General features: G+C 65.2%; 59 protein-coding genes (2 of these 59 only partly in view). 34 read left to right on the top strand and 25 right to left on the bottom strand.

Annotation, left to right across the window (positions count from 1 at the left end):
• From priA to HGR_RS16400, 5 genes are all read right to left on the bottom strand, one after another.
• Positions 1-311 carry the 5' portion of a replication restart helicase PriA gene (priA, locus tag HGR_RS16420; RefSeq protein ID WP_006299525.1) on the bottom strand. The gene continues 1,894 nt to the left of window position 1, outside the view, so the window shows 311 of its 2,205 coding nt (coding positions 1-311); its start codon is at positions 309-311; its stop codon lies off the left edge, out of view.
• Between the two features lie 372 nt (positions 312-683).
• Positions 684-1,793, bottom strand: a complete 1,110-nt coding sequence (gene hemE, locus HGR_RS16415; RefSeq protein WP_006299524.1) for a uroporphyrinogen decarboxylase — start codon at positions 1,791-1,793, stop codon at positions 684-686.
• A 157-nt stretch (positions 1,794-1,950) separates the two neighbouring features.
• Positions 1,951-2,313: a hypothetical protein gene (locus tag HGR_RS16410; RefSeq protein ID WP_050797491.1), complete on the bottom strand. Its 363-nt coding sequence runs from the start codon at positions 2,311-2,313 to the stop codon at positions 1,951-1,953.
• A 28-nt stretch (positions 2,314-2,341) separates the two neighbouring features.
• Positions 2,342-2,971, bottom strand: a complete 630-nt coding sequence (locus tag HGR_RS16405; protein ID WP_006299523.1) for a thioredoxin family protein — start codon at positions 2,969-2,971, stop codon at positions 2,342-2,344.
• Positions 2,972-2,994: 23 nt separating this feature from the next.
• Positions 2,995-5,256, bottom strand: a complete 2,262-nt coding sequence (locus HGR_RS16400) for a protein-disulfide reductase DsbD family protein (protein ID WP_006299520.1) — start codon at positions 5,254-5,256, stop codon at positions 2,995-2,997.
• A gap of 180 nt (positions 5,257-5,436) precedes the next feature.
• Between HGR_RS16400 and HGR_RS16395 the strand changes: the two genes are divergently transcribed.
• The 3 genes from HGR_RS16395 (at position 5,437) to HGR_RS16385 (ending at position 8,015) form a co-directional block, all read left to right on the top strand.
• Positions 5,437-6,669, top strand: a complete 1,233-nt coding sequence (locus HGR_RS16395) for an SAM-dependent methyltransferase (protein ID WP_006299519.1) — start codon at positions 5,437-5,439, stop codon at positions 6,667-6,669.
• Complete coding sequence (locus tag HGR_RS16390) at positions 6,666-7,496, top strand: creatininase family protein (protein ID WP_039853881.1); 831 nt, start codon at positions 6,666-6,668, stop codon at positions 7,494-7,496. The genes HGR_RS16395 and HGR_RS16390 overlap by 4 nt, the downstream gene beginning before the upstream one ends.
• Before the next feature lie 93 nt (positions 7,497-7,589).
• Entirely contained in the window at positions 7,590-8,015 is a 426-nt protein-coding gene (locus HGR_RS16385; RefSeq protein WP_039853925.1) for a PilZ domain-containing protein, read from the top strand.
• A gap of 11 nt (positions 8,016-8,026) precedes the next feature.
• Here the strand turns inward: HGR_RS16385 and HGR_RS16380 are convergent, their stop codons facing one another.
• The 13 genes from HGR_RS16380 to HGR_RS16320 form a co-directional block, all read right to left on the bottom strand.
• Positions 8,027-8,734 carry a histidine phosphatase family protein gene (locus tag HGR_RS16380; protein WP_039853924.1) on the bottom strand — a complete coding sequence of 236 codons (708 nt, stop codon included), beginning with the start codon at positions 8,732-8,734 and terminating at the stop codon, positions 8,027-8,029.
• A 56-nt stretch (positions 8,735-8,790) separates the two neighbouring features.
• A complete protein-coding gene (locus HGR_RS16930; protein WP_006299507.1) occupies positions 8,791-9,993 on the bottom strand; it encodes a YuxH family protein in 1,203 nt (400 codons plus the stop codon).
• A gap of 99 nt (positions 9,994-10,092) precedes the next feature.
• Complete coding sequence (gene flgL / locus HGR_RS16370) at positions 10,093-11,472, bottom strand: flagellar hook-associated protein FlgL (protein WP_006299505.1); 1,380 nt, start codon at positions 11,470-11,472, stop codon at positions 10,093-10,095.
• Positions 11,473-11,563: 91 nt separating this feature from the next.
• Entirely contained in the window at positions 11,564-13,669 is a 2,106-nt protein-coding gene (gene flgK / locus HGR_RS16365) for a flagellar hook-associated protein FlgK (protein ID WP_006299503.1), read from the bottom strand.
• Positions 13,670-13,731: 62 nt separating this feature from the next.
• Positions 13,732-14,709 carry a flagellar assembly peptidoglycan hydrolase FlgJ gene (flgJ, locus tag HGR_RS16360; RefSeq protein WP_006299501.1) on the bottom strand — a complete coding sequence of 326 codons (978 nt, stop codon included), beginning with the start codon at positions 14,707-14,709 and terminating at the stop codon, positions 13,732-13,734.
• A 13-nt stretch (positions 14,710-14,722) separates the two neighbouring features.
• Positions 14,723-15,853: a flagellar basal body P-ring protein FlgI gene (locus HGR_RS16355; protein WP_006299499.1), complete on the bottom strand. Its 1,131-nt coding sequence runs from the start codon at positions 15,851-15,853 to the stop codon at positions 14,723-14,725.
• Between the two features lie 28 nt (positions 15,854-15,881).
• Entirely contained in the window at positions 15,882-16,598 is a 717-nt protein-coding gene (locus tag HGR_RS16350) for a flagellar basal body L-ring protein FlgH (RefSeq protein WP_006299498.1), read from the bottom strand.
• The gene (gene flgG / locus HGR_RS16345; protein WP_006299497.1) at positions 16,598-17,377 is read right to left on the bottom strand and encodes a flagellar basal-body rod protein FlgG; all 780 of its coding nucleotides are present in this window, start codon (positions 17,375-17,377) and stop codon (positions 16,598-16,600) included. The genes HGR_RS16350 and flgG overlap by 1 nt, the downstream gene beginning before the upstream one ends.
• 64 nt (positions 17,378-17,441) lie before the next feature.
• Positions 17,442-18,182: a flagellar basal body rod protein FlgF gene (locus tag HGR_RS16340; protein ID WP_006299496.1), complete on the bottom strand. Its 741-nt coding sequence runs from the start codon at positions 18,180-18,182 to the stop codon at positions 17,442-17,444.
• A 368-nt stretch (positions 18,183-18,550) separates the two neighbouring features.
• Positions 18,551-20,089, bottom strand: coding sequence for a flagellar hook protein FlgE (locus HGR_RS16335; protein ID WP_006299495.1), 1,539 nt, complete (start codon positions 20,087-20,089; stop codon positions 18,551-18,553).
• 119 nt (positions 20,090-20,208) lie between these two features.
• Positions 20,209-20,922: a flagellar hook assembly protein FlgD gene (locus HGR_RS16330; protein ID WP_006299494.1), complete on the bottom strand. Its 714-nt coding sequence runs from the start codon at positions 20,920-20,922 to the stop codon at positions 20,209-20,211.
• 41 nt (positions 20,923-20,963) lie between these two features.
• Positions 20,964-21,374, bottom strand: coding sequence for a flagellar basal body rod protein FlgC (gene flgC / locus HGR_RS16325; protein ID WP_006299493.1), 411 nt, complete (start codon positions 21,372-21,374; stop codon positions 20,964-20,966).
• A gap of 42 nt (positions 21,375-21,416) precedes the next feature.
• Positions 21,417-21,902, bottom strand: a complete 486-nt coding sequence (locus HGR_RS16320; RefSeq protein ID WP_006299492.1) for a flagellar basal body rod protein FlgB — start codon at positions 21,900-21,902, stop codon at positions 21,417-21,419.
• 209 nt (positions 21,903-22,111) lie between these two features.
• Here HGR_RS16320 and flgA point away from each other — a divergent pair, with 209 nt between their 5' ends.
• Positions 22,112-22,978 carry a flagellar basal body P-ring formation chaperone FlgA gene (gene flgA / locus HGR_RS16315; protein ID WP_006299491.1) on the top strand — a complete coding sequence of 289 codons (867 nt, stop codon included), beginning with the start codon at positions 22,112-22,114 and terminating at the stop codon, positions 22,976-22,978.
• A 14-nt stretch (positions 22,979-22,992) separates the two neighbouring features.
• Here flgA and HGR_RS17910 read toward each other — a convergent pair whose 3' ends face one another.
• Positions 22,993-23,238, bottom strand: a complete 246-nt coding sequence (locus HGR_RS17910) for a hypothetical protein (RefSeq protein ID WP_237701430.1) — start codon at positions 23,236-23,238, stop codon at positions 22,993-22,995.
• Here HGR_RS17910 and flgM point away from each other — a divergent pair.
• The 13 genes from flgM to HGR_RS16250 all read left to right on the top strand — a co-directional run bounded on the left by flgM (position 23,224) and on the right by HGR_RS16250 (position 35,370).
• Positions 23,224-23,562, top strand: coding sequence for a flagellar biosynthesis anti-sigma factor FlgM (flgM, locus tag HGR_RS16310; RefSeq protein WP_006299490.1), 339 nt, complete (start codon positions 23,224-23,226; stop codon positions 23,560-23,562). The two genes, HGR_RS17910 and flgM, sit on opposite strands and share 15 nt — an antisense overlap.
• Positions 23,563-23,776: 214 nt before the next feature.
• On the top strand, positions 23,777-24,151 hold the full coding sequence (locus tag HGR_RS16305) for a hypothetical protein (RefSeq protein ID WP_006299487.1): 375 nt from the start codon (positions 23,777-23,779) through the stop codon (positions 24,149-24,151).
• 272 nt (positions 24,152-24,423) lie between these two features.
• Entirely contained in the window at positions 24,424-24,756 is a 333-nt protein-coding gene (flhD, locus tag HGR_RS16300; protein ID WP_006299486.1) for a flagellar transcriptional regulator FlhD, read from the top strand.
• A 33-nt stretch (positions 24,757-24,789) separates the two neighbouring features.
• Positions 24,790-25,326 carry a flagellar transcriptional regulator FlhC gene (gene flhC, locus HGR_RS16295; protein WP_006299485.1) on the top strand — a complete coding sequence of 179 codons (537 nt, stop codon included), beginning with the start codon at positions 24,790-24,792 and terminating at the stop codon, positions 25,324-25,326.
• Positions 25,327-25,577: 251 nt separating this feature from the next.
• Entirely contained in the window at positions 25,578-26,435 is an 858-nt protein-coding gene (gene motA / locus HGR_RS16290; protein ID WP_006299484.1) for a flagellar motor stator protein MotA, read from the top strand.
• 67 nt (positions 26,436-26,502) lie between these two features.
• Positions 26,503-27,459: a flagellar motor protein MotB gene (motB, locus tag HGR_RS16285; protein WP_006299483.1), complete on the top strand. Its 957-nt coding sequence runs from the start codon at positions 26,503-26,505 to the stop codon at positions 27,457-27,459.
• 112 nt (positions 27,460-27,571) lie between these two features.
• Positions 27,572-27,964: a chemotaxis response regulator CheY gene (gene cheY, locus HGR_RS16280; protein WP_006299482.1), complete on the top strand. Its 393-nt coding sequence runs from the start codon at positions 27,572-27,574 to the stop codon at positions 27,962-27,964.
• Between the two features lie 2 nt (positions 27,965-27,966).
• Complete coding sequence (locus HGR_RS16275; RefSeq protein WP_006299481.1) at positions 27,967-28,665, top strand: protein phosphatase CheZ; 699 nt, start codon at positions 27,967-27,969, stop codon at positions 28,663-28,665.
• 128 nt (positions 28,666-28,793) lie between these two features.
• Positions 28,794-30,047, top strand: coding sequence for an EscU/YscU/HrcU family type III secretion system export apparatus switch protein (locus HGR_RS16270; RefSeq protein ID WP_006299480.1), 1,254 nt, complete (start codon positions 28,794-28,796; stop codon positions 30,045-30,047).
• Positions 30,044-32,146, top strand: a complete 2,103-nt coding sequence (flhA, locus tag HGR_RS16265) for a flagellar biosynthesis protein FlhA (protein ID WP_006299479.1) — start codon at positions 30,044-30,046, stop codon at positions 32,144-32,146. The genes HGR_RS16270 and flhA overlap by 4 nt, the downstream gene beginning before the upstream one ends.
• A complete protein-coding gene (gene flhF / locus HGR_RS16260; protein WP_006299478.1) occupies positions 32,143-33,783 on the top strand; it encodes a flagellar biosynthesis protein FlhF in 1,641 nt (546 codons plus the stop codon). The genes flhA and flhF overlap by 4 nt, the downstream gene beginning before the upstream one ends.
• A complete protein-coding gene (locus HGR_RS17905; RefSeq protein ID WP_006299477.1) occupies positions 33,776-34,630 on the top strand; it encodes a hypothetical protein in 855 nt (284 codons plus the stop codon). The genes flhF and HGR_RS17905 overlap by 8 nt, the downstream gene beginning before the upstream one ends.
• 23 nt (positions 34,631-34,653) lie before the next feature.
• The gene (locus HGR_RS16250) at positions 34,654-35,370 is read left to right on the top strand and encodes an RNA polymerase sigma factor FliA (protein ID WP_039853916.1); all 717 of its coding nucleotides are present in this window, start codon (positions 34,654-34,656) and stop codon (positions 35,368-35,370) included.
• A 154-nt stretch (positions 35,371-35,524) separates the two neighbouring features.
• Here HGR_RS16250 and rsmI read toward each other — a convergent pair whose 3' ends face one another.
• Positions 35,525-36,445, bottom strand: a complete 921-nt coding sequence (rsmI, locus tag HGR_RS16245) for a 16S rRNA (cytidine(1402)-2'-O)-methyltransferase (protein ID WP_006299475.1) — start codon at positions 36,443-36,445, stop codon at positions 35,525-35,527.
• Between the two features lie 20 nt (positions 36,446-36,465).
• Here rsmI and HGR_RS16240 point away from each other — a divergent pair, with 20 nt between their 5' ends.
• From HGR_RS16240 to HGR_RS16230, 3 genes are all read left to right on the top strand, one after another.
• Complete coding sequence (locus tag HGR_RS16240) at positions 36,466-36,891, top strand: YraN family protein (protein ID WP_006299474.1); 426 nt, start codon at positions 36,466-36,468, stop codon at positions 36,889-36,891.
• A 178-nt stretch (positions 36,892-37,069) separates the two neighbouring features.
• On the top strand, positions 37,070-37,669 hold the full coding sequence (locus HGR_RS16235; RefSeq protein WP_006299473.1) for a phosphoheptose isomerase: 600 nt from the start codon (positions 37,070-37,072) through the stop codon (positions 37,667-37,669).
• Positions 37,666-38,328: a BON domain-containing protein gene (locus HGR_RS16230; protein WP_006299472.1), complete on the top strand. Its 663-nt coding sequence runs from the start codon at positions 37,666-37,668 to the stop codon at positions 38,326-38,328. Before HGR_RS16235 ends, HGR_RS16230 begins: the two co-directional genes overlap by 4 nt.
• Before the next feature lie 104 nt (positions 38,329-38,432).
• Here the strand turns inward: HGR_RS16230 and HGR_RS16225 are convergent, their stop codons facing one another.
• Positions 38,433-39,485, bottom strand: a complete 1,053-nt coding sequence (locus tag HGR_RS16225) for a type IV pilus twitching motility protein PilT (RefSeq protein WP_006299471.1) — start codon at positions 39,483-39,485, stop codon at positions 38,433-38,435.
• Positions 39,486-39,591: 106 nt separating this feature from the next.
• Between HGR_RS16225 and HGR_RS16220 the strand changes: the two genes are divergently transcribed.
• Together HGR_RS16220 and HGR_RS16215 are read left to right on the top strand one after the other, a co-directional pair.
• Positions 39,592-40,359: a YggS family pyridoxal phosphate-dependent enzyme gene (locus tag HGR_RS16220; RefSeq protein WP_006299470.1), complete on the top strand. Its 768-nt coding sequence runs from the start codon at positions 39,592-39,594 to the stop codon at positions 40,357-40,359.
• Positions 40,360-40,424: 65 nt separating this feature from the next.
• A complete protein-coding gene (locus HGR_RS16215; protein ID WP_006299469.1) occupies positions 40,425-40,991 on the top strand; it encodes a thermonuclease family protein in 567 nt (188 codons plus the stop codon).
• A 155-nt stretch (positions 40,992-41,146) separates the two neighbouring features.
• Here HGR_RS16215 and dacB read toward each other — a convergent pair whose 3' ends face one another.
• Complete coding sequence (dacB, locus tag HGR_RS16210) at positions 41,147-42,664, bottom strand: D-alanyl-D-alanine carboxypeptidase/D-alanyl-D-alanine endopeptidase (protein WP_006299468.1); 1,518 nt, start codon at positions 42,662-42,664, stop codon at positions 41,147-41,149.
• Between the two features lie 74 nt (positions 42,665-42,738).
• Here dacB and tsaB point away from each other — a divergent pair, with 74 nt between their 5' ends.
• The 9 genes from tsaB (at position 42,739) to HGR_RS16165 (ending at position 50,696) form a co-directional block, all read left to right on the top strand.
• On the top strand, positions 42,739-43,452 hold the full coding sequence (tsaB, locus tag HGR_RS16205) for a tRNA (adenosine(37)-N6)-threonylcarbamoyltransferase complex dimerization subunit type 1 TsaB (protein WP_006299467.1): 714 nt from the start codon (positions 42,739-42,741) through the stop codon (positions 43,450-43,452).
• A gap of 10 nt (positions 43,453-43,462) precedes the next feature.
• Positions 43,463-44,017, top strand: coding sequence for a ribosomal protein S18-alanine N-acetyltransferase (gene rimI, locus HGR_RS16200; RefSeq protein ID WP_006299466.1), 555 nt, complete (start codon positions 43,463-43,465; stop codon positions 44,015-44,017).
• A 10-nt stretch (positions 44,018-44,027) separates the two neighbouring features.
• The gene (locus HGR_RS16195) at positions 44,028-44,879 is read left to right on the top strand and encodes a uracil-DNA glycosylase (RefSeq protein WP_006299465.1); all 852 of its coding nucleotides are present in this window, start codon (positions 44,028-44,030) and stop codon (positions 44,877-44,879) included.
• Positions 44,880-44,935: 56 nt separating this feature from the next.
• Positions 44,936-45,397 (top strand): MarR family winged helix-turn-helix transcriptional regulator, encoded by a 462-nt coding sequence (locus tag HGR_RS16190; RefSeq protein WP_039853908.1) that lies wholly within the window; start codon positions 44,936-44,938, stop codon positions 45,395-45,397.
• A 193-nt stretch (positions 45,398-45,590) separates the two neighbouring features.
• Positions 45,591-46,679: an aromatic ring-hydroxylating dioxygenase subunit alpha gene (locus HGR_RS16185; RefSeq protein ID WP_006299463.1), complete on the top strand. Its 1,089-nt coding sequence runs from the start codon at positions 45,591-45,593 to the stop codon at positions 46,677-46,679.
• Positions 46,680-46,839: 160 nt separating this feature from the next.
• Positions 46,840-47,664, top strand: a complete 825-nt coding sequence (gene pyrF / locus HGR_RS16180; protein ID WP_006299462.1) for an orotidine-5'-phosphate decarboxylase — start codon at positions 46,840-46,842, stop codon at positions 47,662-47,664.
• Between the two features lie 55 nt (positions 47,665-47,719).
• The gene (locus tag HGR_RS16175; RefSeq protein WP_006299461.1) at positions 47,720-48,610 is read left to right on the top strand and encodes a LysR family transcriptional regulator; all 891 of its coding nucleotides are present in this window, start codon (positions 47,720-47,722) and stop codon (positions 48,608-48,610) included.
• 107 nt (positions 48,611-48,717) lie between these two features.
• A complete protein-coding gene (locus HGR_RS16170; protein ID WP_006299460.1) occupies positions 48,718-49,716 on the top strand; it encodes a Bug family tripartite tricarboxylate transporter substrate binding protein in 999 nt (332 codons plus the stop codon).
• Positions 49,713-50,696, top strand: a complete 984-nt coding sequence (locus tag HGR_RS16165; RefSeq protein WP_006299459.1) for a M14 family metallopeptidase — start codon at positions 49,713-49,715, stop codon at positions 50,694-50,696. The genes HGR_RS16170 and HGR_RS16165 overlap by 4 nt, the downstream gene beginning before the upstream one ends.
• Positions 50,697-50,772: 76 nt before the next feature.
• Here HGR_RS16165 and HGR_RS16160 read toward each other — a convergent pair whose 3' ends face one another.
• Together HGR_RS16160 and rocF are read right to left on the bottom strand one after the other, a co-directional pair.
• The gene (locus HGR_RS16160) at positions 50,773-51,213 is read right to left on the bottom strand and encodes an acyl-CoA thioesterase (protein WP_006299458.1); all 441 of its coding nucleotides are present in this window, start codon (positions 51,211-51,213) and stop codon (positions 50,773-50,775) included.
• A 161-nt stretch (positions 51,214-51,374) separates the two neighbouring features.
• Positions 51,375-52,325, bottom strand: coding sequence for an arginase (gene rocF / locus HGR_RS16155; protein ID WP_006299457.1), 951 nt, complete (start codon positions 52,323-52,325; stop codon positions 51,375-51,377).
• A 123-nt stretch (positions 52,326-52,448) separates the two neighbouring features.
• On the opposite strand from rocF, the gene HGR_RS16150 reads away from it, so the two are divergent.
• A complete protein-coding gene (locus HGR_RS16150; RefSeq protein WP_006299456.1) occupies positions 52,449-53,087 on the top strand; it encodes an NAD(P)H-dependent oxidoreductase in 639 nt (212 codons plus the stop codon).
• A gap of 42 nt (positions 53,088-53,129) precedes the next feature.
• Here the strand turns inward: HGR_RS16150 and HGR_RS16145 are convergent, their stop codons facing one another.
• Entirely contained in the window at positions 53,130-54,068 is a 939-nt protein-coding gene (locus HGR_RS16145; protein WP_006299455.1) for a DMT family transporter, read from the bottom strand.
• A gap of 199 nt (positions 54,069-54,267) precedes the next feature.
• Between HGR_RS16145 and HGR_RS16140 the strand changes: the two genes are divergently transcribed.
• Positions 54,268-55,203: a 4-hydroxy-tetrahydrodipicolinate synthase family protein gene (locus HGR_RS16140; protein WP_006299454.1), complete on the top strand. Its 936-nt coding sequence runs from the start codon at positions 54,268-54,270 to the stop codon at positions 55,201-55,203.
• Position 55,204: 1 nt separating this feature from the next.
• Positions 55,205-55,378: the start of an SDR family oxidoreductase gene (locus HGR_RS16135; protein ID WP_006299453.1), read on the top strand. 606 nt of this gene lie beyond the right edge of the window; the window shows 174 of its 780 coding nt (coding positions 1-174); it begins with the start codon at positions 55,205-55,207; the stop codon falls past the right edge of the window.

Raw genomic sequence — 55,378 nt, 5'->3', positions numbered from 1 at the left:
CCCGCCGAGCGCTGGTAATAACGCGCGGTGAAGTCGACCAGCCGCCGCCAGCTCTCGGACAGCGGCGGCAGCGCCGTCAGGGCTTCGGTGATCGGGCGCAGCTTGTCCGCATCCACCGCGTGCGTGGGCGTGTCGCGGGTCTCGGTGGGGCGATCCCACACCATGCCCAACACCTCACGCTTGCCCAAGGGCACGCGCACCAGCATTCCTGGTGAAAGTGTCTGCTCACTCAACCAGCTCAGCATGCCCCCGGCCAGGTGAATCTTGCTGTGCGCTGGCGTGGGAACCAGGATGGGGAGCAGGTGCGCCATGCGTGAGCGGGTGTGATGCGACTTAGGCCGTGATCTTGGTTCGGTTTGGCGAAAGCGCGGCTAAGTGCTTGATCTGCAAGGGTTGCAAAACTAATCCAGTACTTCTGTGGATAACTTTGTTGAAAGCTGACCTGACAAACGCGCGCAAGCCTTGTAAATCAAGGCTTCCAACAGATTGCCTTTGAAAAAAGCAATTTAGGATTTCTATCTGAATCAACAACTTAGATGCGCTATGGCTTTTGTAGCGAGGCGAGTGCCGTTGGGCTGAGCCAGGTCACAGTGCTTACGGATTTTGTGCATAAGTAAGCCCGCGCCCCCTTGACAAAGCCCGTTCCGAGGTGTGGTCGAATTCGCCCACGCCCCGGCCGTGTTTCAGGCGCGCCGCAGCGCACGGGATTGCGTGTGCACGGCTTCCACCAAGGCCGTCACATGCTCGGGCGGGGTGTGCTGGCTGATGCCGTGGCCCAGGTTGAAGATGTGCGTGGGGCCGGGGCGCGAGGGGTCGGTGTGGGGCGCGCCGAAGCTGGCCAGCACCTTGGCCACTTCCGCCTCGATGGCGGTGGGCGGCGCGAACAGCACATTCGGGTCCAGGTTGCCTTGCAGCGCCTTGCCCCGCGGACCCTCGCCCACCAAAGCGCGAGCCGTGCCGAGGTTCACAGTCCAGTCCAGGCCCAGCACCTCGCAATCCAGCGCGCCCATTTCATGCAGCCAGAGGCCGCCGCCCTTGGTGAAGACGATGCGAGGCACCACCTGGCCATCCACGCCGGTGCGTTTCAGCTGGGCCAGCACGCGCGCCGTGTAGGCCAGGCTGAACTGCTGGAACACCCCATCGGCCAGCACGCCGCCCCAGCTGTCGAAGACCATCACCGCTTGCGCGCCCGCGTCGATCTGCGCGTTGAGGTAGGCCGCCACGGCGTCGGCGTTCACTTGCAAGATGCGGTGCATCAGGTCGGGGCGCGCGTAGAGCATGCTCTTGACCAGGCGGTAGTCGTCCGAGCCCGCGCCTTCGACCATGTAGCAGGCCAGCGTCCATGGGCTGCCCGAGAAGCCGATCAAGGGCACGCGCCCGTCCAGCGCCTTGCGGATGGACGTCACGGCGTCGAAGACGTAGCGCAGCTTGTCCAGGTCCGGCACGGCCAGTGCCGCCACGGCAGCCTCGTCACGCACGGGCGAGGCGAACCTGGGTCCTTCGCCCTGGGCGAAGGACAGGCCCAGGCCCATGGCATCGGGCACGGTGAGGATGTCGGAGAACAGGATGGCAGCGTCCAGCGCGTAGCGGTCCAAGGGCTGCAAGGTGACTTCGGTGGCGTAGTCCACGTTCGTGGCCAGGCCCATGAAGCTGCCCGCGCGCTCGCGGGTGGCCCGGTATTCGGGCAGATAGCGTCCGGCTTGGCGCATCAGCCACAGCGGGGTGTAGTCGGTGGCCTGGCGCAGGCAGGCACGCAGGAAGCGGTCGTTTTTCAGGTCGGCAAAGCGGGTCATGCCGCGATTGTCGCAAGGATTGTGAGCCCCCACCTTCGCGCACGGCGAGTGGCTGGATGCCCCCGGTCGCAGGCATGCACCGCGCTTTGCCAGAACTGGGGTGTTCGTCCCCTTGGTGTGGCCCCGTGGCGACCCGTTGGTCCCCGCACTCGAGGACTCAGCGGGCGCGGCGCACTTCCAGAATCTCGAAGTCGATGGCTTCGTGGTAGATCTTGGCGTCGCGCAAGGCCATGTGCAGCAGGATCTTGGGCGCCTGGCGCGCGACGATGCGGTGCGCCACCACGCCCAGCAACACCATCACCAGGCCGATCCAGGGGTAGCCGTACCAAGCCATGCCGATGCCGGCGCCGACAACGGGCAGGATCAACGCCGTCAGCATCAGGCGGTGCTTGACGTATTTGCTGGCGCGCTCAGGGTTGACGATCAGCCGGAACTGTCCGGCCGGCAGGCCGGCACGGAATGCTTCATGGGGCACGTAGATGGGCTCTTGGGCCTCTGGGGTCGTTTGGGTCTCGCTCATGGACGGATTCTGCCCCAGGCCTTTGGGCTCATTTGTATTTGATGCTGCAGCCGTAGGCGCGGGTCGTGGCCTGGCTCAGGGGCTGGCCAGCCAAGGCCTGGGCCAGGCCCACGCGGATGTAATTGGTGGCGGCGGGGATGTCGCTGGCGCGCGCCGAAGGCTTGTCATCGATGCCGCCCGCGTAAATCAAGCGGCCTTGCGGATCGGCGATGTACATGTGCGGCGTGACCCGCGCGGCGTAGGCCCTGCCCGCCACGCCCTCGGCGTCCATCAGCGTGGCTGCGGGCGCGCCGCCTTGCTCGCGCATCCAGCGTGCCAGCTGTGCCGGGGGCTGGTAGTCGCCATGACCGACCTCGGTCGAGTTGATGGTGAGCCAAGCGACATTCTTGGCGGCGGCTTCCTTCTGCAGCTGCTGCATGTTGCCGCTGCCGTAATGCTTCTGCACGAAGGGGCAGTTGGGGTTGTTCCACTCCAGCACCACGTAACGCCCGCGGAAGTCTGAGAGGCGCACGGTTTTGCCATTGACGTCCTGCAAGGTGAAGTCGGGCGCGTTTTGCCCGACGGATGGTGCGGTGCTGGCGCTCGCGATCAGCGGCACCGAGGTGCTGGCCAGCACGGCAAGCATGAGTAAGAAGCGGCGTGGCAGGGAGTTCAGCATGGCGGGCTCCAGAGCGCAGCGTTTCACAGGGTGTCCAGGGCGCGCTGCACCTCGCCTGGACTCAGCAACTCAGACAACACCAGCGGCGCCCGGGGTTCGGGGCGCGCCGGCCGGTGCAGCACGTACACGGGCACGCCGCTGCGCCCCAGCGCCGCCAGTGCCGCGCCGATGGCCGGGTCGCGTCGCGTCCAGTCGGCGCGCAGCAGCACGACGTCGCGCGCGGCGAAGGCTTTGAGCACCTGCGCGTCATTCAAGGTGGTGCGCTTGTTGACCTGGCAGGTCACGCACCAGGCGGCCGTGTAGTCGACGAAGACGGCCCGCCCCTGCGCGAGCAGGGCTTGTTCACGCGCCGGGCTCCAGGTTTGCCAGCCTGCATCGTCACGGGTCTGGGATTCAGCGACGGACGCCGCGTCGGAGAACATGGAGGGACCGAAGGTGGCCCCGAACCAGCCGCCCACGGCGAGCAGCACGACGCACAGCATGATGCGCGCGCGGCCCTGCAGCGTCAGCACCCACACCAGGGCCGCAAGCAGCACCAGCAGCACCAGCAAGGTCGCGGCGCCGTCCACGCCGCTTTGGTGGCCGAGCACCCAGACCAGCCAGACCACGGTCAGCAACATGGGGAAAGCGAGCACACGGCGCAGCGTCAACATCCACGCGCCAGGCCGGGGCAGCAGCCGGGCCACGGCCGGAATGAAGGTGGCCGCGAGGTAGGGCAGGGCCAGGCCCAGACCCAGCGCACCGAAGATGGCCAAAGCCTGGGCGGCGGGCTGGGTCGCGGCCAGGCCCAGGGCGGCGCCCATGAAGGGCGCGGTGCAGGGCGATGCCACGATCACCGCCAGCACACCCGTGAGCGCTGCATCCAACATCGGGTGGCGGGCCTGCAGGGTGGCCAGTCTTCCTGGCGCCATCTGCCCGAATTCGAACAGGCCCGCGAGGTTGAGCGCGATCACGGTGAAGAGCGCGGCCAGCGCGGCCACCATGACCGGGCTCTGCAACTGGAAACCCCAGCCCAGGCTTTCCCCCGCGCTGCGCAGACCCAGCAGAGCGAGGCCCAGTGCGAGGAAACTCAGCAGCACGCCCACCGTGTAGGCCAATCCGCTCAAGCGCAGGGTGCGCCGGTCTTGGGCATGCTGGGCGAAGCCCAGCACCTTGATGGCCAGGATGGGCAGCACGCAGGGCATGAGGTTGAGGATGAGCCCGCCCAGCAGGGCCAGCGCCAGGGCCGCGCCGAAAGTGAGGGACGTCACGTTGGCGGCGCTGCGCGTGCTGGCGGCCTTGGCGTCCAGCGCCTCCTGCAGCGCGGGCGAGAGGGTCACGGGTGCGGCGGCCGCAGGCCAGGCACCGCGCACGGGCAGCTCGACGCGCCAGCCTTCGCTGGCGTTGCGGTGCGCGGAGCCCGAGCCCGAGCCCTGTGCCAGGGTCAGCACCACCGGCAGCACGACCGGGCTGGCGCTGCGTTGGGCCGAGAGGGGCAAGGTGGCCGTCCACAGCGGGCCTTGCCAAGCCTGTGTCCAAGGGGCGGAAGGATTCAGCACATCGACTGTTTCCGGAAAAGCATCCAGCTTCTGCCCTCGCAGTCGCTGCGGCAGGTCGGCCACGGTCAGCTTCAGGTGGTCGCCCTCGATCTGGATGTGGCTCTCGCCCGCGGCCACGTCGCGCGGGTGCGCCCGTCGCGCGGCTTCAAAGGCCTGGGCGTCCAGGCTGGTCGCGCCGCGCAGCGGAATGCGCAGGGTGTAGCGGCCTTCCTCGGGGATGCATTCGCTGCGGCAGATCAGCCAGCTGGCTTGCAACTGGAGGGTCAAGTCGTTCTGCCCCGGCGCCACTTGGAAGTCCTTGCTGACCGTCAGAGGCACGGGCAGCAGCACCGTGTCCTCGTAGCCGTAGTTGATCAGCGGGTCGCTCGCGCCGATCGCGAATTTCTTGGGGGCCGGCCACGCGATGTCGCCGGCCTGGATGCCGGGCGGCAGCGTCCAGCGCAGCTCCGTGGGCAGACCTGAGTCGCCGGGATTTTTCCAATAGGTGTGCCAGTCCTTGGCGTGCGTGATGCGCAGGCCGGCCCAGAACGTCTGTCCAGGCGCGATGCCCTGGGGCGCATGAGCGACGAGTTCAGTGCGCGCCTGGCCGGTTTGCACCACCGCCCCTGCTGCCGTGACTGCACTGCTCAGGAACGCTTGGGCATGCGCCGCGCCGTGCAGGGCCAGCGCAATCAGCAGAGCCAGGGGACCGAGACCGCCGACGAGGAAGGAGCGGGTGAGAAGCGAAAGACGCGAACGACGCAGCATGGTGCGGTCGATGTTAAGCCAGCCTCTTGGGGGGCCAGCAATCTCACAAACCTGTGAAGGAATAAGCGGTCTGCAAACCTCGGTTACATCCTTGGGGCTGTGTCGTCCGTGCCTGGTGGTCATAATCTTCCATCGGTCCCAATCCTGTAACAAAACCCGTGTTCGTGGAGAGTTGTAGTGATGGTTGCAGCCAGCAAGATGGAAGCCGCGTTGACCCCCTGGGTGACGAAGTTCAAGAAGAAAGTCAATTTGCCGGTGCTGGTGCAGTTCGGCGAAAAGCACGGTGAAGGCGGCGGGATCAAGCTCGGTGACTTCGACACCCCGCTGGTGACCCTCCGCTTGCTCAAACCCAGCGCGGTGAAGCACCTGCTGAGCCCCAGCCTGGACAGTCTGGGAGAAGCGTACGTGGAGGGGCTGCTTGACGTCGAGGGCCGCGTCGACGACATCCTGGCGTTGGGACACCAGATGGCCGAGGCCGGTAGCCGGACCGAGGGACGGTTGACGCGCATCGTGCGGCGTTTCAAGCACACGAAGAAGAGCGACAGGGAAGCCATCCAATACCACTATGACGTGTCCAATGCCTTCTACCAAACCTGGCTGGACCCGCGCATGGTCTATTCCTGTGCCTACTTCGAGAATGGCGACGAAACCTTGGAAGAGGCGCAGCTCAAGAAGATCGACCACATCCTGAACAAGGTCCAGGTGCGGCCCGGGCACCGCCTGCTGGACATCGGCTGTGGCTGGGGGGCCCTGGTGATCCGCGCCGCGCAGAAGTACGGCGCGCGGTGCGTGGGCGTGACGCTGTCGCAGAACCAGTTTGACCTGGCCACCGAGCGCGTCAAGGCGGCCGGCCTGCAGGAGCAGATCGAGATCCGCTTGCAGGACTACCGCGATGTCGAGGGGCAGTTTGACCGCATCACCAGCGTCGGCATGTTCGAGCATGTGGGCTTGGACTACTTGGAAGCCTACTTCGCCCAGATCCGCAAGCTGCTGACCGACGATGGCTGGGTGCTCAACCACGGCATCACCTCGACCGACCCGAACAACGGCGAAACCTCGCATGGCGGCGGGCGCTTCGTGGATCGTTATGTGTTTCCGCAGGGCGAGCTGCCGCACATCAGCACCGTGCTGCGCACCATGCAGCTGGGTGGCCTGGAAGCCCTGGACGTGGAAAGCCTACGCCGCCACTACATGCACACCACCGGGCTTTGGAGCCACACCTTCGAGGCCAGCTCCGACCGCTTGCGCAGCATGGTCCCCGAGAAAACCTGGCGCATCTGGCGCATCTACCTTGCCGGCTGCCAGTGGGCGTTCGACAATGACGAAATTTCGCTCTACCAGGTCTTGTGTGGGAAGTCGGGGCGGCTTTCCACGAACCTGCCCTGGTCTCGGCGCTGGATGTACGCACGATGAACCCTTTTGCCCCCAGCCATGCCTGGGCCGACCTCACGACTCAGGATTTCGTCCGGATGGACGAGGCGCAACGCGCGCGCGTCATCGCTGTTCTGCCGCTGGGCGCGACGGAGCAGCATGGCCCGCATCTGCCCCTGAGCGTGGATCACGACCTGGTCAATGGCGTGGTGGCCGCCAGCCTCCCGCACCTGGGTGATTTGCCGGTGTTGTTCCTGCCCACGCAGGACGTGGGGTTCAGTCCCGAGCACCAAGCCTATCCCGGCACCCTGACCTTGCCCGCGTCGCTGGTGATTGGTCTGTGGACGGCCCTGGGGGAGTCGGTCGCGCGCGCGGGCGTGCGCAAGCTGGTTCTGCTCAATGCCCATGGTGGACAGGTGGGCCTGCTCGACGTGGTGGCGCGCGATCTGCGCGCTCGGCTGGGCGTGCTGGTCTACAGCGTCAACACCTTCAATCTGCCCCTGCCGCCCGAAGTGGACGGGCTGTTCAGCGCGCAAGAACACCGCTATGGCATTCACGCGGGGCAGATCGAGACGGCCATGATGCTGGCCCTGACGCCGCAGCGGGTCCGCATGGCGCAGGCCCGGCGTTTCGATTCCGCGTCCCAGGCGCGCGCGGCGCGCTTTCCCATCCTGGGCAACGGCCGCAGCGCCAAGCTCGCCTGGCAGATGCAAGATTACAACCCTGCTGGTGCCGTGGGCGACGCGGCGGCGGCCACGGCCGAGCAGGGTCACGCGTTGCTGGAGGCCCAAGGACGGGCCTTGGCCGCCCTGCTGGACGAAATTGACCGCCTGCCCGCGAACACTTTGGTGGAAGGGCCTTTGGCCTGACAATAGCCACCCATGTTGCGTGTCCTGAAGAAAATCTTTTCCGCACCCTTCACCCCCTCATTGGGGAAGACCGATCTGATTGAGCTCAAGCCCATGGCACTGACCCAACAACTTGCTTACCGGCGCTTCCTGCGTTCGGTGTTCCAAGCACCGGCCCGCCTGACGTTGAGCAGTGGCGTGCTCGACGTGCAGGTGGTGGACATCTCGCTCAAGGGCGCTTTGACCGAGTTGCGCGCGGGCGCCGGCACGACCCTGCCGACGCAAGGCGGACGAGGCAGACTGCGCCTGGCCCTGTCGGCCACCGACTACATCGCGATGGACGTGGCCGTGGCTCGGGTGCAGCAAGCAGGCCCGGCCGCCGATGGCTTTGGCACGGTCTGGCAGGTGGGCCTGCAGTGCGCGCACATCGACTTGGACAGCGTGACGCACCTTCGGCAACTGATCGAACGCAATATGCAAGACCCTGCCCTGCTTGGGCGCGAGCTTGCCGTGCTGATCGGATATTCCCCTGACGCCTGATAGTCGCGCGCTCAGGCGTAGGTGACCCAGTCTCCGAGACCGGGCTCGTCCAGGTGCGGAACCGCGTTGAAGCTCACCAAGCTGAAGCGGCGTGGCGTGTAATCGAACTCGGTGATGGCGCTGTTGCGCAGCCGCAGATTCAGCTCAATGCCAGTCTGCGCCGGCGCGCCCAGGATCTGGGCGACGGCGTTCGAGATGGGCCCCCCGCTGGAGATCATCAACACATCCCCCGTGCAGTGGCTGCGCACATGGTCCAGGGTGGCGCGCACGCCCGCCGAGAACTCGGCGTGGGAAGGCATGCCGCGCGGCGCGATGGCGCCCTCCGCCCATTGTTGAAGGGCGCTGCGCAGCAAGCGGAAATGCGCGCGGCGTGTGTCTGCTGTGTCCGCCACACCAGGCTGTGGCGGCACGGCGCCCAAGGCTTCGATCAGCGCGCCGCTGTCGTACTCGTCGAGCCCCGGCAAGCGTAAAGGCGTTTGTCGCGCATCTTCGCGGGTCAGGGTGAGACCGAATCCCCGGGCGATGCCCGCCCAAGTCTGGGCATGTCGTCGCAGCGTGCCAGTCAGCACCGTCTCGAAACGCGGTTGATCGCCCCGTTCGCGAGCGCGCCAGTACTGGCCCAATCGCTCGCTCTGACGTTCGCCGAGCTCGCTGAGCCGGTCGTAATCGGCGGCGCCGAACGAGGCTTGAGCATGGCGCACGAGGTAGAGGGTCGGCATGCGGGCCAGTATGCCCGCGCGTGCCGCCATCGGCACCGTCCCTTGTCGCGCGCGTGTCAGTTCAAGGCGGCCGCGCCCGGGATCAAGCCCAGGCTGTGCGGGCGGGTCAGCGCCTGGGCCAGCGTGCGCAGCACGGCGCGGCTGAGATCCTCGTTGGCGTAGCCATAGCTCTCGGCCAGCAGACGCTGGCCCCGTGCGTCGCCCGCCTCGATCGTCTCGGCCAGTTGCAGCGCCGGATAGTAGGGACCGCTCCTTTCCAGCAAGGCCTGCTGGATGCGCTGCGACAGCGGCAGGCCGCGCAGCAGGCTGGGCAGCGACTCGCCGACCAGGCGTTCCATTTGCGCATACAAGCCACACAGGTAAATCTCGCGGCGCAGGTCTTCCTCGTCACCCGGGTCCAGCAGATGCTCGACCAGGTGCGCGTGCACGGCCATGCCGATGCGCACGGGACGCAAGTCCGGCAGGTCGTCCGAGTTGGCCTGTTGCGCGTGCAGCCAGGCATAGACGTGCTTGAGACCCCAGACCTGCAGGCCGCGGCGTACCGTGTCGATGGAGCCGCGTTCTCGAGCCGCCGCCTTGTTCACCCGCTGCAGGAAACGATGGCACAGCACCGGATCGGCGCAGAGCAGGGCCTCGATGTCGTCGTCCGAGGCGTCGTCCTCGATGGCCTGCAGCACGGCCAGGATGGAAGAACGCGCGGGCGCGCGGGCCGCGTCTGGCAGATCACGCAGCGTGTCTTCCACCGGCCAGCCAGCGACCGCCCAGGTCTGCGCGTTCTTGTCGCTCATGTCCAGGGCTTGCGCGGCCAGCAAGCGCCGCTCGGGCGCCTGGAGAATGAACTGCGCGCCCGTATCCTGGCTGGTGGTCCACAGCACGGGCAGTCCGCGCGCGGCCGCCTGACGCGCGCGTGGGCCCAGCACTGGATCGCGCTGCGCTTCCGGGCCGAGGGCGATCCACAGACCCTGCGGCGCATCGCCGGCCTTTGGAACCACGCGGCGTGCGTCCGACTTCTCCGCAGCTTGAGCCTGGGTCAGCATGTCCAGCAGCAGGGCCGGGTCACGCAAGGTCAGCAGCAGCGGCGGCGCATGCGGCGGCCACAGATCGGCCAAGGTGGCGAAGAGGTAGCGGGCATAGCCGGCGCCGGAGATGTCGGCGTCGGGCAATGTGTCGATCAGCAGCTGGGCACCGGCCAGCGCGCGCTGGCGGTCCCAGAGCAGTCGATGGCTCAGAGTCAAAGAGGCCAGGGGGGACGCGCTCATGGTGAGGTGTCGGTGGTGGCGCGTTGAAGCAGTCGCTGCCCGACCGGAGGGTGAAGGTCGGACAGCGCTCGCAGGGTTGGAGTGGGGCGGACCGCGGGGTCAGCTGATGAAGTTGAACAGCGAGAGCCGCTGGACTTGCGCGTACGTCTGCAGCGCGGCCTGGTAGCCGACTTGCATGTTCTGCATGTCCGAGATGCCCTTGATCATGTCCATGTCCTCGGCGCGTGAACGGTCGGCGGCGAGTTGCAGGGTCTTGTCGCCCTGCGTGGTTTCGATGATGTCGGTGCGGTTGAGCAACACCCCCGCCTCGCTGCGTGCCGAGGACAGGCGCTCCTTGCCACTGTCGAGCTGCGTGAGCGCCACGGCCAGGTCTTGCGACAGCTGGTAGCCGTTGGCGGCGCCATCGATCGCGGCGATCGCGTCGTCCAGCACGGCGAAGAGGTCGGTGCGTTTGCTGGCCTGGATGCTCAAGGTGTCGCCGTCGGCGGGCTTGCCATTCGGCGTGATGGAGACGCCGTCGAAGATGATGTCTTGCCCCTCGGTGTAAGGCTGGTCGGACGCCACGGCGACGGCCGCCGCGCCGGTGGGGTCGGCGATGGGGTCGTAGCGGTAGACGTCATACGTCACGACGGCGGGCAGCGTCCAGTTGTCCGGATTGGTCGAGACGGGGGCGGGCTCGGCCAGTTGGGGCGTGACGTTGAAGCGGACGATGTAGTTGTTGCCGGTCAAGGCCGCGGGGTCCACCACTTGGCCCACACCTGCCCAGACCTCGCCCTTATTGACCGTGTTCATGGTCTTGTCGTAGGTCCAGTCCGGGTCAGTCGGGCTGGCGGGCACGCCGGTGGTGAAGTTACCAATCAAGGCCGTCGGCGAGGTTGGGATCGTGCCCATGCCCAGGTCGGTGGTGAAGATGCCGTTGCCCGTGGGCACGTTCATCCAGACGGCCTGACCATCCATGGTGCCGGGCACGCTGACCAGGGTGCTGGCGCGGTTACCGGTGGTGCCGTTGAAGGTCACGCCAGTGACCTCGTCGGTGAAGGCCTGCGGCGCGCTGCCCAAGCCACCGAAGAGCGGAATGCCGTTGCTGTCTTGTTTGATGGCGTAGCCGAACAACTGGTCGCGCATGCCCTTGATTTCCAGCGCCAGGGCGGCGCGGTCGTCGGGAGTCAGGGCGCCATCACCCGCATAGACCAGTTTCTCTCGGATCTTCTGCAGCAGGTCCATGCTGTTGCCCAAAGTGCCCTCGGTCAAGGCGACCGTGTTGCGCTGCAGGTTGAGCGCACGCACTTCCACGTCCACGCGGGTCGAGCGCGTCATCGCGCGCTCGGCCTGGGCGGCACCCGTGGGGTCGTCGCTGCCACGCAGCACTTTCTTGCCCGCAGCCAGCTTTTCCTGCTGCTGGGACAGTTCAACCTGGCGCTGGGTCAGGATGCTGAGCGTGCGGTCGTAGGAGTTGGCGGTGCCAAGTCGCATGGCCATGGTGAGGTCCTTTCCGGTGGCGGGAGATGCCGAGTTTCAGTTTGGAGTATTTCGTGCCGTTATCAGTTCCGGGGGCAAGCAAGCTCGCACATCAAGCCTGCACGGAAGCAATCAGGGTGTCAAAGAGGGTCTGCGCCACCTGCATGGCCTTGCCCGCAGCCTGGTAGGCCTGTTGGAACTGCAGCAAGCGCGCGGCCTCCTCATCCAAGTTCACGCCGCTGATGGCGGTGCGGTCCTGCTCGATGCTGACGGCAATTTGTTCTGAAACTGCCGCAGTCTGCTTGGCACCTAGGGTCTTGGTGCCGATGTCGGCAATCAGGCTCGCGTATCCATCGGTCAGCGGAGCCTTGTCGAACAGCTTCATGTCCCGCAGATCCATCATGGCCTGCGCGTTCGCGGCGTCCAGCTGGGTGTAGGGGTTCGTCTTGACCGTGAAGCTGTCGCCGGGTTGCGGCACGCCCTTGAGCGTCAGCGACCAGCCCCACTCCGTGGTCGGGTCGAAAGGCAGGTTGGTGGTGCGACCGTCCGCCTCGATGGGGTTGCCCGGCGTGTAACTGTAAAGCTCACCTGCGGTGGCATTGGTCTGGTAGTCCACCACGGCGGCGTCATAGACCGGGTCGCCGGCCCTCAGGCCCGCCGTGATCGCCGCTTCGAGGGGCGAACCGGTGTAGTAGGCATCGTCCGTGCGGATGTATTGGGTGGACGTCAGGAAAACCAAGCTCACGTCCGGCCCGGGCGTGGTTGGCACGCTGCGCGTGGCCAGACCCGAGAGCGTGAGCGCCCCCTTGTTGTAGGAAGCCGCTTCGGCCGTGATGGGACGGGCCATGGCCAATTCCTTGGGCGACGTGAACGCCACGGTCAGGCTGCGCGATGCGGCAGAGTAGGGCGCAATCACGAAACGGTCGCCCACGGCGGGAACATCCGCGGCGGCGAAGGACAGGCGCAGGCCGTCGAATTCACCTTCCAGGTTGGTCGAGGCATTGGCCACGTTGTCGGCGAAGCTGACGGTCTGCTGCACGCCATCGGACAGACGGGTGACCACGGCCGTGAACGGCGCCGCGCCGGTGCTCGTGAAGGTGATCTCGTAGTTGCTGGCGAGAAAGTCCTGCATGCCGTCGGGCGTGCCGGTGCTGTCGTTCAGTGAGATGCCCACCGACAGGTTGTTCAAGGTGCCGGTGTTTTGCTTGGCGGAATAGGCGGCGGGCAGGCTGGCCAGGTTGAACAGTGGGTTGCCCGTCTTGCCATTCAGGTCCAGGCCCAGGGCCTGCTGGTTGTTCATCACGGTACCGATGGACAGGGCCATGCGGCCCAGCAGGTTCTCGGCCTGCACCAGATCTTCGTTGGAAAAGCGCAGCAGACCCGTGACCTCGCCGCCCCCCAGCAGACCGGTGTCGATCACGCGTTCCTTGCCATTGAAGGTGATCGCGAACTTGCGTTGATTCGGATTGTTGAAATCATCACTCACCAGCGCGACCGTGGACGCCGTGTTCCCCATCACCAGGGGCTGACTGCCTCCGACAAACAGGGTCAGTGAGCCATCGTCCGCCGTGACGCTGGAGGTTTGAATGTACTTGTTCAAGTCGCGCACCAACTGGTCGCGCTTGTCCATGAGGTCGTTCGGCGTGTGGCCGCTGCCCAGGGCCTGCGTGATCTGCTTGTTCACCGCGGCGATTTGCTGGGACAGGTTGTTGATCGCGGCGATGTCCACGTCCAGCTGTTGGTTGACGCCGATGCGCAGCTCGTTGATGGACTCGGCCGTGGATTGGAAGCGATTGGACAGCTCCTCGGCGCGCGCCAGCGTGACGCCTCGGGCGGTCAGGTCGGTCGGCGCGTTGGCGATGTCGGAAAAGGAGTTGAGCAAATCGCTGACCGATGCACCCAGACCGCTTTCGCCACCGGGGAACAGGCTCTCGAGCTGCTGCATGTAGGTGGAGCGCACGCTGTCACCCGCGGCCACCGACTTGGTGGTGGCGGCCTGGCGGGTCAGGAACGTGTCGTAAATCCGGGTGACCGTCGAGATCTCGACCCCCTTGCCGTAGTAGCCGGTGCCCATGTATTGGCCGGGGATGGACTTGAGGATCGCCTGCTGGCGCGAGTAGCCTTCCGTGTTGACGTTGGCAATGTTGTTGCCAATCACGTTCAAGACGTTCTGGTTGGTGGTCAAAGCGCTGGCGCTGATGCTGAGGAGGCTGCTCATGGCGGGTTCCTGGTTTCTCAGTGAAAAATCTTAGGCTGTTTTCCTGTGTCGCGCTGCGTGAATCACATGCGGCGCTGCAGGAGCAGGGTGGTGTTGATGGCGCGGCTGAGTTTTTCAGCGTATTGCGGGTCGGTCGCGTAACCGGCGTCTTGCAGGCCTTGTGTCCAATTCTGGACGGACTCGACACCGTCTGGCGTGTCGGCTTGCAGGGCTTGGTCGCGCGCGTCGGCGTAACGCGGGCTGTTGCCAATCAGGCGCGCGAAGTCGCGGTAGGACTCCGCGTAGGAATCGTAGGCGCGGAATTTCGCCGTCACCTTGCGTGGCGAGCCATCGACGTATTCCGTCGTGGTGACCTCGGCGACCTTGCCGGTCCAACCCGCACCGGCCTTGATGCCGAACAGGTTGTGCGAGTTGCTGCCGTCGGCCATGCGGATTTCACGGCGGCCCCAGCCGGTTTCGTGACCGGCCTGACCGAGCAGGTAGCTGGCGGGCAGGCCGCTGCTGCGTTCAACCTGCTTGGCCATGTCGGCGTGCTGCATCACGAAATCGCGCGCGGCCTCTGGGATGCGGGCGGCGGGAATCAGCGGCTCGGCCTGCGCCGCCTCGATCGGCGCGGCCGACGCCGTGGACGGGGCCGCGAGCGCCGCCGCTTGCGCGGCCTTGGCCGCGTTCAAGCTTGCCGCCCCAGGCGGGGCATCCATGGAAGCGGTCGCACCGGTGTCATTCACGTTCATCTGACGCATGAGTTGCTTGGCGATCAGCTCGCTCAGGCCACCCGGCATGCCACTCATCTGCAGCGCGTACTGCTCGTCCAGCATGTTCGTGCCCATGTCTCCCATGGGGCTGTCGAGCATGCCGCTGCTCATGGTGGTCTCGCGCATGCTCTTCATCAGCTCGCGCATGAAGAGAGCCTCGAACTGCTTGGCGGCCTCGCGGATGGTTTGCGGCGTGTTCGCCTGGCCGGCCTGGTATTTCAGGCGGTCCAGGCTGGAGCCGTCAACGGCCAGCGCTTGCGAATTGGAAACCAGGTCGGCACTCATGGTCGAAGGCCTTTCAGATCACCTCAAGCTCGGCGTTCAGAGCGCCCGCCGCCTTGATGGCTTGCAAAATCGCCAGCAGGTCTTGCGGGGTCGCGCCCAGGGCGTTGAGCGCGCGCACCACTTCCTGCAAGGTCGGCGACCCCGGCACGTTGATCAGGTTGCCGGGCTCCTGCGTGACCTGGATGCTGGCCTGCTCGGTCACCACGGTCTGGCCTTGTGACAAGGGCGCGGGTTGGCTGATCACGGGTGTGCTGTTGATGCTGACCGACAAGTTGCCATGCGCAATGGCGCAAGGCCCCAGCGTCACGGCCTGATTCAGCACGATGGAGCCCGTGCGGGAGTTGATGATGACCTTGGCGGCGGGCGTCGTGTCCTGCACATTCAGCTCTTCCATCTGAGCCAGGAAGGCGATGCGATCGTTGGGTGCAGTCGGAGCGCGAACGTCGATGGAGCGGCCGTCCATGGCGTTGGCCACGCCGGTGCCAAAACGTTGGTTGATGGCTTCGGCCACGCGCGAGGCGGTCAGGAAATCGTCCGAATTCAGCGACAGGCGCACGCTGCCGCCTTCCATCAGGGGCGTGGGCACCGAGCGTTCCACCAGCGCGCCACCCGGCACGCGGCCGGCGCTGAGGTGGTTGATCTGCACGCTGCTGCCAGCGGCGGAGGCGCCCGCCCCAGCCACCACCAGGCTGCCTTGGCCCAGGGCGTAGATTTGGCCATCCGCGCCGCGCAGCGGTGTCGCCACCAGCGTTCCGCCCTTGAGCGACTTGGCGTTGCCCAATGACGACACGGTGATGTCGATGCGCTGGCCGGGGCGTGCAAAGGCCGGGAGCTCGGCCGTGACCAGCACGGCGGCGACGTTCTTGAGTTGCAGGCGAGACGCCAGGGTGGGGTCCAGTGTGATGCCCAGTTGCTGGAGGTAGTTCGCCAGCGTCTGCGAGGTGTAGGGCATCTGCGTCGTCTGGTCGCCCGTGCCGTCCAAACCGATCACCAGGCCGTAGCCCGTGAGCTGGTTGCTGCGCACGCCTTCGATGGAGGCGACTTCCTTGATGCGAGCCGCATGGGCGGTGGAGTACAGGCCGACAAGCGCGGCGGCGCCGAGCAGCAGCGCGGCTGGGCGGAGGAGACGGGACAGTGTGTTCATGGCGCGGGCCTCGAGGTTCTCGACGGGATCAGAACGGCGACAAGGTATGGAAGAAGCGCGTCAGCCAACCGACGGTCTGCGCTTCGTATTGCGGACCGCGGCCCCTGGACTCGACACGAACGTTCGCCACATTGGTGGAAAGCACGACGCTGCCAGGCTGGATCGCCAGCGGATCGACGGTGCCCGTGAAGCGCAGCACGTCCACGTTCTGGTTCAGACCGATCTGCTTTTCGCCGACCACGACCAGGTGGCCGTTGGGCAGGACTTCGGAGACGATGGTGGTGATCGAGCCCGAGAACGTGTTGGTGGCCGAGGTGCCGCCCTTGCCCGAGAAATCAGACTTGTTTTCCGCGCCGATGTCGAACTTGCCCAGCGTGCCGCCCGACAGGCCCGGAACGGCCGTGATGCCACCGCTGATGCTGCCGCTGCGGTTGGCCGTCGAACTGGATTGCTGGCTCGCCGAGACGTTCTCGACGATGCGGATCGTCACCGTGTCGCCCACTTGGCGGGCGCGGCGGTCCTCGAAACCCACCCGGTAGGTGGCCGATTGGAACAAGCTCCCGCTGGCCGGACCGGCGGGGATGGTCTGAGACGGATAGGCCGCCATGGTCGGGGTCGCGAAATCCACTTTGGCGGGTTGCGGCGCCGTGACCGTGCAGCCCGCGAGGAGGACCGCGCCGAGCGCGAAAGACAACGCGCCAAGACGCGCCACATGCGGCGTCAGAGTGGAAATGAGTTGTTTCATCACAGCTGTCCCAGCTTTTGCAGCATTTGGTCCGAGGTCTGGATGGCCTTGGAGTTCATTTCATAGGCGCGTTGGGTCTGGATCATGGTCACCAGTTCCTGCACCACATTGACGTTGGAGGACTCCAGGTAGCCCTGCATCAGCTTGCCGATGCCGTTGGCACTGGGCGCGCCCGTGTTGGGCGTGCCGCTGGCGGCGGTCTCGGCGAACAGGTTCTGTCCCTTGGCTTCCAGGCCGGCCGGGTTGATGAAGGTGGCCAGGGTGATGTTGCCGATGGTTTGCGCCACCGTTTGCCCGGGCAGCTTGGCCGTGACCGTGCCATCGTCGGCAATGGACAAATCGCTCGCGTTCGGGGGGATCACGATGCCGTCGGCCAGCGGCAGGCCGTTCGAGGTGACCAGAGCGCCCGTGGCGCTGATCTCCAGCGCGCCGTCCCGCGTGTATTGGGTGGTGCCGTCGGGCATGGACACCTGGAAGAAGCCGTTGCCATTGATGGCCACGTCCAGCGGACGGCCTTGAACGAGGTTGCCCTGGGTGTAGTTGCGGCTGGTGGCGACCGCGCGCGCGCCCAGACCGACTTGCAAGCCCGTGGGGAGGTTGGTCTGTTCGCTGCTGGGGGAGCCCGCGGTGCGCAGGTTCTGGTACATCAGATCCTCGAACACGACGCTCGAGCGCTTGAAGCCATTGGTGGACGAGTTGGCCAGGTTGTTGGAGATGGTGTCCAGCTGACGTTGCTGGGCTTCCATGCCGGTCTTGGCGATCCACAGGGAGTTGAACATGGCGTCTTCCTTCTAGATTCGGTTGAGGGGTGAGCGTCTTGGTGCCACGGAGCAAGGGTCCGCGTCAGCCTTCCAGGCTCAGCAGCTTGGCGGCGCTGCGGTCATCGGATTCAGCGGTCTGCAGCATGCGCATCTGCTGCTCGAACTGGCGCGCGGTCTGGATCATTCCCACCATGGTTTCCACGGCATTCACGTTCGAACCTTCCAGCACGCCCACGTCCATGCGGGCGTTGGTGTCGCTCGGCAGCTGCCCGCCGGAAACCGGACGAAACAGGCCATCGTCACCGCGCTTGAGTCGGTCTTGCTCGGTCGGCGTGGCCAACTTGATGCGGCCCAGCGTGGTGGGGGGTTGGCCCGCGCTCTGCGCGCTGATCGTGCCGTCGGAGCCCAGGCTGACGACCGCGTTCTCGGGCACGGTGATCGGGCTGCCGCCGTCGGACAGCAGCGGCAAGCCGTTGCTGGTCTGCAGAACACCTTGGGGGGAGACTTCGAAGCTGCCGTTGCGGGTGTAGGCCTCGCCGCCATCGAGCCCCTGCACCGCGAACCAGCTGCTTTGCTGCGGCATCGCGTCCAGATCGCGGCCCGTGCGCATCGACGGCCCCGGCGCATCGCGCTGGCCAGCCGTCGCCTCCAAGGCGAACACGCGGGTGGTCGCGCCCTCGCCGCGCAGGGGCACCGCGCGGTAGGTGGACAGCTCCGCTCGGAAGCCGTTGGTCGAGACATTGGCCAAGTTGTTGGACAGCACCGATTGCCGATGCTGCGCGGCATTGGCCCCGGTCATGGCGGTGTAAATGATGCGGTCCATAAGTTCGAGCCTTTCAAATAGGGGCGGGGCAAGGAAGCCAGATCAAAGGAATCCAAAGGCCATCCTTTTCGCCTCGTGCAGGGGATTGTGGAAAAACTTGAGGTCCGGGGCGAGGGAATAAGAGGGTAAAAGGCGCGGTAATTGGGCGCTTTGGGGCTTGCCAGGGTGGGGGTCTTGAATTAAGCGGACCCAGGCATCGAGCCTGTTGCGTTTGCGCCCGACGGAGCAAAAAAAAACCGCTGGCAGGGCCAGCGGTGGGGAAAGGAGATCTGCTTTTTCTTAGTATGGGCCGCGCGCTGCCAGGTGACGCCATCACCCGGCGGCGCACGGAATTGGAAAGAAACCACGCGGAAAAACCGCGGGATTCCTTACCGCATATTGACCAGGGTCTGCATGACCTGATCCTGTGTCTTGATGGTCTGCGCGTTGGCCTGGTAGGTGCGTTGCGCCGTCATCATGTTGACCAACTCCTTGGTGAGGTCCACGCTGGACTCTTCTAGCGCACCGGAACGCAGCTCACCCAGGTTGCCCTCGGTGGGGCCGCCGAAGATGGGCTGGCCGCTGGCTTGGGTCTCGATCCATTCGCCGTTGCCGGTGGGTGACAAGCCTTGCACGTTGCGGAAGTTGGCCAGCGCCAACTGGCCGAAGGCCTGGGTTTCGCCGTTCGAGAAGCGGGCGGTGATGATGCCGTTGTCTTCGATCTTCAGGCCCACCATGTCGCCAGGCGGGTAGCCGTCCTGCGACAGGTCACCGGCCGTAAAGCGCGTGTTGTGTTGGACGATGCCGGACAGATCGATCGAGATATTGCCCGTGCCGTTCAGACCAATGGTGGTGACATTGGGTGAGGGTGGCAGCGTGACATTGATGATCATCGAGGCGTTGGTCGAGCTGGTGGTCGTACCACCGACCGCGCCATCGGGATCAATGGTGCCGACGTCAACCGAGTAGTCTGCAAAGGCCAAGGCGGTGTTGTTGTTGGCGTTGGTCAGATCGAGGGCCGCGAACGTGGTGGGCAGCGTTGCGATGGCCGTGCCTGCGGGATAAGTGACGGCGTTGATGGTGATGGCCGTGGACGTGTTACCCGTGCCATCGTTCAACTTGTTCCAGTTGTTGACAGTGATGTCGGCTTGAGGGCCTGTCGCGGGCAGAGCGCCCGATGCCGTGCTCGTGGTGTAGCTGGCGCGCAGCGAGCCATCGGTGTTGAATTCCAACAGACCCAGCTGACTTTGGTTCGCGCCAGCGTCGCCGTTGTCCGAGTCGGTGTAGACCTGCCAGACGTTGGGTGCGACCTTGCGGAAATAGAGTTCCACCGGGACTTCATTGCCCTGCGAGTCATAGTTGGTGATGGCCGTGCCAAAGCGCGCCAGCGAGGTGCTGGGAGTGGACTGGTTCCAGACCGTGGCGGCTGAATCCAGGGTGAACTTCGAAGCCGTGATCGCCGTGGTCTGGTTGGCGGCGATACCTTGGCTCGTGGGCATGCGCATGGGTTGCAGCGTGACGCTGGTGCGATTGCCTGCCGGGTCCGTGGGGAAACCCATGACTTGGGCGCCGGTGTTGGTGACGACGTAGCCCAGCGGATCCAGCTTGAATTCACCGGCACGCGAATAGGCCCTGGAACCGTCTTGCAACTGCAGCGCGAAGAAGCCGCTGCCATTGATGGCCACGTCCAGGTCGTTGTTCGTGATGGCGATGTTGCCTTGCGTGAACTGCTGGCTGACGGTGGAAACCTCCACGCCGATGCCGATGGTGCCCGCGCCCGAGGCGCCGATGGAGGACGCGAACACATCACCAAACTCCGCGCGACCCGACTTGAAGCCGGTGGTGTTGGCGTTGGCGATGTTGTTGCCGATCACGTCCAAGCTGCGGCTGGATGCGTTCAGGCCGGAGAGACCTTGTTGGAAGCCCATGGTGTGTTTCCTTCGTGGGGGTGAAAAAGGGGGTGAGGGGAGGAATAGCTGGCGCGCAGTTCAGGGGTTCGTGCCGTGGGTTTCTCGGGTGACGTCCAGACGTTGCGCGTGGAAGACTGTTAGAGAATCGCCAGGACGTCGCTGTAGTTGACGCTCGCTGCTCCGATGAGGTCGATCTTCATCATCCCGTTGGACATGCCGACCGACTGCACGTAGTGGCGCGCATAACCCGTGGCCTCGACCGTGGCGCTGCCGTTCGTGGCCACGACACGGAAGCTGGGTGCACCAGAGCCGGTGTAGTCGGTCGCGTCCCAGGTGAAGTAATGCCGCCCCTCAGGCAGCGCACCCGCGTCGATGGTGTCAATCACTTCGCCGGAGGGACTCAGGATCTCGACCGTGACTTTGTCGGCCGTGCCGCCGAGGTCGATGGCGCCGTTGGCGTAGCGGATCGTCTCGGTATCGCCTTCTTCCGCGTCTTCCGCGGTGCTTGGACGCGTCCCTTCGTTGATCGAGAGCGTGGTGTCGGCGACCATCACCTCTCGGCCCACGAGCGCCGTGCCCTGCAGCACCTGCATGGACGTGAACTGGTTGCCCAGGTTTTTCACCGTTTGATTCAGGTTCTCGATGCCGGTGACGGTGTTGATCTGCGCCATCTGACTGGTCATCTGGGCGTTGTCCATCGGATTGAGCGGATCCTGGTTGCTGATCTGGGCGACCAACAGTTTCAGGAAACGGTCCTGCATCTCCGCCGAGTCCGTGCTGGAGCTGGTCGTGGTGGTGGTGCCCTTGTTGACCAAGCTATTGATGTAGTTGGTGCTGTCTACGGAAGCCATGGGTGTTCCTTCGCGGGGGTGTCAGGTCCAGGGGGGGCGGCTCACTGGCCCATTTGCAGCGTCTTGAGCAGCAGTGTCTTGGCGGTGTTCATCACCTCGACGTTGTTCTGGTACGAGCGCGAGGCCGAGATCATGTTGACCATCTCCTCCACCGGGTTGACGTTGGACTGGTTCACATAACCGTCCGCGTCAGCGGAGGGGTGCGTGGGCTCGTAGGTCCGGCGCGCGGGCGCTTGACTCTCCGTCACCGCGTTGATCTTCACGCCGGCCGCGCCGGGCGTGGCTTCGTCAAAGGGCAGGGTCTCGAAGACGACCTGCCGTGCCTTGTAGAACTGGCCATCCGGACCGGCGACGGCATCCGCGTTGGCGAGGTTGGAGGCGACCACGTTGAGGCGTTGGGCCTGGGCGCTGATGGCGCTGCCGGACACGCCGAAGATGGAAAACATGGACATGGCGATCTTCCTAGTCGTTCAGGTGAGTGGGTGCGGAGTCCGTTACTGACCCTGGATGGCGCTCAGGATGGTCTTGGAATAACCATTGATGAAGCGCAGGGTGGATTCGTAGCGGATGGAGTTGTCCACGAAATTGCTGCGTTCGCGGTCCATGTCAACGGTGTTGTTGTCCATGGCGGGTTGAATCTGGTCGCGGTAGCCCATGCCGTCGTCGCCCAGGCCGCCTTGTCCGGTGCTCCGGGGCAGCGGAATGTGACGGGGATCGGTGGCACCCGCGACGGCCGGGGTGTTGCCAGGGGCATAGGTACCGGCCGCGGTGCCCGAGATGTTGAGCGTCGAGGGTTGCGTCAGCTTGGCATCCGTCTGCCCCAGAGCCTCCTGCATGGCGGACTTGAAGTCGAAGTCACGCGCCTGGTAGCCGGGGGTGTCGCCATTGGCGATGTTGCTGGCGATGGTGCGCTGACGTTCGGAGCGCAGCACCAGGGCCTTCCCATGGAAGTCCAGCGTGCCGGTCAATTTGTCGAGCATGGCGTGCGCCCTTTCATTCAGTTCAGCCTTGCATGAGCGGTGTCAGGTCGCCATTGCGAGTGCCTGAACCACCGGGTGCGACAAATTGTGGGGAAACTTGATGGTGCGTTTGATGGGAATAAGCGGGTGAAAGCGGCTTATTTGGCGGCTTTGTCTTGGGCTGCCATCCCTATAGTCATCCGCATTCAGGACGATATGAAGTGCCCATCATGAATTCACCCAGGTATGCGTTTGAGGCCTTGCGGCGCTGGACCTCGCAGGCTGTGGAGTTCGCCTCCAAGGCAGGCGGACTGACCCGCGTGCTCGTGCGCCGCGGCCCCGCCGCGGCGGCATGGCTGTCCTGGCTGTCGCTGGGCTTGGCCATGCTGGTGATGGGTTGGTCCGTCCCGGTGCACGCTTCTCAGCAAACGGTTGTGAATCCGACGTACCGCGTCAACAGCGAGGCGGATTTGCCGTACGTGGCCCAGCACTGGCTGGAACGCAATCTGCCGGTGTTGTCGGCGCGCGAATCCGAGCGCGGTCCGCGCGTCCGCCTGCAGGCCCAACTTGGCCGCCTGGACGGACGCTTGCGTCTCGCCCCTTGCGCTGAAGTGGAGGTCTACACCCCGACACGTCTGTGGGGCAATAGCAATCTGGGCATGCGCTGCGTCCAAGGCGCCACGCGTTGGAGCGTGACCTTGCCGGTTCAGGTGCAGGTCATGGGTTCGGCCTGGGTGCTGCGCGCGAATGTTCCCGCAGGGCAGGCCGTGACGGATCAGGACCTTGAGCGGCGTGAAGTGGATTTGGCGGAAGACAACAGTCCGGTGCTGGCCACCGATGCCTGGGAGGGTCAGGTCACTTCGCGCGGCTTGCGTGCAGGCCAGACCCTGCGTCAGAACATGTTCCGGGCCGCCAAAGTCTTCACCAGCGGCGCGCAGGTGCGTGTGCTGGTCCAGGGCAGCGGGTTTCAGATCAGTGCCCCGGGGCGTGCCTTGTCGGTGGGCGTTGTCGGCCAGCTGGCCCAGGTGCGAATGGAAAACGGGCGAGTCATGAATGCCACGGTCGTGGATGCGCGCACGGTTCGGGTCGAAATCTGAAGAATTGAAGGCCCTCAGGGTAGCACCAAATAGGTGCATAAAAATTGTGTCAGGGCCTTGGTGGCCACGGGAAAAACGAGAAATGCGCTCAGCGCATCGGAAAAGCGAGCGGAAAACCGCCTTGTTGCTTGCATGAAGGGGCTAAAGTTGCGCCGGTCCACGCCGATAAGATTGGCACGGGACGGAATGGCTACTTCCCAGCCCCGAACAGGACTACAGGCAAATAAGGCTTTTTGGAGTAAATGATGAAAGTCGGTCAAGGCGCAGCAGATCCGCTGCTCAAGGTGACGCCCCAGGCGGCCCAGCCCGCCAAGAAAGAAGCGGCGGCGAAGGAAGCGGTGAGCGTGTCTACCCAGGGTGCGACGTCCGCCGCCCAAGGCAGCGTGTCGGTGACGGTGTCGTCGTCCGTGCGCGCCCTGGAGCAGCTGCGCGGCACGGGTGAGGCCGCGGACATCGACACGGACAAGGTCCGCGCGGTTCGCGATGCGATTGCAAACGGCACGTACGTGGTGAATGCCGAGGCCATCGCTGACAAGCTGTTGTCTGGCGCCGAGGAGTTCCTCGCGCCCCGCAGCGTGCACTGATTCCCTGACGTGAGTTTCCAGGCGCGCGGGGGTGCGCGCCGAGGTTGAAAAACCAGCCACCGTAGCCGGGTGGACACCCCCAAAAGAGTAAGAGTCCTTCAAGCCTTCGACTTCGTGATCCCGGTCCCGGAGTTTTTTTGCAAATGCCTGTAGTGCCGTGCGCCTGACCTTGCGTCACGCGTTCGGCATCCTTGATTCAAAAGGAGCCTGTTCCATGATTTCCTACGCGGATTACGAAAAACCCCTCGCCGAGATCGAGATGCTCTGCGAAGCTGTTTCCCAAGCCCTGCTCGGCGGTGCCAGTTTGGAGCAGCTCGAGAGCGCCAGCGCGTCCCTGCGCGAGGCGTCGGTGGCCTTCGCCGCCTTCACTGAAAAGCACAAAGTGCTGGTGCATGGTGGCACGGAGCTGCGTGCCCGCATGAAGCGCATCGTGACTCTGATCCATTTGCAACGCGAAAGTCTGTTGCGCTTGGCGGCCCAGGCCGAGCGCAGCCTGCATACGCTGATCCCGGGCATGGCTGAGCAGAAAAACGTCAGCTACGAGCCGCTGGGCCGCGCTACGTCGACGCACCGCGGCTTCGGGGGTTAAGCCTTCGGCGGGGGCGTGTCCGCCCAGGGGGCGGTGCTGGCCGCATTTCACAGACCCTGCAGCCAATAGGCCGGGGTAGCGAGGAATTGAGGTGCTTCGAGCCCTCAATTCCTTTTTTCATGCGCTTGACGGACTTGTAGGATTTTGCCTGACACGCCGCTGCCGGTCTTTCTCGCAGCAAGTGCAGAAGGTGACTGATTCAAGTTTCCTGCGCGGGGATCAGAATCAGGTCCAACGCCAAACGCAAGAAATGCGCTGTAAAGGAGCCCCAAATGACTGAAGAACAACTGAACGCCGAAATCCGCGAGTCCAACCTGACTTACCTCATGTTGGCGCAGAGCCTGATCCGGCGTGACAAGGCGGACGCCCAATTCCGCCTGGGGCTGTCCGAGGAATCGGCCAACCTGCTCGCCATGATGTCGCCCGCCCAGATCTCCAAGATCGCGTCGAGCCCCATGCTGTTGTGCCGCTTCCGCATGGACGACGAGGTCGTGTGGAGTTTGCTGACCAACCACAACACCAGCAAAGTGGACAACCCGGCCACGACGCGTCTGCACGCCAGCATTCTGATGGCGGGCCGGCACGCGGAAGCCACTGGCGCCTGAGCGTCTTCTCATCAACCAGGCTGGGAACACCTCATGAGCACCGTCAAAAGCGTCCTGAACGAATCGCGCCAGATCGAACGTGCCGTCGCCCTGATCAAGCTGGGCGCGCGCTTGCAGGTTCTGGAGAGCGAAACAGATTTGTCCTACGAGCGCCTGCTGCGCCTCTACAAGGAGGTTGCCGGCAAGTCGCCCAGCAAGGGACAGTTGCCGTTCTCGACCGATTGGTTCCTGACCTGGCAGCCCAACATCCACTCCTCGCTCTTCCTCAATATCTATGAGTACCTGAGCAAGGCCAGCAGCATCGAAGACATCGATGCGGTGATGAAGGCTTATCGCCTGTATGAAGAACAAATGAAGGCCTTGGAGATGGAGCCGCTGTTGTCCATCACCCGTGCCTGGCGGCTGGTGAAATTCATCGACAACAACATGCTGGCCATGACACGCTGCTCCAAGTGCGGGGGGCATTTCGTCTCCGAGGCCCACGAGAATGCGCGCAACTATGTGTGCGGCCTGTGCGAACCTCCAGCGCGCGCCGGCAAGGGCAGCACGGCGGGCATTCAGTTGCATTGAGCGATGGGAGCGCAGGGGCGGACGTGTTGCTGAAACTCAGCGTTTCACCGCATTGAAGCCCCATGCGCCCACACCGGTCGAGACGGGGATTCCGTAAACCGGGCTCGCCGGTTTTGCAACAGAAGTTTGCAAAAGACTCGGTACAAGGGGCAGTTTTCCACGCTTTTGCGTGTGCTGACTTGGGCGCTATCCCCTAGAATGGCCCGAGTTACATATTTCTCCCCCTTTCTCACTACCCTAGCCGCCCACCCATGATTGTCATCATCGGTTACGCCGTTGCCATGCTTGCTATCTTCGGGACCTTCGTCCTGCATGGCGGCAACGTCGGCATCCTGCTGGAAGCTCTTCCCTTCGAAATGGCCACCATTTTCGGTGGTGCGCTCGGCGCCTTCGTGGCGGGCAACCAGCCCAAGGTGCTGCGTGCCACGATGGCCCAGGTGCCGACGGTGCTCAAGGGTTCCAAGTACACCAAGGAGCGCTACATGGACCTCATGGCGCTGCTCTACGACATCCTGCAAAAGGCCCGCAAGGAAGGCCTGATGGCGATTGAAAAGGATGTGGAAGAGCCCCATGAGTCTCCGCTGTTCCAGGCGCACCCCATCGTCGGAAACGACCACCATGTCGTTGAATTCACCACGGATTACCTGCGCATGATGGTCTCGGGCAACCTGAACGCCCATGAGATCGAGACCCTGATGGACAGCGAGATCGATACCCATCACCAGGAGGCGCATGCGCCGGCGATGGCCGTTCTTCGGCTCGCGGGCGCCCTGCCCGCCTTCGGTATCGTGGCCGCCGTGCTGGGCGTGGTGAACACCATGGGCTCCGTGGGACAGCCGCCGGCCATCCTGGGGGGCATGATCGCTTCCGCCCTGGTCGGAACCTTCCTGGGCATCATGTTGGCCTACGCCATCTTCGAGCCACTGGGTACCTTGCTGGAGCAGAAGGCTGCGGACGGCACCAAGGAATTGCAGTGCATCAAGTCCACCTTGCTGGCCAGCATGCAGGGCTACAACCCCGCGACCGCCATCGAGTTCGGTCGCAAGGTGCTGTTCTCAACCGAGCGTCCCGGCTTCCTGGAGCTGGAAGCGCATGTCCGCAAGAAGTGATCCGCGAACCGGCGCAAGCGCGGGACGGGGCCTGTCAGTGACCAGGGTGAAAGGCTAAGGGGAAATCATGGCCACGGATGCCAAGAAACTTCAGCCCATCATCATCAAGCGGGTGAAGAAGGGCGGCCATGGTGTCCATGGCGGTGCTTGGAAGATTGCCTATGCCGACTTCGTGACGGCGATGATGGCCTTTTTCCTGCTGATGTGGCTGTTGGGTTCCACCTCCAAGGGGGACCTCAAGGGGCTGGCGGATTATTTCCGTGCTCCGCTCAAGGTGTCCATGGTGGGCGGCAATGGCTCAGGCGCCAGTTCGTCGATCATGCCGGGTGGCGGCGCGGACCTCACGCTGACCGCAGGCCAGCATCCTGAGGATGCCTCCGCGGCGGACAAGCGACGGCGTGCCGAAACCGCTCGCCGTGACGCGCAGCGGCTGGCTGCGCTCAGCGCCAAGATCAGCGCCGCGATCTCCAATAATGCGCAATTGCGTCGGTTCAGCCGCCAGATTCAGCTGGAGAGCACGCCCGACGGCCTCAAGATTCAGATCGTGGATGAGCAGGGGCGCCCCATGTTCACCACGGGCAATGCCGCCGTGCAGCCCTACATGCGTGACATCCTGCGCGAGATTGGCGCGGCGCTCAATGGCGTCGAAAACAAAATCAGTCTGGACGGCCACACCGATGTGACGCAGTATGGCAACCAGGGGCGCAGCTACAGCAACTGGGAACTGTCGGCGGATCGGGCCAACGCGGCTCGGCGCGAACTGGTCGCTGCTGGCATGCCCGAGGACAAGTTGTTGCGCGTGACGGGCCTGGCGGCCAGTAATCTGCTGGTGCCCGACAACCCGACTGCCCCCGCCAACCGGCGCATCAGTATCATGGTCTTGACCAAGGAGGCGGAGGAGCGCCAGTTGGGCATCAACCGTGAGGCGGTCGAGCCCGGGGAGCGGGGCGCCGCGTCGGGACAGGCGGTGGACCCGGCGTTGGTCGCCGCCCCTGCGCTGGTGGCTCCGGGAGGCTCGCGGTAAGCCGCGGGCTGTACGAAGAGATGCGTGGGCTTGGGCCGGGCATGGAACTTGGCGATAATCTGCCGCAATAAGAACCGAAAGCAAGACTGAAAGGCATAGAAAGGCTCAACGTATGGCCAACAACCCATTGCGATTCCTAGTGGTTGACGATTTTTCGACCATGCGCCGTATCGTTCGCAACCTGCTCAAGGAAAGCGGCTTTTCCGAGGCCGACGAAGCGGAAGACGGTGTGGTGGCGCTGCAGAAATTGCGCGCCCTTCCTTTTGATTTCGTGGTCAGCGACATCAACATGCCGAACATGAACGGCTTCCAATTGCTCGCCGAAATCAAGCGGGACGAGAAGCTGAAGCACATCCCGGTGCTGATGGTGACCGCCGAGGCCCGCAAGGAAGACATCGTGCTCGCCGCCCAACAAGGTGCGGCGGGTTACATCGTCAAGCCTTTCACAAAGGCCGTGCTCGAGGAAAAGCTGCACCACATCCTCAAAAAATCAGGGTTGCAATAACCATGAACAACCATTCCGCCACACCTGACTCGGGGGACATGACCTTCGAGGCCCTGGAGGTCGTCCATCACAAGCTGGGGTTGTTGACGCGCCAGTTGCACGACGCCCTGCAGGGGCTGGGGTTGGCGGAAAAACTGCATGGCTCGGCGATCGAATTGCCGGATGCCCGTTCGCGCCTCACCTACATCGCCAAGCTCACCGGCGAAGCGGCGGAAAAGGTGCTCAACCGCGTGGATCAAGCCAAGAGCCAGAACGACCATGTGGTGGCGCAGACCAAGCACATGATCGCCCTGCTGGCTTCCGATCCGGTGGCGGCCGTGGCCAAGGGCCACGTCATGAACTTCCTGACCGACCTGGAAAAGACCAACACCGATCTGGACCAGCATCTCACGGAAATCATGATGGCCCAGGATTTCCATGACCTCACGGGGCAGGTGATTGCGCGCGTCCTCAATCTGGCCTCCAACATCGAGGATCAGCTGGTCGCCTTGCTGATCCAGACGGCACCCGCGGATGTCCAGGAGCGTCTGAAGCAGCAGACCGAGCAGATGGAGGCCGAAAAAGAGGCCGCCGCCAAGGCGCCTCTGACGCCCGAGACCGTCAAGCTGGGCGGTCCCGTGGTCGATCCAGAAAAAATGGCCAGCGAAGTGGTCACCGATCAATCGCAAGTGGACGATCTGCTGGCCAGTTTGGGGTTCTGAGCGAGGCCTCGCGCTCGTCCGGGATTCACCGGATCAAGGGGAGAAAAAGCCGGAAACACCCGGCTTTTCTTGTTTTAGGTGGCAGGGCTGCGGCCCACAATGGCGTGGACTTTTAAGCACGTGCCACCATGGAATCCAGCAGTCAGGACCGAAATCTACCCGCGTCGCAGCGCAAGCTGCAACGCGCGCGGGAGGATGGACAGGTCCCTCGTTCCCGGGATTTCAGCCACTTGGCCGTGCTGGGGGGTGGCGCGGTCACCCTGGTCCTCACCGCGCCTTGGATTTACAGCGCCTTGCGGGAGTCGCTGGCGCGCCATCTGTCGTTCAGCGCCGCCGACGTCCGTGATCCCAAGTTCATGCTGGATCACCTGCACACCATGACGCTGACCGGCGCGGGCATCAGCCTGGGCATCGCCGTCATCATCGTGGCGATTGCCGTGGTGGCCACGCTCGCGGGCGGGGGGTGGGTCTGGACCACCACGCCTCTGGCACCCGACTTCAGCCGCATCAACCCGATCAAGGGTTTGCAGGGCATGTTCACCAAGAAGAAGCTGGCCGAGGTGGTCAAGCTCGCTTTCATCGCCTTCTTCGTCTTGGCCCTGGCCGCTGTTTTCATCTACTACACCCTGCCGTCGATCTCGACACTGGTGTTGCAGCCCTCGACGGCCGGCATCGAGCGCATGCTCAACTGGCTGGTCATGGGGTGCGGATTGCTGTTGGCCGTGGTCTTGCTGGTGGCCCTGATCGACCTGCCCCTGCAGATCTTCCTGCACAAGTCCGAGCTCAAGATGTCCTTGCAGGAAATGAAGGACGAGCACAAGGACATCGAGGGCAACCCCCAGATGAAGAGCCGTCGTCGCCAGAAGCAGCGTGAATTGGCCCAGCGCCAAAGCCTGCCCAAGGTGCCGCAGGCGGACTTCGTGCTGATGAACCCCACTCACTACGCCGTCGCGGTGAAGTACGAGGAAAAGTCAATGGCGGCGCCGCGCGTGGTGTCCAAGGGCGCGGACTTGCTGGCGATGAAGATCCGCGACCTGGCCAAGGCCCATCAGGTGCCCGTGTTGCAATCCCCCGTGCTGGCGCGCGCCTTGTATGCGCATGCCGAGCTGGACCAGGACATCCCTTCCACGCTGTACACGGCCGTGGCCCAGGTGCTGGCCTATGTCTACCGTCTGAAGGCCGCCCTGCAGGGCAGAGGCCCCATGCCAGGGGACATGCCGCAACCGGTCGTGCCGCCTGGCATGGACCCGCAAGATTCCCGTGCGGCCCAAGCCGCCTACGCCGCCAGCGTCGCGGCCAAGGCCAAGGCCGCGAAAGCTGCCGCCGCCGAAACAGCTGGCGTCGCCCGTACCGAACCCATTTCCTCCGTTAGAGCCACATGAACCCGCTGATCCAACAACTGCAGCAGCGTTTTGGGCGTCACGCCGCGATGATTCAGGGCGTCGCGGCGCCGCTTTTTGTCGTCGCCGTGCTGGCGATGATGGTGTTGCCGCTGCCGCCGTGGTTGCTGGACATCCTGTTCACCTTCAACATCGCCATCGCGCTGATGGTGATGATGGTGGCCGCCTACATGACCAAGCCGCTGGATTTCGCGGCTTTCCCCGTCGTGCTGCTGCTCACCACCTTGCTGCGCCTGTCGCTGAACGTGGCGTCCACCCGGGTGGTGTTGCTCGAGGGGCATACCGGCACCGGCGCCGCTGGCGCGGTGATCGAGGCCTTCGGGCACTTCCTGATCGGCGGCAACTTCGCGGTCGGTTTGATCGTGTTCGCGATCCTGGTGGTCATCAACTTCGTGGTGGTGACCAAGGGTGCCGAGCGTATCGCCGAAGTGTCCGCGCGGTTCGCCTTGGATGCCATGCCCGGCAAGCAGATGGCGATTGACGCCGACTTGGGCGCGGGCCTGATCGACGAGAAAGAAGCCAAGCGTCGCCGCCTGGAAGTCAGCGAAGAAGCGGACTTCTTCGGCTCCATGGACGGCGCTTCCAAGTTCGTGCGTGGCGACGCCATGGCGGGCATCTTGATCCTGCTGATCAACATCATCGGGGGCTTCGCCATCGGCATGGCCCAGCACGGCTTGAGCGCCAGCCAGGCGGCCAACAGCTACATCCTGCTGGCCATTGGTGACGCGCTGGTCGCGCAGATTCCGGGCTTGCTGATCTCCGTGGCCGCCGCCATGGTGGTGTCTCGCGTGGGCAAGGATCAGGATTTGGGCAAGCAGATCGGCAGCCAGATGCTGGTGTCCCCGCGTGCCATCGGCATCACGGCGGGTGTGCTGGGCCTGCTGGGCATGATCCCTGGCATGCCCAACCTGGTCTTCCTCGGCGTGGCCAGCCTGCTGGGCTATGCCGCCTGGGTACTCGCCAAGCAACCGCAGAAGGCCCAGGCCGAGGCCACTGCTGCCGCCGCGGCCGCCGCGGCAGCGGCAGCGCCCGGCGATGGCGAGGCCAGCTGGGACGATTTGCAACCGGTGGATCAACTGGGCCTGGAATTGGGTTACCGGCTCATCACGCTGGTGGACAAGAATCGCCAGGGCGACTTGCTCACCCGCATCAAGGGCGTGCGTCGCAAGTTCGCGCAGGAAGTTGGCTTCCTGCCGCCACCGGTCCACGTGCGCGACAACCTGGAACTCAAGCCCAGCGGCTACCGCATCAACCTGCGCGGCGTGGTGGTCGGCGAAGGCGAGGCCTTCCCCGGCATGTACCTGGCCATCAATCCCGGTGGCATCAGTACGCCCCTGATCGGCACGCCCGCCACCGATCCGGCCTTCGGCCTACCCGCGACATGGATCGACGAACGCCAGAAAGAAGCGGCGCAAATGGCCGGCTTTACCGTGGTTGATTCCGAGACCGTCATGGCGACCCATCTATCACACTTGATGCAGGTTCACGCCGCGCGTCTGCTCAGCCGTACTGAAACTCAGAATCTGGTGGAGCACGTGTCGCGGCAATTCCCGAAGCTCATCGAAGAAGTCGTGCCCAAAATGGTGTCCATCGCCGCGTTCCAGCGAGTCCTCCAGCTGTTGCTGGAAGAGGCAGTGCACATCCGCGACATGCGCACCATCGTCGAAACGATCGCCGAGCACGCCCCGTCCACGACCGATCCGGCCGAATTGGCGCGGCGCGTGCGGGTCGCCCTCTCGCCGGCCATCGTTCAACAGATTTACGGGCCGCAAAAAGAACTCAACGTCATCGCCATCGATCCGCCGCTGGAACGCCTGCTGGTGCAGGCGCTGGGCGGTGCCAACGGCCCAGCGCTCGATCCGGGCGTGGCCGACATGTTCGCCCGCAACGCGGCCGACGTGGCGATGAAGCAAGAAGAAACCGGTGTTCCAGCGTGCCTGCTGGTGCCCGACCCCATTCGCAATTCCATCGCCCGTCTGGTGCGCCGCGCCGCGCCCCGGATGCAAGTGCTGTCGCACAGCGAAATTCCTGAAACCCATTCCATTCGCATCGGACCGATCCTGAGAGGCGCCGCATCATGAGCATTCAACGATTCCATGCCCCGACCGCCCGCGAGGCGCTGGCCAAGGCACGCGCGGCTTTTGGCGAGGAAGCCATCATCCTGTCGAACAAGCCCACGGCGCAGGGCGGTGTGGAGGTGGTTGCCACCAATTCCACCACCCTGGCCGCACTCGACAAGGCCGCCGACAACGCCATGACCGCCGAAGACAGCGCTGAAAGCTCCACCTTTGGCTTCCTCTCGCGCCGCAAGGCCAATGCCGAAAAAGCCGCCAAGGAAGCTGCTCGCACCGCGCGCAACACCCGGGAAGAGCCTGAAGGTGACGTGCCCGAGCCGGCCGAGCGCGCGGAACGTGCGGCCCGCGCCGCACTGCGTGCCTCCCCGCGCAGCACGGTCGAGGAAGACGCCGACCAACTGGCGATGAGCACCCTGTCCTTCCAGGACTACGTGCGCGAGCGCGTGCTGCAACGCCGTCACGAGATGCGCCAGCACGAAGTACGTCAGGCTGCGCAGACTGCCCAGGGTGGAACCGCGATCAATGTCGGTGGCGCCGCGCCGCGCACCTATGCCGTGGTGCCTCCGGATGAGCCCGTGCAAGCGCCGCGCCGTGTCGCCGTGCAGCAAGCCGCGCCCGCGGCCACGGTGCCCGAGGGCCTGATGCACGAACTCAACGCGATGAAGGACCTCATCGAGGAGCGCTTCAGCACCCTGGCCTGGCTGGGCCAGGCCAAGCAGAACCCGGTGCGTGCCAATCTGACGCTCAAGCTGATCCGCGCGGGTTACTCGCCCAACCTCGCGCGCGCCGCGCTCGAGAAGATGCCCAACGACACCACGCCGGCTGAAGCCATGCGCTGGATGCTGGCCGTGCTTGAGCGCAACCTCAAGACCGACAAGAATGAACCGGCCCTGCACGAAGCGGGCGGCATCTATGCCCTCGTGGGCGCCACGGGCGTGGGCAAGACCACCACCGCCGCCAAGCTCGCCGCGCAATGCGCGCGTGATTTCGGCGCCGCCAGCGTGGGCCTGATCACCTTGGACAGCTATCGCATCGGCGCGCATGAACAACTGCGCACTTACGGACGCATGCTGGGCGTGGTTGCGCACATGGCGCACGACCAGAGCGCGTTGCAGGACCTGCTCGGTCTGTTGTCCAACCGCAAGATGGTCATCATCGACACCACCGGCGTCGCGCCGCGCGATCCGCGCAAGCGCGAAGTGTTGGACATGCTCGATCTGCCCGGCGTGCAGCGCCTCATGGTGCTCAACGCCGCCAACCACGGCGACGCGCAAGACGAGGCCGTGGCCTCGTTCCGCAGCAGCGGCGCGCAGCATGCCGTGCTGACCAAGACGGACGAAGCCGTCAAGCTGGGTCCGACCCTGGACGCGGCCATCCGTCACCGCTTGGTGCTGCGTGGCGTCAGCTGTGGCCAACGCGTGCCCGAGGATTGGGCGCGCGCCGACGCGGACCAACTGGTCAAGCTGTCGATGCGCTCCACGGGCCGTTCGGCGCACGATCCCCAGCTTGGTGATCTCGATCTGTATTTCACGCAAATGGAAGGTCGAGCTTCGAGCGTGCAGGGATTGGCCACGGTGCAGCAACCGGTGCCGCCGGCGGTGCGTCGTCCGGGTCCCGCGCACGGAGGAAACCTCCATGCTTGAAGTCGACAACCAGGCCGCTGGTCTGGCGGGGCTCGCGGTGGAATCCTCGCCGCGCATCGTGGCCCTGGCGGGCCACGAGGACGCGCGCAGCGAATTGCCCTTGTTGATGCAGCTGTGCGCGGCGTGGACGAACCTGGACTATCCGCTGGTCGTGCTCGACGCCCACGTGCGCGAGACGGACGAAGTGCCCGGGTTGACGCAACTGCTGCGCGGCGACGAAGATTTCTCCGCCGCCGTGCTCTCGAACAGCGCCACCACTTGGCCCATCGTGCCAGCGGCCCTGGGGTTCGAGCAAATGCTCGACGCTTCCGCCGCTGCGTCCAAGAAGACGGGGAAAACCGCCGCGAAGACGACCGACGCGGGGCAAGACCGCGCCCGGCAACTGGCGGCTCTTTTCCCCGGATATGAACTGATCCTGGTGTACGCGCCCGCCGCCGTCCTGGCTCAGGTCTGGCAGGGCAGTGGCCTGTCGCCGCTGCTGCCGGTTTCCGTGCAGGAATCGGCCTTGCTGTCGGCTTATCAGGCGCTCAAGCAGATGTTGAGTTTGGGCAAATTGCGGCCTACCATCGTGACCGTGATGCAAGACGCTGCCTTGACCACCCGCATGTCCGGCCACAACATCAGCCGCAATCTGCAGGAATGCGCGCGTGATTTCCTCGCGTGCGAGACGCCCGCGCTCACGGTGTGTCCGGACCGTCCGGAGGAAATGCAACGCCTGGCCCTGCGATCGCTGGAGTCGGGATTGCAACCCCAAGGCTGGGATTTGTCGTCCGTGCTCGCGCCGGCTTACGCCAGCACGTCCGGCGCGCGAACGGGCGCGTCGGCGGCTGCCGGGCAGGGGCGCTGAACGTGATCGAGGGAGCTTCGCCCGTGACGTACACCGCACAAGGCCAGCTGGACCGCGATGCCCTGATCCGGCAGTACGTGCCGCTCGTGCGCCGCCTGGCGCACCACATGATGGCCAAGCTGCCTCCGTCGATCCAGGTGGATGACCTGATCCAGGTGGGGCTGATTGGCCTGTCGGAAGCGCTCACACGGTACGAAGCGACCCAGGGCGTGCAGTTTGAGACCTTCGCCACCCAACGCATTCGCGGCGCGATGATCGACGAGCTGCGCGAAAACGACTGGATGAGCCGCGGCTCACGCAAGAGCCAGAAGGAAATCGAGTCGGCATTGACCCGGCTGGAACACCAACTGGGCCGATCACCCAGCGAGTCCGAGATCGCCGAGGAACTGGGCATGGAACTGGCCGAATACCAGGCCCTGCTCTACAAGGTCAAGGGCACCCAGCTGGTGTACCTCGAGGACATGAGCGGCGGCGACGACGAAGAGGGCTTTCTCGACCGTCACATGGTCGATGGCGAGTCCGACCCCATGGCCTTGCTGCGCAACCAGCGGCTGCGTGCTTCGTTGGTGGACGCCATCAAGGCCCTGCCCGAGCGCGAGCAGTACGTGATGAGCATGTACTACGAGCAGGACATGAACCTCAAGGAAATCGCGGCCGTGCTGGGCGTCACCGAGTCCCGCGTCTGCCAGTTGCACAGCCAGTCGATCGCGCGCTTGCGCGCCAAGATGCGCTCGCACTGAGGTCGGTGCCGCGCGTCTCGACGTGCGGACTCCGCATGTGGCGAGATCGGGCTACGCGCATGACGGGCAAGCCGCCCTCCGCATGAGATGTGCCGCGCAAATCCAAATCATCGGTACGGCATCAGGCGTTCAGCACGCATGAGCCGGGGTTTCTTCATTCCTGTTTTTTACGTTCCAGCGCTTTTTCGTACAGCGCGTTGCGTGGCGTCCCCGTGATGTCCGCCGCCAGCTTGACGGCGGTCTTCAAGGGCAGTTCCGCCAGCAGCAAATCCAGCGTGCGCAGCGTCGCATCGTCTGGGCCCTCTCCAGCCGCGGCGCGTGGCAGTGGATGCAGCACCAGCACGAATTCCCCCCGAGTGCGTTGCGGGTCTGCCGCGAGCCAGCTTGGAAAAGCCTCGGCGGGCAAGGTGACGATCTGCTCGAACTGCTTGCTGATCTCACGGGCCACGGTCAGGGGGCGATCCCGCAGCACTTCGAGCGCGCCCGCCAGTGCAGCGACACGGTGCGGCGCTTCCAGCAGCACCACGGCACGCGGCTCCAACGCCAGCGCCTGCACGGATTGAGCACGTTCGTTCGTCTTGGTGGGCAGAAACCCGGCGAAGACGAAGCCGCCTGACTCATCGACCGCGCCAGCCGCACTCAATGCCGCGGTGACGCTGCTGGCGCCCGGCAAGGGCATCACGGGCAGACTCTCGGTGCGCACGGCCGCGACCAAGCGCGCGCCGGGGTCGCTCACGGCGGGCGTGCCCGCGTCGCTGACGTAGGCCACGCGCAGGCCCTCTCGCAGGCGCGCGATGACCAGCTGGGCCGCTTCCTGTTCGTTGTGTTGATGCACGGCCATCAAGCTGGCGCCGCTTTTCTCGATGCCGTAGGCGCGCAGCAGGCTTTGGGTGTGGCGCGTGTCCTCGCAAGCCACCACATCGGCGACGCGCAGCAAGTGCAGAGCACGCAGTGTGATGTCGGCCAGGTTGCCGATGGGCGTGGCCACCACGTACAGCGTGCCAGGCGGCAGATGCTGAGTGCCCGCAGCGTCTTGCGCGGCGATCAGGGCTGAGGCATAAGAAGAGGAATTCACGAACGTGGATAGGTAAGCCCATGCACAAACCCGCTCCCCCAACCCGTGCGCGGACTTCGACCAAGCAGGCCGGCGACGAGGCGGAGCAGCAAGCCCTGCGGTATTTGCAAGCACGGGGATTGACACTGTTGACACGCAATTATCGGACGCCCGGCCGAGGGGGTGGCGAGGTGGACCTCGTGATGCGAACCGCCGACGGCACCCTGGTGTTCGTGGAAGTGCGCCGCCGCGCCAACGCCCGGCACGGTGGCGCGGCCGCCAGCGTGGGCCTGGTGAAGCGCAGACGCATCATCCTCGCGGCCCGTCATTACCTGCTGCGCTGGCCGTCTCCGCCCCCTTGTCGGTTTGACGTCGTGGCGATCGAGGGCGCACCCACCGGCGCTGAGGCGCGATTGGTGTGGCTGCCAGCGGCCTTCGACCTGGGTGATTGCGCCGCAGGCTTTTGACGGTCTCCGTAGGGTAGCGGCGCCCGATGGGGGCGCAGGCATGAGTCGAGGGCGCCCGAGCGTGGATTGACAGGCGCTGTGGCCCCGCGTGGATGAACGTCCGTTGACCTTGGGGCGCGCGGGTGGATGGCCGCTGGCGCATTTGGACCCATATAAGCCCGGTATCATTCGGCCCACCATGTTTGAGCAGCGCATTGAGCAACACTTCATTGACAGCGCGGACCTGAAATACCAGGCCGCGCAGCCACTGAGCAAGCCCATTTCGGCCGCGGCCCAGGCGATGTTGGACTGCGTGACCAACGGCGGCAAGGTGCTGGCCTGCGGCAATGGCGGTTCGGCGGCGTACGCGCAGCATTTCGCGGCGGAGTTCGTGGGCCGGTTCGAGCGTGAGCGTCCTGAGCTGGGCGCGATTGCCTTGACCACGGACACCTCCATCTTGACCGCCATCGCCAACGACTACGACTACAAGGTCGTCTTTTCCAAGCAAGTGCGGGCCCTGGGCCAAGCGGGGGATGTGCTGCTGGCCATTTCAACCAGCGGCGATTCGCCCAATGTGATGGCCGCCATCGAGGCCGCGCATGAGCGCGACATGACCGTGGTCGCGTTGACGGGCAAGGGGGGCGGCAAAATGAACGCCCTGCTGCGTGAAACCGATGTGCACATCTGCGTTCCGCACGAGCGCACCGCACGCATTCAGGAAGTGCATTTGCTGACCCTGCATTGCATCTGTGATTGCGTGGATCATCAATTGTTGGGCGAACAGGAAAACAAGGCGTGAGCAAGCACCGTTTTATCTCTCGTTTCGCTGGCCTGCGCGCCCTCTGTCTGGGCCTGGCCTGCAGTCTGAGCCTCTTGGCCATGAGCGGATGTGCTCCCATGATCGTGGGGGGCATCGTGGTCGCCACGGGCCTGTCCGTGCTGGACCGGCGCACCACCGGCACGCAACTGGACGACGAAAGCATCGAGACCGAGGGCATGTCACGCCTGAAGCAACGGCTGGGTGACCGGGCCCACGTGAACATCGTCAGCTACAACCGCCAGGTGCTGTTGACGGGCGAGGTCTTGAGTGAACAGGACCGCCAAATTGCCCAGCAGGTGATCGCCAGCCTGGACAATGTGCGCAACATCATCAATGAACTGGCCGTGCTCGGCCATTCCACGCTGACGCAACAGTCTTCGGACGTGGGCGTCACGATGCGCGTCAAGACCAGCATGGTGGATTCTCCCGATCTGAACGCCCATGTGGTCAAGGTCGTGACCGAACGCGGCATTGTCTACCTCATGGGCCGGGTGACGGAGCGCGAAGCCGACCGCGCCACCGACATCGCGCGCCGTACCTCGGGGGTGCAGAAGGTGGTTCGCCTGTTCGAGATCATCAGCGAGGAAGAGCGCCTGGCCCTGGAGAATCCCGGCCGCAAAAGGACTGCGGCTCCCTGACCGCAAACCACGCAGGCCGCGTTGCGGCTGGCGACACGCAGCTGCCGCCTTTGCCAACGGGGAATCTGTCCGATTGCGTTTGAAGGTTTGCCGCCAAGGGCGCCTCAAGCGCTCAGGCTTTCCATTTGCCGCGCGTGGCGGCGAACCTCCGCCTCATCGATGAGCCCGCGCCGCCGCAGCTCGCTCAGGTGCTGGTCCAGCGTCCGCATGCCCGCGGCCGCACCCGTTTGCAAGCTGGAATGCATCTGGGCCACCTTGCCTTCGCGGATCAAATGGCGGATCGCCGGTGTGCCCGTCATGATTTCGTAAGCCGCCACCCGACCTGTCGTGCTGGCGCTCGCCGTGCGGCACAGCACCTGGGTGATCACCGCTTGCAAGGATTCCGACAGCATGGCGCGCGCGAGCTCTTTCTCCCCAGCGGGAAACACATCGATGATGCGATCAATCGCCTTGGGCGCGCTGCCGGTGTGCAGGGTGCCCAGCACCAGGTGCCCGGTCTCGGCGGCGGTGAGAGCGAGCCGGATGGTTTCCAGATCACGCATTTCGCCCACCAGAATCACGTCCGGGTCTTCGCGCAGGGCCGAGCGCAAGGCGTTGGCGAAGGACTGCGTGTGCGCGCCCACCTCGCGCTGGTTGATCAGACTGCAAGCGGGCTCATGGACGAATTCAATGGGGTCTTCCACGGTCAGGATGTGCCGGGCCTGCGTCTCGTTGAGATGCCGCACCATCGCGGCCAGGGTGGTGGATTTGCCCGAGCCCGTGGGGCCGGTCACCAGCACCAAGCCGCGCGAGCGCTGCGTCAACTCGGCAAACAGGGGCGGTGCGCCCAGCTGAGCCAAGGTTCTGATTTGCGCGGGAATCGCGCGGAACACCGCGGCGGCGCCACGCTGGGTCTGGAAAGCGTTGACGCGGTAGCGTCCGAGGTCGGGGAGGGCACAGGCAAAGTCACACTCCATCGTCTGCGCATACCGTCGTGATTGGGGTTCGCTCATCACCGTGCCCAGCATGGCGGCAATGCCCTGATGGCTCAAGGTGCCCATCTGCTCGATGCGGCGCATCTCTCCGTGCACCCGCAGCATGGGGGGCAAGCCAGCGGACAGGTGCAAATCCGATGCGTCCTGCGCCAGGCACAGGCTCAACAGGGTGGTGATGTCCATGAGAGGTGGGAACCACGGCGCCGTGTGGCCGCGTTCAATCCGGGGACGGAGTGCGCGCGCTGGGCCGCGATGCGGGACAATTATGGGCCGGAGTACGCGGTCTTCCATGTCTGATTCATCGTTCGACAATTCAGCTTTCAGTTCCGCCCTGCGGGCGGTTCAGGCGCGCATCAACGCCGCCTGCGACGCGGCGGGCCGTGATCCCGCCAGCGTGCGCTTGCTGGCGGTTTCCAAGACCTTTGGCCCCGAGGCCGTTCGCGCCGCGCACCAGGCGGGTTTGACCGCGTTCGGCGAGAACTACATCCAAGAGGCGGTCGCAAAAACAGCGGCGCTGGCCGATCTGCCTCTGGAATGGCATTGCATTGGCCCCATCCAGAGCAACAAGACCCGGCCCGTGGCCGAGCATTTCGCCTGGGCGCAGACGGTGGATCGCTTCAAGATCGCGCAGCGCCTGTCCGAGCAACGCCCCGCCGAGCTGCCGCCCTTGCAGATCTGCCTGCAGGTCAACGTCGATGGCGGGCCGACCAAGGCGGGCATCGCGCCGCACGAACTGTCCGAACTGGTGCTGGCGGTGCGGCGGCTGCCTCGCTTGCGCCTGCGCGGCCTCATGTGCATTCCCGACCCGCAGCCCGATGCCGCGGCGATGCAAGCGGTGTTCGCCCGCGCGCGCACCTTGTTCGATGATTTGCGTGCGGGTTGGGACGGCCCGGACCCATTGCCCGACACGCTCTCCATGGGCATGAGCGCCGACCTGGAAGCGGCCATCGCCGCGGGCAGCACCTTGGTGCGCATCGGCTCCGCCTTGTTCGGTGCACGTCCGGCCAAGCTGGCCGACGCTGCCGCCGCGCCATCGGCGGACCCTCGCGAGGGATGAAGGCTGCTGCCTGGCGAGGTGTTCGGGCACGGGGCTTGGGACGCTCGGTCTGGAGGCCGTTCTGGGTGGCGATTTGGGCCTGGGCCTGGCTCGGTGGCGGTGCTGCGCACGCCGCGCCTTCGCCCGATCCCGAAGCGGCGCTCGCGCTGCAGTCGGCGCCGGTGCGTGTGCTCGCCGTGCTGGACGGCGACACGCTGGACGTGGAGGACCGCCACCAGCGTCGCTGGCGCATCCGTCTCCAAGGCATTGACGCCCCAGAGCTGGCGCAGACGCGGCGGCAACAGGGCCGCACCTGCCGCACCCCGCCCCAGCCTTACGGCGAAGCGGCCCGCCATGCGCTGGCCGACAAGGTGCAGGGCCGGGTCGTGCAGCTGCGCACCGATGGCACCCGGAGTTATGACCGCGTGGTGGCGTATGTGCTCTTGGCCGGACGGGAGGTCAATCGGGAGCTGGTGGCCGAGGGGTGGGCTTGGAGCCTGGACCGGCACCATGCCTCGCCCTCCGCGCGGCAAGCCTATGCCCATGCTCAGAGCGAGGCCCGGGCTGCGGGGCGGGGACTGTGGGCCGAGACCCGCGAGAGCCCACCTGCGCAGCACCCGGCGCGCTGGCGGGCTGAGCACGGGCGTTGCTGAGTGGCCTGACTTGAGCGACCGAAGGCGCCCCAAGCCCACGGCGAAGGTGGCAGCATGCGGCGGGGCTTTGGTCCATGGACTCAGGGCCCGTTCGCACTCCGGCCATCAGTGTGAACAGGCCCGAGGTGGCGCCGGTCTCCCGGCTTGCACCGCGCTCACTGCCGCGCCACCCAGTCCACCAGCGCTTCCAGGGCCGGCCGGGCCGCTGCGGCGTTCGGGTGGTTCACGATGGCGACCAGCACGTAGCGCCGCCCGCTCTGCGCGTCCACCACGCCCGCGAGCGAGTTCACATCGCGCAGACTGCCGGTCTTGAGATGGGCCGAGCCCCGTGCCCGCCAGCGTTCCGGCCGCAGCGTGCCGTCCTGTCCGCTGATGGGCAGGGAGGTCAGCAGCTCGGGCATCAAGGGGCCATCCCAGGCGTACTGCAGCAGCCGCGCGAGCGCGGCGGGGCTCACGCGGTCCTCGCGCGACAGACCCGAGCCATTGCTGATGCGCGGCGCGCCTTCGTCCATCTGCCCTTTCACGGCCAGGCGTTCGCGCCACCAGTCCTGCAGCAAGGCGCGGGAGGCGGCCAGCGTGCCTTGCGGGGGCGGCGCGCTCGCCGTGCCGGACTCGGGAGGCGCTGCCGCCTGCTCCAGGCTCAAGGTGAGGAAGAGCTGCTGCGTCATCACGTTGTTGCTGTACTTGTTGATGTCGCGCACCACCTCGGCCAGGGGCGGGGACTCGAGCGCGAAGACCGGGCCCCGGCTGCTGTCGCGCAGAGCTTCGGGCACGCGGCCCGCGCGGACCTGGCCGCGCAGCGTGCCGCCGATGGCCTGCCACATGCCCGCGATGGCCCGGGCGTTGTAGCCCTCCGGGTCGGGCCAGGCCAGGGGCCAGATTTTTTCTTCGCAGGCGGCGGGATAGCGGCCCCCGAAGCGGGGCTGGACCGGGGTCGAACCCTCGGCCCGCCCAAAACCGGTCTGGGCGAAATTGGCTTGCAGGCCACCGCGCCAGTCGCCGCAGCGTTCCTGCGAGAGGGGTACGGTGGCCGGCCAGGCCACGCCGGCCAGCGGGGGCTCCACGTGCAGGCGCGCCACGCCCGTCGCGCGGTCGGGTGTGAAGGTCATGAGCACGGACTTGAAGTTCAGCAGCAACGCGTTCGGGGCCGCGTTGTAGGGCCGTAGGGGCTCGCCGTCGAACTCGCCCGGGTCGTGCGGCACGGCCTCGAACAGGCCATCGTCGAGCACGATGTCGCCGTTGATGCGCGAGATGCCCAGGCCCTGCACCCGGCGCAGCAGCAGCCACAGGCGTTCGGCCACCAGCTTGGGATCTCCCCGGCCCTCGATATAGAGATCACCTTGCAGCGTGCCCTCGCGGATGACGCCGTCCACATAGACCGGGGTGCGCCACTTCCAGTTCGGCCCCAGCAGTTCCAGCGCAGCGGTGGTGGTGACCAGCTTCATCACGCTGGCCGGGTTCATGGGTGCTTCGGCCCGGTGGCGCAGCAGGGACTTGGCGCGGGGCGAGGCGCCCGCTTCCTCGACCACGATGCCCAGCGCGCTGGCGGGGATCTTGGCGCGCGCCAGTGCCTGCGCGACGGGAGTGGGTAATTCAGCGGCGGCGATGCCGTGCGTGAGGGCGGCGGCCAGGGCCAGGACCGGCAGAGCGAGGGAACGGGGGAGACACAGCATGCGGGAAAGTTTAGGGCAAGGCACGGTGCCTGAAGCCAGCGCCGATAATTGGTGCCCCGAAGAAACGCCGTCTGATGAAACTCCTCGCGCTCGACACCACCACCGACCAGCTTTCCGTGGCCCTCACGCGCGATGGCCAGGTCTGGCAGCACCAGGGCGCGGGCGCGGCCCAGGCTTCCGTGGCGCTGATCCCGGCGATCGACAACCTGATGGCCCAGGCCGGTCTGCGTTATGCCGAACTGGATGCCATCGCCTTCGGCAGTGGCCCAGGCGCCTTCACGGGCTTGCGCACGGCCTGCGCCGTGGCCCAGGGCCTGGCCTATGGTGCCAGCGTGCCCGTCCTTCCCGTCGACAGCCTGCTGACGCTGGTGGAAGAGGCCCGGGCGCGCCATGCGCCGCAGGCCCAGACCTTGCGCGTGTTGGCCCTGCTCGACGCCCGCATGGACGAGCTGTACGCCGCGCCCTATCGGTACGCCGATGGCCAGTGGCAGCGGCAAGCCCCCTTTGCCCTGCATGCCCCCGAGGCGCTGCCCGCCTGGCAGGGTGACGCACTGGCCGGCAACGTGTTCGCGGCCTACGGCGAGCGCCTGGCTTGGCCCGCCTCGGTTCCGCGCTGGTCTGCCCTGCCTTTGGCCACGGCGATGCTGCGTCTTGCACCCGCGCTGCTGGCCCAAGGCGGTGCCGTGCGGGCCGAGGACGCCTTGCCGCAGTACGTGCGCGACAAGGTGGCGAAGACCACCGAGGAGCGCTTGCGGGAGCGCATGGCGCAGCAGTCGTCGACGCGTTGAGCGAAACCGCATGCGCGCCGCGACGCCCCCCCCGTTCTTGGACCCGGCCGCCGAGGTTCGCCTCGAACCGCTGGACGCCACGCGCCTGGATGCGGTGCTGCACATCGAGCAGCGTGCTTATTCGCACCCCTGGACGCGCGGGAATTTTCTGGACGGTTTGCGCGCGGGCTACCACATGCGTGTGCTGGTTGCGGGTGAGGCGAGTGCGCAGACCGTGCTGGGGTATTACATCGTCATGCAGGGCGTTGCCGAGGCGCACTTGCTCAACATCACCGTCGCGCCAGAACACCGGGGACACGGCTGGGCCCGCTTGATGCTCGACGCCCTGGTGCTCTGGGCGCGCGGCGTGCCCGCGCAGCCCCCCCTGGAAACGCTCTGGCTCGAAGTGCGTGCGAGCAATCAGCGCGCGATCCAGGTCTACGAGGCACAGGGCTACCGGCGCATGGGACTGCGCAAGGACTACTACCCCGACGGGCATGGCCGCCGCGAGGATGCCCTGGTGATGAGCCTGTCCTTGGCCGCTGTCGCGCCCGCACCGCGCGATCACGCGCAAGCACCTCTGTAGGATGCGGGCCATGGAACTGGATGCACGTCAGCGCGCCATGCTGGAGGAGATGGGAGTCCGGGTCTGGGCGCCCAGGGACGCTGTGTCTGCGCCGGAAACAGCGCCGGCGCCCCCGTTTCAGAACTTGCCCGAGGGCAGCCGCGAGGGGCAGGCCGCACCAAGGCCTGCGGCGCCTCGGGTGCCGCCCACCCAGGTGCCCGTGCCGGTCGCCATGGTTTCCGACCGTGCCGCCGTTGCTCCGTCGCGCGACTTGCCCGCGGACATTGCCGCCATGGGCTGGGACGATCTGGAAGCCGCCGTCGCGGGCTGCCAAGCCTGCGGTCTGTGCAAGAGCCGCAAGAACACGGTCTTCGGCGTCGGCCAGCGGCAGGCGCGCTGGCTGATCGTGGGCGAGGCGCCGGGCGAGAACGAAGACCTCCAAGGTGAACCCTTCGTCGGCCAAGCCGGGAAGCTGCTGGACAACATGCTCAAGACCCTGGGCCGCTCGCGCACCTCGGACGATGAAGCCCAATCGGTCTACATCGCCAACGTGCTCAAGTGCCGGCCGCCGGGCAACCGCAACCCCGCCCCCGAGGAAGTGCTGCAGTGCGAGCCCTATCTGCGCCGACAGGTCGCGCTGTTGCAGCCCCGCATCATCCTGGCCCTGGGACGCTTCGCGGTGCAATCCCTGCTCCAGCACAGCGTGCCGGACGTGGCCACGCTGCCGCTGGGTCGCTTGCGCGGCCAGGTGTACCGCTACGAGGGCGTGCCCGTCGTCGTCAGCTATCACCCGGCTTACCTGCTGCGCACCCCCCAGGACAAGGCCAAGGCCTGGGATGATTTATGTTTGGCACAGTCTTTGATGATGGACAGCAGCGCCTGATAATGGACTGCATGACGCAGCGCATCAACACGACGGATGAACAGGACAGGGACATGATGAACGCCGAGAACACCGTGTCCGCGACCGAGTTGCGCCTCTACGATGAGCCAGGTCACCTGATCCGCCGGGCCCAGCAAATCGCCGTGGCGCGGTTCCACGAAGTGCATGGCCGCCACGTCACGCCGGTGCAGTACGCCATCCTGCGCACCTTGCAGGAAACGCCAGGCATTGACCAAGTGACGCTGGCCGACAAGGTGGCGCTGGACACCTCCACCACGGCCGACATCGCCGCGCGCCTGGAAACCAAGGGCTGGATTTCGCGCGAAGTGCTGCCCCGGCGCCAGCGCAGCCTGGTGCTCACGCCCGAGGGCGAGAGCGTCTTGGCCGAATTGCTCACGGGCACAACCGCCCACTGGGACAGCCTGATGAGCGCTTTGTCCAAGGACGAACAGCACGAATTCATCCGCCTGCTGCGCAAATTCGTCGATCTCCACGATCAGCGCGATTCTCTAGAGTGATCGCTCACTGGCGATTCGAGTCGCCGTTGATCGAGGGTAAACACCAGGAAGTCAGACTGCCGCAGTGACTGGCCGCGAGCGGCAAGGCGTCCTAAAATACCTTTCATTCAGTATACGGATTCATGATGCGACGCCGCCTTGCGACGCCATCCACCGTGCTTTGTTCAGCCTGAGCCCGACCTAGGAGTACGCCATGTCCACTGTCAGCACCTTCCCCAAGAACACCTGGTACGTCGCCGCTTCCAGCCAGGAAATCGGCGCGGACAAGCCGCTGGGCCGCATGGTCTGTGGCGAGCGCATTGCCTTCTACCGCGATGCCGCGGGCAAGATGGTGGCCGTGCAGGATTTCTGTCCGCACCGTGGCGCGCCCTTGTCCCTGGGGCATGTCTGTGACGGCCAGCTGACCTGCGGCTACCACGGCTTGGTGATGGGCTGCGATGGCAAGACCGTCTCCATGCCCGGTCAGCGCGTGCGCGGTTTTCCCGCCATCAAGAGCTTTCCCGTCGCCGAGCGCTATGGCTTCGTCTGGGTTTGGACGGGCGAGGCGGCGTTGGCCGACGAGGCGAAGTTGCCCGTGCTGGAATTTTTCGACCACCCCGAGTGGGCCTACGGCGGCGGTCTGTACCACATCGCCTGCGACTACCGCCTGATGATCGACAACCTGATGGACCTGACGCACGAGACCTATGTGCACAGCACCTCCATCGGGCAGAAGGAAATCGACGAAACGCCCTGCAAGACCACGGTCGAGGACGACACCGTCGTCACCAGCCGCTTCATGAGTGGCATCGAAGCCCCGCCCTTCTGGAAGATGGCCTTGCGCGCCAATGGCCTGCCGGATGACCAGCCGGTGGACCGCTGGCAGATCTGCCGCTTTTCGCCGCCCAGCCACGTGATGATCGAGGTGGGCGTGGCCCTGCAAGGCCATGGCGGCTACGACGCGCCCAATGACAAGAAGGCCTACAGCGTGGTGGTGGACTTCATCACGCCCGAGACCGAAACCTCCATCCACTACTTCTGGGGCATGGCGCGCAAGTTCAAGCCGCAGGACGCCGAGCTGACCAACACCATCCGTCAGGGCCAGGGCAAGATCTTTGCCGAGGATCTGGAAATGCTGGAGCGCCAGCAGAAGAACCTGCTGGCTTGGCCCGAGCGTCAGCTGCTGATGCTCAACATCGACGCCGGCGGCGTGCAGTCGCGCAAGATCATCGACCGCATCCTCGCGGCCGAGCGTGCGGGCACGGCCGCGCTGGCGCCTGCCGCCGCGCCACTGGCGGCTTGAAGCGCCCTGACCAAAACCAACGGCAAAGCCAACACCAAAGCGCCGCTCCGCCGCTGCGTCGCCCCTCAGTCGGGGGCATGCGGCGCCACCGGCCTTGCTCGCCCTTCACGGCGGTCAGGCTGCGAGAGCCGGCTCGGTGCTGGTTCATACAATCGCGGGCATGACTTTCATCGACATGCTGCGCGCGGCCGAGGCCCGCAATCGGTCCATGCTCTGCGTGGGGCTGGACCCGGAGCCCTCGCGCTTTCCTGGCGCCCTCCAGGGTGACCCCTGCAAGATCTACGACTTTTGCGCCGCCATCGTCGACGCCACGGCCGATCTGGCCATCGCCTTCAAGCCGCAGATCGCCTACTTCGCTGCGCATCGCGCCGAGGACCAGCTTGAAAAACTCATGGCCCACATGCGCGCCAACGCGCCGCAGGTGCCCGTCATCCTCGATGCCAAGCGCGGCGACATCGGTGCCACCGCCGAGCAGTACGCCCGCGAAGCCTTTGAACGCTACGACGCCGACGCCGTGACCCTCTCGCCCTTCATGGGCTGGGATTCGGTGCAGCCCTACCTGAAGTACGAAGGCAAGGGCGCCTTCCTGCTCTGTCGCACTTCCAACCCTGGCGGCGACGATCTGCAGAACCAGCGCCTGGTCGACTTGCCGGGGCAGCCGCGTCTCTACGAGCATGTGGCGGCATTGGCGCAAGGGCCCTGGAACCTGAACGGCCAGCTCGGCCTGGTGGTCGGCGCGACCTACCCCGAAGAAATCGCCCGCGTGCGCCAGCTCGCGCCTAGCTTGCCCTTGCTGATTCCTGGCGTGGGGGCGCAAGGTGGTGATGCGGTGGCCACGGTCAAGGCTGGCCGGACGAAGGATGGCCTGATCGCCGTGAATTCCTCCCGCGCGATCCTCTATGCCTCCAGCAGCGCGGACTACGCCCAGGCCGCGCGGCGCGAAGCGATGAAGACCCGCGATCTGCTGCAGGCAGCGCGGGGCTGATCCAGGCGTGGCTGCATGCGTTCTATGCTGACGGGACTTCCGAACGGTATCGACCATGCAACTCAAGTGGCTTGAAGATTTCGTCGCGCTCGCGCAGGCGCGCAGCTTCACGCGAGCGGCCGAGTTGCGCCACGTGACCCATCCCGCGTTTGGCCGACGCATTCGCGCGCTGGAGGCTTGGGCGGGCGCTCCACTGGTGGAGCGTGGCGCGGGACCGTTCAAGCTGACAACCGCAGGTGAGAGCTTCCTGGACACCGCGCAGCAGATGCTGCTGGGGCTGGATGCGTCGCGCGAGGAACTGCGCAGCGTGGTCGGCCGACAGGCCCGCACGGTGACGCTGGCGACAGGCCGTACCCTGGCACGTACCCTGGTGGCAGATTGGCTCGTGCGCCTGCGCCCGGTGCTGCGCGACGCCGAGGTCCGCATTCTCACGCGCTCGCTCGCCGATACGGTGTTGCTGCTGGAGCAGCACGCCGCTGATTTTTCCCTGCTTTACCACCATCCGGCGTTGGCCCTGCGACTGGATGCTCGGCAGTTCAACCATCTGACGCTGGCCTCCGACAAGCTGGTGCCCGTGTCGCGGGCCGACGCGCAAGGCGGCGCGCTGCACGCCTTGGGCCCACGTCCCGTGCCTTACCTGGCCTACGCGCACAGCCTGGCGCTGGGGCGGTTGGTGGAAGACCACCTGTCCCAGCACCCGCTGGCGCCGATGCTGGACCGGTACGTGGAATGCGACTCGGCCGACGCGCTGTATGAATATGTGCGCAAGGGTTTGGGCGTGGCCTGGCTGCCCTGGTCCATGGTGCATGCGGATTGCAAGAGCGGCGAGCTGGCCCTGGCGAGTGACCGGCGGATGGAGGTGCGCTTTGACGTGCGCCTGTACCGTCCCAAGCGGCGGCTCGGGCCTCTGGCTGAGCAGGTTTGGACAGCTTTTGCTAGGCGTTGAGGGCAAGCCGAAGGCATCCACATAGCACGACCTTGTGCTGCTTCGGCACCAACACGGCGGGTCCGGCTTTGCAGAATTCGTGCAAGCCCATCACAGGAACCGCCGCCATGAAGTCCATCTTTCGCCGTCTCTCGCTCCTTTCATTCGTGTCCCTGAGCACCACCTTGTGCGGCCTCGCGCTGCTGGGTCTTCGACCCGCCGTGGCCCAGGAGGCCTATCCCAGCAAACCGATCACCATCGTGGTGGGGTACCCCCCGGGTGGTAGCACCGATCTGACCGCGCGCACCGTGGCCACCGAGCTGAGCAGCAAGCTCGGCGTTCCCGTGGTGATTGAGAATCTGGGCGGTGCCGGAGGCGCCATTGGCGCGCAAAAGGTGGCGAATGCCGCGCCTGACGGCTACACCTTGCTGGTGGGTGCCAGCAACGAGTTGGCGATCAACAAGCTCGTGACCAAGTCGGTCCGCTACGACGTCAAGGATTTCACGGCCATTGGTCTGATTGCCTCGCAGCCCCTGGTGCTCGTGGCGTCTACCGGTTCCGGCGTGAAGAACGTGGCTGAGTTCACCCGCAAGGTGAGTGAGAACCCTGGCAAGTTCAGCTATGGCAGTTCCGGCGTGGGCACCTCACTGCACCTGGCCGCTGAGATGGTCAAGGAGCAGGGCAATCTCTCGATGGCGCACATTCCCTACCGGGGCGTGGCGCCGCTGACCACTGACCTCATGGGCAACAATCTGGAGTTCGGCGTGTTCGTGCTGTCCAGTGGCCTGCCGCACATCCGCAGCGGCAAGGTGATCGCCTTGGGCACCACCGAAGCCCGGCGTTCGGCCGCCGCCCCCGACATTCCGGCACTGGCGGAGACGCCTCAGTACAAGAACGTGGACATCGGCGTGTGGTTCGCGTTGATGGCCCCCGCCCATCTGCCCAAGCCAGTGTTCAACAAGCTCAAGAAGGCGCTGAACGACTGCCTGCAATCCCCTGAGTTCCGCGAGAAGATGGTGGCCACCGGATCCACCGTGGCGTCCACCAACGTGAACATTGACCAGTACTGGGCCGCTGAAGTCGCGAAGTACAAACGCATAGTTGAATTCGCAAAGATCGAAGAATGAGCATCGCCTCCACACTTTTACCGCACGCAGCTTTTGAGTTGGCGCTCCCGGATCTGGGGGGCTGGCGTGCTGGCAACACTGGCACGGCCGGTGTTTGGCAATTTGATTCCGGGCTGCCTGGGCGGCACGTGATGATCAGCGCCCTGGTCCACGGCAACGAGCTGTGCGGTGCCTGGGCGCTGCTCGGGCTGCTGGAAGCGGGCGTGCGCCCGCGCCAAGGCCGCCTCACGCTGGCCTTCTGCAACCTCGAAGCCTTCGACCGCTTTGACCCGGCGAATCACGATGCCTCGCGCCTGGTGGAAGAAGACCTGAATCGCCAGTGGCTCGATGCTCGCATGGACGAAGGCGGCAGCTTGGAGCGTCGCCGCGCCGCCGCCTTGCGGCCCTTTGTTGCCGCCGCAGATTGGCTGCTGGACCTGCACTCCATGCACGAACCCTCGGCACCCTTGCTGCTCACCGGCATTCAGTTGCGAAACCTGGCCCTGGCGCGCATTCTGCGCACGCCCGAGCATGTGGTGGTCGATGCTGGTCATCAGGATGGCGTGCGCATGCGCGACTACGGCCGTTTTGGAGAACTCGGCGACAACGGCACGCATTCGCTGCTGGTCGAATGCGGCTTCCATGGTGATCCAGCCAGCCGGGTCGTCGCCCAAGACATCTGCAGTCGCTTCCTCGTCGCCGCCGGCGCCTTGGACATGACCACGGCCGCGCGCCTGCTGCCCGGCTGGCTCCAGCCCGACGCACCGCGTCAATGGGTGCTGGAAGTCACCGGGCCGGTCGTGGCCACGAGCGCGAACTTCCGTTTCGCCGCACCCTACACCGGGCTGGAGTTGATTGCCGACGCAGGCACCGTCATTGGCTGGAACGATGAGGTTCCGGTCACGACGCCCTACGACGACTGCGTGCTGGTCATGCCATCCACGCGCCAGGCGCGTGCCGGGGTCACGGTCGTGCGTTTCGCGCGTCGCCGCGTGCTCTGAATGCATTCAAGGCGCGGGCGCGGTGCGTGATCGCTGGCGATGGCATCCTGATTGGAGCCATCGCAGACTTGCCATGTCAGCCTGCCGAACGCGACGCGTCCAGCTGGGCCTTGGCCCGCTTGGCCAGGGCGTTGGCCTCGGGTGTATCGGGGGTCCAGGCCGGGACCGGCATGGGCTTGCCGTGAGAATCCACCGAGACGAAGACGATCAGGCATTCGGTCGTGGTTTCCAAGTTCCCGCCCTTCATGTCACCGCTGCGCACCTCGACCGAGATGTTCATGCTGGTGCTGCCGGTGTAGGCCAGCTTGGCTTCCACTTCCACCAGGTCGCCAATCATGATGGGGCGGTGGAAGCGGATGCCGCCCACATAGACCGTGACGCAGTAGCGCTTGGCCCAGCTGGTGGCGCAGGCATAGCCGGCTTCGTCGATCCATTTCATGACGGTGCCGCCGTGCACCTTGCCGCCGTAGTTGACGGTGCTGGGTTCGGCGAGGAAGCGGAGCGTGATGGAGGACATGGGTTTCCTTGCAAGAGAGGTCGGGAGTATGGCGCGGCGCCGTGTCGAAGCCATTCAGCGATGTCCGGTGCCGTGGGCCAACGGTTGAGGTGAAACGCAATCGCGCGGGTGCATGGCAAGGTGGCGCAAAAAACGGGCCAGCTGGGCCAGTGTGCAGCGCGCTAACCGCGGTCGCGCATGAGCGTGGATTTGCCAAACAGGCTTTCCACCAGCTCCACCGCTACCTGCGCCGTGCGGTTGCGCACGTCCAGCGCGGGGTTGAGTTCCACGATGTCCAGCGAGGCCACGCGGCCGGTGTCGGCGATCATTTCCATGCACAGCTGGGCTTCGCGGTAAGTCGGTCCGCCGGGCACCGTGGTGCCCACGCCCGGGGCGATCTCCGGGTCCAGAAAGTCCACGTCGAAGCTCACGTGCAGGTGGGTGTGGTCGTCCAGTCCGGCCAGCGCCTTGTCCATCGCGGCCCGCATGCCCACTTCGTCGATGTAGCGCATGTCATAGACCTCCAGCCCGGCCTCGCGCACGCGATGGCGCTCGCCTTCGTCCACGCTGCGAATGCCGATCTGCCGCAGGCTGGACGCAGCGATCGCCGGCACGTGGCCCGCCATGGACACCAGGGCGGAAGGTCCGTCGCCGCACAGGCAGGCCACCGGCATGCCGTGCAGATTGCCCGAGGGCGTGATGTCGTGGGTGTTGAAGTCCGCGTGCGCGTCCAGCCACAGCACCCGCAGTGCGCGGCCCGTGGCCCGGCAGTGGCGCGCCACCGCGCTGATGGAGCCGATGCCCAGACTGTGGTCGCCGCCCAGCAGCACCGGCAACTCGCCCGCGGCGAGCGCGGTGTGGACGGCATCGTGCACCGCCTGGTTCCAGGCCACCACTTCGTCCAGATGGCGGTAGCCGCCCTGAGGCGGGAGGCAGGGGTTGTTCGGCCCGTGCAGGTTGCCCGTGTCATGCACGGTCAGACCGCGTCGCGTGAACATCTCGGCGATGCCCGCCACCCGCAGGGCTTCAGGCCCCATGGAGGCGCCGCGCGCGCCCGCGCCGATGTCGGTGGGCGCACCGATCAGCCGCACGGTGCGTGCGGGCGTGGCGCCAGGAACAAAAGAAGCAGACATGGGCCGGGATTATCGCGGCCCGCCAACTTTTCATGGGCGACATGGAAATGGGCTTGCAAATGGGCTTGCAATCGCCAGGTTCGGTCCCATATGCATGAACCGCCAACTTTTTGCGTGCATTCCATGTCCCAGCTGATCGAACAACTTCAGTGGCGCTACGCCACCAAAAAAATGAACCCGGCCAAGGCTGTTCCCCAAGAGAAGGTGGACCGCATTTTGGAAGCCGTCCGCCTGACCGCCACCTCCAGCGGCCTGCAGCCCTATGAGGTGATCCTCGTCACCAACAAGGAGGTGCGCGAGAAGATCAAGGCCATCGCCTGGAACCAGGCGCAGGTCACCGATGGCTCGCACCTGCTGGTGTTCGCCGCGTGGGACAACTACACCGCCGAGCGCATCAATGCCATGTTCGACCTCACCAACAGCGAACGGGGTTCCACCAACGAAGGTTTCGAGGCCTACCGTCAGAAGCTGTTGAGCTTGTACCCCCCGCGTCCCGCCGAAGAGAACTACGCGCACGCGGCGCGCCAGGCCTACATCGGCGTGGGCACGGCGCTGATCGCCGCGGCCGCCGAAAAGGTCGACAGCACACCCATGGAAGGGTTTGACCCCGCCGCCCTGGACGAGATCCTGGGCCTGAAGGCGCGTGGTCTGCGCAGCGTGGTGATCATGCCGCTGGGTTACCGCGCCGATGAAGGCGACTGGCTGGTGAACCAGAAGAAGGTGCGCCGCAGCCGCAAGGACTTCGTCACCGAAGTTCGCTGAGCCGCCGTCAGCGACGGCACGCTGACCCGAAACGCCCGACCGTCACGCACGGCCGGGCGTTTTTTCTTCCTTGGTGACCAGCCAGATGCCGACGCAGACCAGCACCAAGGCTATGCCGTTCTTCCATTCCAGGAAGGTTTCGTCGAGGAACAGGGCCGAAAGCGCCGTGCCGAAGATCGGGATCATGAAGTTGAAGACCGTGATCATGCTCACGCGGTTGTGCTTGAGCAGGATGGTCCAGAGCGAGAAGGCAATCGCCGACAGCGCCACCAGGTAGGTCAGGATGCCCAGCGCGGCCGCGCTCGGCAGGCTGAGGTGTCCGCCGAAGGCAAAGCCCAACACCAGCAGGCCGACGCCGCCGATGGCGAGTTGCCAGCCGGTCAGCACCACCGAGTCGATGCGCTGCGACACCTTCTTGCCATAGATGCTCGCGGCCGAAAGCACGAAGGCCGCGATCACGACGAAGCCCTCGCCCAGCAGGGTGAAGTCCAGGCTGAGCAGGCTGTCGTGGAAGTTCACGACCATCACGCCCAGGAAACCCACCAGGCAGCCCAGGGCCTTGTTGCCGCTGAGGCGGTCGTTGCGGTAGATGAAGTGCGCCAGCAGCACGCTGAAGAAGGTGCCGGTGGCGTTCATGATGGAACTCTTCACGCCCGTGGCGTAGGCCAGACCAATGTAGAAGAACACGTACTGCGCTGTGGTCTGCGCCAGGCCCACCAGGGTCACTTGGCCCACGCCGCGCCGGTCTAGCGCGAACACCGGCTTGCGAGTGGCTGCCGCCACGATGAGCAGCACCAGCCCGGCGAAGACAAAACGCCAGCCCGCGAACACCAGCTTGGACGGAATGTCATCAGGCGCGATCTGGAACAGCGCGTAGCCATTCTTGATGGCCGGGTAGGCGCTGCCCCAGAGCAGGCAGCAGAGGGTGGCCAGTAAAAACACAACGTTGCGTTGCGTATAGAGCGAGTTAGGCTGAGTCATTCGGTCTCACAGTCAAAGGCCAGGGGCAAGATGAGTCATCAGAAATCGATGGAGCCCTGCATGAAGTCGGCTCTTTATTCCAATGACACACAAGCTAATATAAAAAAATGTAGTTTGATTTGGCGCGCGCATCGATAGCATCGGCCTCCGCTCTGAAAAATCTTCTGGAGCATACGTTCACTGTTTCGCGCGGCAATTCATGACCAAAGAAAAAATCGAGGGCTCCTTCGTTGCTCTGATCACCCCTTTCAATCAAGACGGTAGCCCAGACTTTGGCGCTTTCCGCAGCCTCCTCAAATTCCAGGAAGACAACGGCACCAAAGCCGTGCTCATCATGGGCTCCACCGGTGAAGTCTCGATGCTCTCGCAAAAAGAGCGCGAAACCATCATTGCCGAGACCGCTCGCTTCAAGACCGGGAAGATGAAGTTCTTTTACGGCTGCACGGGCAACAACACCCAGACCACCATCGACTATCTGCGCTTTGCGCGCGCCAACGGGGCCGATGGGGCGATCCTGGCGGCACCCGCCTACATCTGCGGACCGGAAGCCGACCTGGAAGAGTATTTCCTCGAAGTCGCTGACGCCACCGATCTGCCGCTGGGTCTCTACAACAACCCCCCGCGCGTGAAAACCGATCTGCACTGGGACAACCTGCTGCGCATCTTCAAGCACCCCAACTACGTGGTGCACAAGGAATCGACCACGCGCGTGGGCCAGGTGGCCCAAGTGCTCAAGGCGCGCCCGGACGTCTCGGTGATGTGCTGCGATTCGCCCAACCTGGGCCTCGTGGTGCCCACCATGAGCCTGGGTGGGCACGGCACGGCCAATATGACCGGCAACATCGCGCCGGCCGAGCTCGCCACCATCTCCAAGCCCTGGACCACGCCCGATGTGTCGGTGAGCTTCCGTGATGCCTACCTCGGCCTGCTGCCGATGCTGCATTACTCCTACTCCGCCATCAACCCGGTCGCCATCAAGTCACTGATGAAGGCCGTGGGTCTACCCGCGGGCAATCTGCGCAAGCCGCTCAAGAATCTGGAAGGCGAACCCTTGCTCAAGGGCCTGCGCATTGTCAAGGAACTCGGACTCGACAAGAAATACGGCTGGAGCTCGCCCGAACTGAAAGCCGCCTGAGATGGACTTGGGTATTGCGGGTCGCAAGGCCCTGGTGTTTGGTGCGAGCCGCGGCATGGGCCGCGCCTGCGCCCTGGAGCTTGCGCGTGAAGGGGTCGACGTCGTGATCGCGGCGCGCACGGTCGCCACGCTAGAACAAGCCGCCGCCGAGCTCTCTGCCGAAACGGGGCGCTCG

The organism is Hylemonella gracilis ATCC 19624, from assembly GCF_000211835.1.
Classification (GTDB): Bacteria; Pseudomonadota; Gammaproteobacteria; order Burkholderiales; family Burkholderiaceae_C; genus Hylemonella; species Hylemonella gracilis.
This window is presented reverse-complemented; position numbering and strand designations above follow the sequence as displayed.

Coding starts and splice junctions, on each gene's coding strand:
- hemE (WP_006299524.1), bottom strand. CDS start 1,793: ATGACCCGCTTTGCCGACCTGAAAAACGACCGCTTCCTGCGTGCCTGC.
- HGR_RS16410 (WP_050797491.1), bottom strand. CDS start 2,313: ATGAGCGAGACCCAAACGACCCCAGAGGCCCAAGAGCCCATCTACGTG.
- HGR_RS16405 (WP_006299523.1), bottom strand. CDS start 2,971: ATGCTGAACTCCCTGCCACGCCGCTTCTTACTCATGCTTGCCGTGCTG.
- HGR_RS16400 (WP_006299520.1), bottom strand. CDS start 5,256: ATGCTGCGTCGTTCGCGTCTTTCGCTTCTCACCCGCTCCTTCCTCGTC.
- HGR_RS16395 (WP_006299519.1), top strand. CDS start 5,437: ATGGTTGCAGCCAGCAAGATGGAAGCCGCGTTGACCCCCTGGGTGACG.
- HGR_RS16390 (WP_039853881.1), top strand. CDS start 6,666: ATGAACCCTTTTGCCCCCAGCCATGCCTGGGCCGACCTCACGACTCAG.
- HGR_RS16385 (WP_039853925.1), top strand. CDS start 7,590: ATGGCACTGACCCAACAACTTGCTTACCGGCGCTTCCTGCGTTCGGTG.
- HGR_RS16380 (WP_039853924.1), bottom strand. CDS start 8,734: ATGCCGACCCTCTACCTCGTGCGCCATGCTCAAGCCTCGTTCGGCGCC.
- HGR_RS16930 (WP_006299507.1), bottom strand. CDS start 9,993: ATGAGCGCGTCCCCCCTGGCCTCTTTGACTCTGAGCCATCGACTGCTC.
- flgL (WP_006299505.1), bottom strand. CDS start 11,472: ATGGCCATGCGACTTGGCACCGCCAACTCCTACGACCGCACGCTCAGC.
- flgK (WP_006299503.1), bottom strand. CDS start 13,669: ATGAGCAGCCTCCTCAGCATCAGCGCCAGCGCTTTGACCACCAACCAG.
- flgJ (WP_006299501.1), bottom strand. CDS start 14,709: ATGAGTGCCGACCTGGTTTCCAATTCGCAAGCGCTGGCCGTTGACGGC.
- HGR_RS16355 (WP_006299499.1), bottom strand. CDS start 15,853: ATGAACACACTGTCCCGTCTCCTCCGCCCAGCCGCGCTGCTGCTCGGC.
- HGR_RS16350 (WP_006299498.1), bottom strand. CDS start 16,598: ATGAAACAACTCATTTCCACTCTGACGCCGCATGTGGCGCGTCTTGGC.
- flgG (WP_006299497.1), bottom strand. CDS start 17,377: ATGTTCAACTCCCTGTGGATCGCCAAGACCGGCATGGAAGCCCAGCAA.
- HGR_RS16340 (WP_006299496.1), bottom strand. CDS start 18,182: ATGGACCGCATCATTTACACCGCCATGACCGGGGCCAATGCCGCGCAG.
- HGR_RS16335 (WP_006299495.1), bottom strand. CDS start 20,089: ATGGGCTTCCAACAAGGTCTCTCCGGCCTGAACGCATCCAGCCGCAGC.
- HGR_RS16330 (WP_006299494.1), bottom strand. CDS start 20,922: ATGGCTTCCGTAGACAGCACCAACTACATCAATAGCTTGGTCAACAAG.
- flgC (WP_006299493.1), bottom strand. CDS start 21,374: ATGTCCATGTTTTCCATCTTCGGCGTGTCCGGCAGCGCCATCAGCGCC.
- HGR_RS16320 (WP_006299492.1), bottom strand. CDS start 21,902: ATGCTCGACAAATTGACCGGCACGCTGGACTTCCATGGGAAGGCCCTG.
- flgA (WP_006299491.1), top strand. CDS start 22,112: ATGAATTCACCCAGGTATGCGTTTGAGGCCTTGCGGCGCTGGACCTCG.
- flgM (WP_006299490.1), top strand. CDS start 23,224: ATGAAAGTCGGTCAAGGCGCAGCAGATCCGCTGCTCAAGGTGACGCCC.
- HGR_RS16305 (WP_006299487.1), top strand. CDS start 23,777: ATGATTTCCTACGCGGATTACGAAAAACCCCTCGCCGAGATCGAGATG.
- flhD (WP_006299486.1), top strand. CDS start 24,424: ATGACTGAAGAACAACTGAACGCCGAAATCCGCGAGTCCAACCTGACT.
- flhC (WP_006299485.1), top strand. CDS start 24,790: ATGAGCACCGTCAAAAGCGTCCTGAACGAATCGCGCCAGATCGAACGT.
- motA (WP_006299484.1), top strand. CDS start 25,578: ATGATTGTCATCATCGGTTACGCCGTTGCCATGCTTGCTATCTTCGGG.
- motB (WP_006299483.1), top strand. CDS start 26,503: ATGGCCACGGATGCCAAGAAACTTCAGCCCATCATCATCAAGCGGGTG.
- cheY (WP_006299482.1), top strand. CDS start 27,572: ATGGCCAACAACCCATTGCGATTCCTAGTGGTTGACGATTTTTCGACC.
- HGR_RS16275 (WP_006299481.1), top strand. CDS start 27,967: ATGAACAACCATTCCGCCACACCTGACTCGGGGGACATGACCTTCGAG.
- HGR_RS16270 (WP_006299480.1), top strand. CDS start 28,794: ATGGAATCCAGCAGTCAGGACCGAAATCTACCCGCGTCGCAGCGCAAG.
- flhA (WP_006299479.1), top strand. CDS start 30,044: ATGAACCCGCTGATCCAACAACTGCAGCAGCGTTTTGGGCGTCACGCC.
- flhF (WP_006299478.1), top strand. CDS start 32,143: ATGAGCATTCAACGATTCCATGCCCCGACCGCCCGCGAGGCGCTGGCC.
- HGR_RS17905 (WP_006299477.1), top strand. CDS start 33,776: ATGCTTGAAGTCGACAACCAGGCCGCTGGTCTGGCGGGGCTCGCGGTG.
- HGR_RS16240 (WP_006299474.1), top strand. CDS start 36,466: ATGCACAAACCCGCTCCCCCAACCCGTGCGCGGACTTCGACCAAGCAG.
- HGR_RS16235 (WP_006299473.1), top strand. CDS start 37,070: ATGTTTGAGCAGCGCATTGAGCAACACTTCATTGACAGCGCGGACCTG.
- HGR_RS16225 (WP_006299471.1), bottom strand. CDS start 39,485: ATGGACATCACCACCCTGTTGAGCCTGTGCCTGGCGCAGGACGCATCG.
- HGR_RS16220 (WP_006299470.1), top strand. CDS start 39,592: ATGTCTGATTCATCGTTCGACAATTCAGCTTTCAGTTCCGCCCTGCGG.
- dacB (WP_006299468.1), bottom strand. CDS start 42,664: ATGCTGTGTCTCCCCCGTTCCCTCGCTCTGCCGGTCCTGGCCCTGGCC.
- tsaB (WP_006299467.1), top strand. CDS start 42,739: ATGAAACTCCTCGCGCTCGACACCACCACCGACCAGCTTTCCGTGGCC.
- rimI (WP_006299466.1), top strand. CDS start 43,463: ATGCGCGCCGCGACGCCCCCCCCGTTCTTGGACCCGGCCGCCGAGGTT.
- HGR_RS16195 (WP_006299465.1), top strand. CDS start 44,028: ATGGAACTGGATGCACGTCAGCGCGCCATGCTGGAGGAGATGGGAGTC.
- HGR_RS16190 (WP_039853908.1), top strand. CDS start 44,936: ATGAACGCCGAGAACACCGTGTCCGCGACCGAGTTGCGCCTCTACGAT.
- HGR_RS16185 (WP_006299463.1), top strand. CDS start 45,591: ATGTCCACTGTCAGCACCTTCCCCAAGAACACCTGGTACGTCGCCGCT.
- pyrF (WP_006299462.1), top strand. CDS start 46,840: ATGACTTTCATCGACATGCTGCGCGCGGCCGAGGCCCGCAATCGGTCC.
- HGR_RS16175 (WP_006299461.1), top strand. CDS start 47,720: ATGCAACTCAAGTGGCTTGAAGATTTCGTCGCGCTCGCGCAGGCGCGC.
- HGR_RS16170 (WP_006299460.1), top strand. CDS start 48,718: ATGAAGTCCATCTTTCGCCGTCTCTCGCTCCTTTCATTCGTGTCCCTG.
- HGR_RS16165 (WP_006299459.1), top strand. CDS start 49,713: ATGAGCATCGCCTCCACACTTTTACCGCACGCAGCTTTTGAGTTGGCG.
- HGR_RS16160 (WP_006299458.1), bottom strand. CDS start 51,213: ATGTCCTCCATCACGCTCCGCTTCCTCGCCGAACCCAGCACCGTCAAC.
- rocF (WP_006299457.1), bottom strand. CDS start 52,325: ATGTCTGCTTCTTTTGTTCCTGGCGCCACGCCCGCACGCACCGTGCGG.
- HGR_RS16150 (WP_006299456.1), top strand. CDS start 52,449: ATGTCCCAGCTGATCGAACAACTTCAGTGGCGCTACGCCACCAAAAAA.
- HGR_RS16145 (WP_006299455.1), bottom strand. CDS start 54,068: ATGACTCAGCCTAACTCGCTCTATACGCAACGCAACGTTGTGTTTTTA.
- HGR_RS16140 (WP_006299454.1), top strand. CDS start 54,268: ATGACCAAAGAAAAAATCGAGGGCTCCTTCGTTGCTCTGATCACCCCT.